The 55,981-nt window shown below is 66.6% G+C and carries 57 protein-coding genes and 1 pseudogene (2 of these 58 cut by a window edge); 30 read left to right on the forward strand and 28 right to left on the reverse strand.

Annotated features, from left to right (window positions below; all coding sequences use genetic code 11):
* Positions 1-326, forward strand: the 3' portion of a protein-coding gene (locus J3A66_RS09695; RefSeq protein WP_031394198.1) for a MucR family transcriptional regulator. It extends 166 nt beyond the left edge of the window; only the last 326 of its 492 coding nucleotides appear in the window; its start codon lies off the left edge, out of view; it ends in the stop codon at positions 324-326.
* A gap of 137 nt (positions 327-463) precedes the next feature.
* On the opposite strand, the gene J3A66_RS09700 is transcribed toward J3A66_RS09695, so the two are convergent.
* The 13 genes from J3A66_RS09700 to J3A66_RS09760 form a co-directional block, all read right to left on the reverse strand.
* Positions 464-1,366 carry a flagellar motor protein MotB gene (locus tag J3A66_RS09700; protein WP_031441540.1) on the reverse strand — a complete coding sequence of 301 codons (903 nt, stop codon included), beginning with the start codon at positions 1,364-1,366 and terminating at the stop codon, positions 464-466.
* Position 1,367: 1 nt separating this feature from the next.
* Entirely contained in the window at positions 1,368-2,231 is an 864-nt protein-coding gene (gene motA / locus J3A66_RS09705; RefSeq protein ID WP_031394196.1) for a flagellar motor stator protein MotA, read from the reverse strand.
* A gap of 111 nt (positions 2,232-2,342) precedes the next feature.
* Positions 2,343-3,236, reverse strand: a complete 894-nt coding sequence (locus tag J3A66_RS09710) for a flagellin (protein ID WP_192141023.1) — start codon at positions 3,234-3,236, stop codon at positions 2,343-2,345.
* A 5-nt stretch (positions 3,237-3,241) separates the two neighbouring features.
* Positions 3,242-4,591 (reverse strand): flagellar hook-associated protein FlgK, encoded by a 1,350-nt coding sequence (flgK, locus tag J3A66_RS09715; RefSeq protein WP_209568514.1) that lies wholly within the window; start codon positions 4,589-4,591, stop codon positions 3,242-3,244.
* Positions 4,588-4,917 carry a rod-binding protein gene (locus tag J3A66_RS09720; protein WP_209568516.1) on the reverse strand — a complete coding sequence of 110 codons (330 nt, stop codon included), beginning with the start codon at positions 4,915-4,917 and terminating at the stop codon, positions 4,588-4,590. Before J3A66_RS09720 ends, flgK begins: the two co-directional genes overlap by 4 nt.
* The gene (locus J3A66_RS09725; protein WP_192099153.1) at positions 4,914-6,005 is read right to left on the reverse strand and encodes a flagellar basal body P-ring protein FlgI; all 1,092 of its coding nucleotides are present in this window, start codon (positions 6,003-6,005) and stop codon (positions 4,914-4,916) included. Before J3A66_RS09725 ends, J3A66_RS09720 begins: the two co-directional genes overlap by 4 nt.
* A 10-nt stretch (positions 6,006-6,015) precedes the next feature.
* Positions 6,016-6,711, reverse strand: coding sequence for a flagellar basal body L-ring protein FlgH (locus tag J3A66_RS09730; protein WP_159512016.1), 696 nt, complete (start codon positions 6,709-6,711; stop codon positions 6,016-6,018).
* A 14-nt stretch (positions 6,712-6,725) separates the two neighbouring features.
* Positions 6,726-7,514, reverse strand: a complete 789-nt coding sequence (gene flgG, locus J3A66_RS09735; protein ID WP_031394684.1) for a flagellar basal-body rod protein FlgG — start codon at positions 7,512-7,514, stop codon at positions 6,726-6,728.
* A gap of 14 nt (positions 7,515-7,528) precedes the next feature.
* The gene (locus J3A66_RS09740; protein ID WP_031394683.1) at positions 7,529-8,281 is read right to left on the reverse strand and encodes a flagellar basal body rod protein FlgF; all 753 of its coding nucleotides are present in this window, start codon (positions 8,279-8,281) and stop codon (positions 7,529-7,531) included.
* A 26-nt stretch (positions 8,282-8,307) separates the two neighbouring features.
* On the reverse strand, positions 8,308-9,579 hold the full coding sequence (locus J3A66_RS09745; RefSeq protein WP_056672988.1) for a flagellar hook protein FlgE: 1,272 nt from the start codon (positions 9,577-9,579) through the stop codon (positions 8,308-8,310).
* Positions 9,580-9,615: 36 nt separating this feature from the next.
* The gene (locus J3A66_RS09750) at positions 9,616-10,296 is read right to left on the reverse strand and encodes a flagellar hook capping FlgD N-terminal domain-containing protein (RefSeq protein WP_031394681.1); all 681 of its coding nucleotides are present in this window, start codon (positions 10,294-10,296) and stop codon (positions 9,616-9,618) included.
* A gap of 2 nt (positions 10,297-10,298) precedes the next feature.
* Positions 10,299-10,709 (reverse strand): flagellar basal body rod protein FlgC, encoded by a 411-nt coding sequence (gene flgC / locus J3A66_RS09755; protein ID WP_031394680.1) that lies wholly within the window; start codon positions 10,707-10,709, stop codon positions 10,299-10,301.
* Positions 10,710-10,712: 3 nt separating this feature from the next.
* Positions 10,713-11,057 carry a flagellar basal body protein gene (locus J3A66_RS09760; protein ID WP_031440256.1) on the reverse strand — a complete coding sequence of 115 codons (345 nt, stop codon included), beginning with the start codon at positions 11,055-11,057 and terminating at the stop codon, positions 10,713-10,715.
* A 272-nt stretch (positions 11,058-11,329) separates the two neighbouring features.
* Between J3A66_RS09760 and J3A66_RS09765 the strand changes: the two genes are divergently transcribed.
* The 8 genes from J3A66_RS09765 to J3A66_RS09800 all read left to right on the forward strand — a co-directional run bounded on the left by J3A66_RS09765 (position 11,330) and on the right by J3A66_RS09800 (position 17,554).
* Entirely contained in the window at positions 11,330-11,980 is a 651-nt protein-coding gene (locus tag J3A66_RS09765; RefSeq protein ID WP_209568518.1) for a MotA/TolQ/ExbB proton channel family protein, read from the forward strand.
* Positions 11,977-12,573, forward strand: a complete 597-nt coding sequence (locus J3A66_RS09770; RefSeq protein ID WP_209568520.1) for a flagellar motor protein MotB — start codon at positions 11,977-11,979, stop codon at positions 12,571-12,573. Before J3A66_RS09765 ends, J3A66_RS09770 begins: the two co-directional genes overlap by 4 nt.
* Positions 12,570-13,091 carry a flagella basal body P-ring formation protein FlgA gene (locus J3A66_RS09775; RefSeq protein ID WP_320481756.1) on the forward strand — a complete coding sequence of 174 codons (522 nt, stop codon included), beginning with the start codon at positions 12,570-12,572 and terminating at the stop codon, positions 13,089-13,091. Before J3A66_RS09770 ends, J3A66_RS09775 begins: the two co-directional genes overlap by 4 nt.
* 66 nt (positions 13,092-13,157) lie before the next feature.
* Positions 13,158-13,472 (forward strand): flagellar biosynthesis anti-sigma factor FlgM, encoded by a 315-nt coding sequence (gene flgM / locus J3A66_RS09780; protein WP_209568521.1) that lies wholly within the window; start codon positions 13,158-13,160, stop codon positions 13,470-13,472.
* On the forward strand, positions 13,459-13,776 hold the full coding sequence (locus tag J3A66_RS09785; RefSeq protein WP_031394268.1) for a hypothetical protein: 318 nt from the start codon (positions 13,459-13,461) through the stop codon (positions 13,774-13,776). The genes flgM and J3A66_RS09785 overlap by 14 nt, the downstream gene beginning before the upstream one ends.
* A gap of 70 nt (positions 13,777-13,846) precedes the next feature.
* A complete protein-coding gene (locus J3A66_RS09790; protein WP_166746670.1) occupies positions 13,847-14,713 on the forward strand; it encodes a lytic transglycosylase domain-containing protein in 867 nt (288 codons plus the stop codon).
* 4 nt (positions 14,714-14,717) lie between these two features.
* Positions 14,718-16,778, forward strand: a complete 2,061-nt coding sequence (gene flhA / locus J3A66_RS09795) for a flagellar biosynthesis protein FlhA (RefSeq protein WP_056672994.1) — start codon at positions 14,718-14,720, stop codon at positions 16,776-16,778.
* Positions 16,775-17,554, forward strand: a complete 780-nt coding sequence (locus tag J3A66_RS09800) for a FliA/WhiG family RNA polymerase sigma factor (RefSeq protein WP_209568523.1) — start codon at positions 16,775-16,777, stop codon at positions 17,552-17,554. The genes flhA and J3A66_RS09800 overlap by 4 nt, the downstream gene beginning before the upstream one ends.
* A gap of 304 nt (positions 17,555-17,858) precedes the next feature.
* Here the strand turns inward: J3A66_RS09800 and J3A66_RS09805 are convergent, their stop codons facing one another.
* Positions 17,859-18,710 (reverse strand): flagellin, encoded by an 852-nt coding sequence (locus J3A66_RS09805; RefSeq protein WP_209568525.1) that lies wholly within the window; start codon positions 18,708-18,710, stop codon positions 17,859-17,861.
* Between the two features lie 243 nt (positions 18,711-18,953).
* Between J3A66_RS09805 and J3A66_RS09810 the strand changes: the two genes are divergently transcribed.
* From J3A66_RS09810 to J3A66_RS09895, 18 genes are all read left to right on the forward strand, one after another.
* On the forward strand, positions 18,954-20,270 hold the full coding sequence (locus tag J3A66_RS09810) for a sigma 54-interacting transcriptional regulator (RefSeq protein WP_209568527.1): 1,317 nt from the start codon (positions 18,954-18,956) through the stop codon (positions 20,268-20,270).
* Positions 20,267-20,629, forward strand: coding sequence for a flagellar hook-basal body complex protein FliE (gene fliE, locus J3A66_RS09815; protein WP_056409658.1), 363 nt, complete (start codon positions 20,267-20,269; stop codon positions 20,627-20,629). Before J3A66_RS09810 ends, fliE begins: the two co-directional genes overlap by 4 nt.
* 4 nt (positions 20,630-20,633) lie before the next feature.
* Positions 20,634-22,325, forward strand: coding sequence for a flagellar basal-body MS-ring/collar protein FliF (fliF, locus tag J3A66_RS09820; RefSeq protein ID WP_107931237.1), 1,692 nt, complete (start codon positions 20,634-20,636; stop codon positions 22,323-22,325).
* Positions 22,325-23,329, forward strand: a complete 1,005-nt coding sequence (gene fliG / locus J3A66_RS09825) for a flagellar motor switch protein FliG (RefSeq protein ID WP_031394705.1) — start codon at positions 22,325-22,327, stop codon at positions 23,327-23,329. The genes fliF and fliG overlap by 1 nt, the downstream gene beginning before the upstream one ends.
* Entirely contained in the window at positions 23,322-24,116 is a 795-nt protein-coding gene (locus tag J3A66_RS09830) for a FliH/SctL family protein (protein WP_209568529.1), read from the forward strand. The genes fliG and J3A66_RS09830 overlap by 8 nt, the downstream gene beginning before the upstream one ends.
* Positions 24,117-25,442, forward strand: a complete 1,326-nt coding sequence (locus tag J3A66_RS09835) for a FliI/YscN family ATPase (protein WP_209568531.1) — start codon at positions 24,117-24,119, stop codon at positions 25,440-25,442. It abuts the gene before it with no gap.
* Positions 25,435-25,860 (forward strand): hypothetical protein, encoded by a 426-nt coding sequence (locus J3A66_RS09840; RefSeq protein WP_244180474.1) that lies wholly within the window; start codon positions 25,435-25,437, stop codon positions 25,858-25,860. Before J3A66_RS09835 ends, J3A66_RS09840 begins: the two co-directional genes overlap by 8 nt.
* A 34-nt stretch (positions 25,861-25,894) precedes the next feature.
* Positions 25,895-27,658, forward strand: coding sequence for a flagellar hook-length control protein FliK (locus J3A66_RS19430; RefSeq protein ID WP_209568533.1), 1,764 nt, complete (start codon positions 25,895-25,897; stop codon positions 27,656-27,658).
* A gap of 17 nt (positions 27,659-27,675) precedes the next feature.
* Positions 27,676-28,302, forward strand: a complete 627-nt coding sequence (locus tag J3A66_RS09850; protein ID WP_031394026.1) for a flagellar basal body-associated FliL family protein — start codon at positions 27,676-27,678, stop codon at positions 28,300-28,302.
* Positions 28,303-28,332: 30 nt separating this feature from the next.
* Positions 28,333-29,256 (forward strand): flagellar motor switch protein FliM, encoded by a 924-nt coding sequence (locus J3A66_RS09855; protein WP_107045466.1) that lies wholly within the window; start codon positions 28,333-28,335, stop codon positions 29,254-29,256.
* Entirely contained in the window at positions 29,253-29,555 is a 303-nt protein-coding gene (gene fliN, locus J3A66_RS09860) for a flagellar motor switch protein FliN (protein ID WP_031394024.1), read from the forward strand. Before J3A66_RS09855 ends, fliN begins: the two co-directional genes overlap by 4 nt.
* Positions 29,556-29,559: 4 nt before the next feature.
* The gene (locus tag J3A66_RS09865; protein ID WP_031394023.1) at positions 29,560-29,814 is read left to right on the forward strand and encodes a flagellar biosynthetic protein FliO; all 255 of its coding nucleotides are present in this window, start codon (positions 29,560-29,562) and stop codon (positions 29,812-29,814) included.
* Positions 29,811-30,686, forward strand: coding sequence for a flagellar type III secretion system pore protein FliP (gene fliP, locus J3A66_RS09870; protein ID WP_209568535.1), 876 nt, complete (start codon positions 29,811-29,813; stop codon positions 30,684-30,686). The genes J3A66_RS09865 and fliP overlap by 4 nt, the downstream gene beginning before the upstream one ends.
* Positions 30,687-30,789: 103 nt before the next feature.
* A complete protein-coding gene (gene fliQ, locus J3A66_RS09875) occupies positions 30,790-31,059 on the forward strand; it encodes a flagellar biosynthesis protein FliQ (RefSeq protein WP_031395965.1) in 270 nt (89 codons plus the stop codon).
* 4 nt (positions 31,060-31,063) lie between these two features.
* The gene (gene fliR, locus J3A66_RS09880) at positions 31,064-31,837 is read left to right on the forward strand and encodes a flagellar biosynthetic protein FliR (protein WP_209568537.1); all 774 of its coding nucleotides are present in this window, start codon (positions 31,064-31,066) and stop codon (positions 31,835-31,837) included.
* Positions 31,837-32,976 (forward strand): flagellar type III secretion system protein FlhB, encoded by a 1,140-nt coding sequence (locus tag J3A66_RS09885; RefSeq protein ID WP_037528692.1) that lies wholly within the window; start codon positions 31,837-31,839, stop codon positions 32,974-32,976. The genes fliR and J3A66_RS09885 overlap by 1 nt, the downstream gene beginning before the upstream one ends.
* Before the next feature lie 51 nt (positions 32,977-33,027).
* On the forward strand, positions 33,028-34,542 hold the full coding sequence (fliD, locus tag J3A66_RS09890) for a flagellar filament capping protein FliD (protein WP_209568539.1): 1,515 nt from the start codon (positions 33,028-33,030) through the stop codon (positions 34,540-34,542).
* Entirely contained in the window at positions 34,542-34,934 is a 393-nt protein-coding gene (locus J3A66_RS09895) for a flagellar protein FliS (RefSeq protein ID WP_043158241.1), read from the forward strand. The genes fliD and J3A66_RS09895 overlap by 1 nt, the downstream gene beginning before the upstream one ends.
* Positions 34,935-34,938: 4 nt before the next feature.
* Here the strand turns inward: J3A66_RS09895 and J3A66_RS09900 are convergent, their stop codons facing one another.
* The 5 genes from J3A66_RS09900 to argH are packed head-to-tail and all read right to left on the reverse strand — an operon-like array spanning position 34,939 to position 39,546.
* Positions 34,939-35,892, reverse strand: coding sequence for a zinc transporter ZntB (locus J3A66_RS09900; protein ID WP_159512193.1), 954 nt, complete (start codon positions 35,890-35,892; stop codon positions 34,939-34,941).
* Positions 35,889-36,659: an NAD(P)-dependent oxidoreductase gene (locus J3A66_RS09905; protein WP_209568542.1), complete on the reverse strand. Its 771-nt coding sequence runs from the start codon at positions 36,657-36,659 to the stop codon at positions 35,889-35,891. Before J3A66_RS09905 ends, J3A66_RS09900 begins: the two co-directional genes overlap by 4 nt.
* Complete coding sequence (gene lysA, locus J3A66_RS09910; RefSeq protein ID WP_209568544.1) at positions 36,656-37,918, reverse strand: diaminopimelate decarboxylase; 1,263 nt, start codon at positions 37,916-37,918, stop codon at positions 36,656-36,658. The genes J3A66_RS09905 and lysA overlap by 4 nt, the downstream gene beginning before the upstream one ends.
* A 12-nt stretch (positions 37,919-37,930) precedes the next feature.
* The gene (locus J3A66_RS09915; RefSeq protein ID WP_031394336.1) at positions 37,931-38,182 is read right to left on the reverse strand and encodes a hypothetical protein; all 252 of its coding nucleotides are present in this window, start codon (positions 38,180-38,182) and stop codon (positions 37,931-37,933) included.
* Positions 38,179-39,546, reverse strand: a complete 1,368-nt coding sequence (gene argH / locus J3A66_RS09920) for an argininosuccinate lyase (RefSeq protein WP_209570463.1) — start codon at positions 39,544-39,546, stop codon at positions 38,179-38,181. The genes J3A66_RS09915 and argH overlap by 4 nt, the downstream gene beginning before the upstream one ends.
* 139 nt (positions 39,547-39,685) lie before the next feature.
* Here argH and J3A66_RS09925 point away from each other — a divergent pair, with 139 nt between their 5' ends.
* Positions 39,686-40,198 (forward strand): TlpA disulfide reductase family protein, encoded by a 513-nt coding sequence (locus tag J3A66_RS09925; RefSeq protein ID WP_348634026.1) that lies wholly within the window; start codon positions 39,686-39,688, stop codon positions 40,196-40,198.
* A 192-nt stretch (positions 40,199-40,390) separates the two neighbouring features.
* Here the strand turns inward: J3A66_RS09925 and J3A66_RS09930 are convergent, their stop codons facing one another.
* The 5 genes from J3A66_RS09930 to J3A66_RS09950 all read right to left on the reverse strand — a co-directional run bounded on the left by J3A66_RS09930 (position 40,391) and on the right by J3A66_RS09950 (position 44,248).
* Positions 40,391-40,762 carry a hypothetical protein gene (locus tag J3A66_RS09930; RefSeq protein ID WP_183935892.1) on the reverse strand — a complete coding sequence of 124 codons (372 nt, stop codon included), beginning with the start codon at positions 40,760-40,762 and terminating at the stop codon, positions 40,391-40,393.
* A gap of 120 nt (positions 40,763-40,882) precedes the next feature.
* On the reverse strand, positions 40,883-41,659 hold the full coding sequence (hisN, locus tag J3A66_RS09935; RefSeq protein WP_209568549.1) for a histidinol-phosphatase: 777 nt from the start codon (positions 41,657-41,659) through the stop codon (positions 40,883-40,885).
* Positions 41,656-42,798 (reverse strand): MFS transporter, encoded by a 1,143-nt coding sequence (locus tag J3A66_RS09940; protein ID WP_209568551.1) that lies wholly within the window; start codon positions 42,796-42,798, stop codon positions 41,656-41,658. Before J3A66_RS09940 ends, hisN begins: the two co-directional genes overlap by 4 nt.
* 16 nt (positions 42,799-42,814) lie before the next feature.
* The gene (locus J3A66_RS09945; protein ID WP_209568553.1) at positions 42,815-43,606 is read right to left on the reverse strand and encodes a DeoR/GlpR family DNA-binding transcription regulator; all 792 of its coding nucleotides are present in this window, start codon (positions 43,604-43,606) and stop codon (positions 42,815-42,817) included.
* Positions 43,607-43,813: 207 nt separating this feature from the next.
* Complete coding sequence (locus tag J3A66_RS09950; RefSeq protein ID WP_209568555.1) at positions 43,814-44,248, reverse strand: VOC family protein; 435 nt, start codon at positions 44,246-44,248, stop codon at positions 43,814-43,816.
* A 249-nt stretch (positions 44,249-44,497) separates the two neighbouring features.
* Between J3A66_RS09950 and J3A66_RS09955 the strand changes: the two genes are divergently transcribed.
* Positions 44,498-44,965: a GFA family protein gene (locus J3A66_RS09955; protein WP_281064230.1), complete on the forward strand. Its 468-nt coding sequence runs from the start codon at positions 44,498-44,500 to the stop codon at positions 44,963-44,965.
* A gap of 574 nt (positions 44,966-45,539) precedes the next feature.
* On the opposite strand, the pseudogene J3A66_RS09960 reads toward J3A66_RS09955, so the two are convergent.
* The 3 genes and pseudogenes from J3A66_RS09960 to J3A66_RS09970 all read right to left on the reverse strand — a co-directional run bounded on the left by J3A66_RS09960 (position 45,540) and on the right by J3A66_RS09970 (position 47,929).
* Positions 45,540-46,100, reverse strand: a pseudogene (locus J3A66_RS09960) (recombinase family protein).
* 159 nt (positions 46,101-46,259) lie between these two features.
* Positions 46,260-46,487: a YcxB family protein gene (locus J3A66_RS09965; protein WP_209568559.1), complete on the reverse strand. Its 228-nt coding sequence runs from the start codon at positions 46,485-46,487 to the stop codon at positions 46,260-46,262.
* Positions 46,488-47,089: 602 nt separating this feature from the next.
* Positions 47,090-47,929: a class I SAM-dependent methyltransferase gene (locus tag J3A66_RS09970; RefSeq protein ID WP_209568561.1), complete on the reverse strand. Its 840-nt coding sequence runs from the start codon at positions 47,927-47,929 to the stop codon at positions 47,090-47,092.
* Between the two features lie 1,140 nt (positions 47,930-49,069).
* Between J3A66_RS09970 and J3A66_RS09975 the strand changes: the two genes are divergently transcribed.
* A complete protein-coding gene (locus J3A66_RS09975) occupies positions 49,070-49,369 on the forward strand; it encodes a hypothetical protein (protein WP_235516302.1) in 300 nt (99 codons plus the stop codon).
* 304 nt (positions 49,370-49,673) lie between these two features.
* On the opposite strand, the gene J3A66_RS09980 is transcribed toward J3A66_RS09975, so the two are convergent.
* Positions 49,674-55,981: the 3' portion of an autotransporter outer membrane beta-barrel domain-containing protein gene (locus J3A66_RS09980; protein WP_348634027.1), read on the reverse strand. It continues 721 nt past the right edge of the window; only the last 6,308 of its 7,029 coding nucleotides appear in the window; the start codon falls outside the window, past its right edge — the gene reads right to left on this strand; the stop codon is at positions 49,674-49,676.

A 55,981-nucleotide genomic window follows, 5' to 3' on the forward strand; every position in this document is an offset into this window, starting at 1 on the left:
CCGTGGTCGAGCCCGTCGCCGAATACACCCCGGCAGTTTCGGTCCGGAAATCGCTGGCATCGAAAGATCACATCATCTCAATGATCGACGGCAAGCCATACAAGACACTGCGCCGCCACCTGGCGACACACGGCATGACGCCGATCGAATATCGCGAACGCTACGGGCTGAAGCCGGACTATCCGATGGTCGCCGAGACCTATTCGGAAAGCCGCCGTGCCATGGCCAAGAAGATCGGTCTCGGTCGCAAGCCCGGCGCCCGCAAGACCGAAGCCCCGGCTGCTGCGCCGCAGCGCAAGCGCAAGGTCGAGGCTGTCGCCGAATAAGCAACGCGGGTCGATCGATACGAGCGCCTGCAGGGGCCGGTGGTTCGCCACCGGCCCCTTTTCGCATTAGGCAGGTCGCACGCGCCACTGCCGCCCCTCACCGCCCCGGTTGACACCGGCCGGGGCGTCGCGCCGGACTAGCTGCCGAAACGACCCCGACGGTAGAGCAGGGTGATCGCGACGCGCCGGTTGCGCGGATCGCTCGGGTTCTTGACGATCAGCGGCTCGCGGTCCGCGACACCCTCGATCCGTTCGAAGCGCGCCTCGGGCGTGCCGCCGGCGAGCAGCCGCCGTCGTGTCGCCTCGGCGCGGCCCGACGAGAGCATCCAGTTGTTCATCGCGCGCGGATCGCCATAGGGCACGCTGTCGGTATGCCCGCGGATCATGATCGGGTTCGCCGACCCTGCGATCGATCCCGCGATCATCCCGATCAGATCGCCTGCCCTGGCGTCGAGCGCCGTCGTGCCCAGCGCGAACATCGAATAATCGGCATCGTCGATCAGGTCGATGCGCATCCCGTCCTGGGTCGGCACGAAGCGGATATGGCTCGCGAGACGCGACAGGTTCTTCGACTGTTCGATCTGGCGGAGCACCTTGCGGCGCATCGCGTCGAAATTGCGGCGATCCTCCGCATTCAGCGCGTCGAGCCCCTTCTTGTTGCCCTTTGGCCCGGTGCCGGTGTCCGCGCCGCCCGCCCCTGCGTTCGGAATGGCGATCTGCGGCAGGCTGGTCTGTCCGGCTTGCGGACCGATCTTGTTCTTCGACAGGATCGATTCGCCACCGAGCAGCGCACCGCCGCCGATCCCCAGCGTGTGCGTGTCGATCAGCGTCGGCGCGAAATAGTCGGCAATGCCCTTGCGCTGTTTCTCGGTCGTCGCGCCGAGGATCCACAGCAGCAGGAAGAACGCCATCATCGCGGTCACGAAATCGGCATAGGCGACCTTCCAGGCACCGCCATGATGGCCGCCATGGCCCTCGATATAGACCTTCTTGACGATGATCTTGGGCGGCTGGTTCGCCCCGTGCGGCGCGCGTGCCATCCTACTTCCCGCGCAGCCCGTCAAAGACTTCCGCGAAGCCCGGCTGGTTGCGATGCGCGATCCCCGAGCGCGCCGCCTCGATCACCAGCGGCTGCGGGTGGCCGTGGAGCGAGGCGATGATGATCTGCTTCACCACGCCGTAGATCGAGGCGTCCGCGTCGAGCACCTGCTTCAGCCGGTTCGCCAGCGGTGCGACCATGCCATAGGCCAGCAGCACGCCCATGAACGTGCCGACCAGCGCCGACCCGATCATCGAGCCGAGCACCGACGGCGGCTTGTCGATCGATCCCATCGTCTTCACCACGCCGAGCACCGCCGCGACGATACCGAGCGCGGGCAGCGCGTCGGCGAGGCTGGTCAGCGTGCCGTGCGCACTTTCCTCCTCATGATGATGCGTCTTGATCGACTGGTCCATCACCTCCTCGACCGCGTGCACGTCGAGTGTACCGCTCGACACCACGACGAGGCGCAGCGTGTCGGCGATCAGGTTGATCAGCGCGTGATCCTTCAGCAGCTTGGGGTATTCGGCGAACACCGCGGAGGAATTGGGATCCTCGACATGCGGCTCGAGCGCGATCGGCCCGTCGACGCGCAGCATCTTCATCAGCTTGCTGACGAGAAAGATGACGTCGAGATAATCCTGCTTCTTGTATTTCGGGCCTTTGAACACCTTCATCAGCCCGCCGCCGAGCCCTTTCAGCTCCTTGCCCGAATTGCCGATGATCAGCGCGCCGGCGGCGGCACCGCCGATGATGAGCATCTCGTGCGGGATCGCCTCAAGCACGGGGCCGAGCGCCCCGCCGGTGAACGCGAAGCCGCCGAACACCATGACGAGCAAAACGACGATGCCGATAATCGGAAACATGGTGCTGGAAATTCCCCCAAAGCCCGGAACGCCGGCCCTGTCGCCGGAGGATTAACCGGATTTCGTAGCTATCCGGTTACCGGACCCGCCCGATCCGCTCTATAAATGCGCTCAGCGAAGATAATCGAACAGCGACAGCGCGCTGAGCTTCGAAAAGCTCGCCTGAGTCGCCGACAGGATCGTCATCGTCTTCTGCAATTCGGTGATCGCCGTCGTGATGTCGGTGCCCTCGATCGACTGGCGGGTGTCCTCGCGGTCGACCGCGACGTCCTTCAGCCGGGCGGTTTCGAGATCGACCCGCGACGCGCGCGCACCGAGCGACGCCTGGATCGACGACACCTGTTCCGACGCCGCCGACAGATCGTCGAGCGCGGTATCGAGCGAGGCGGGATCATAGCTTTCGGCCTGGAGCGCGGTCGCGATCGCGCTCAATACCGCCAGCGTGTCCTTGCCGTCGGCGCGCAGCACGCGCGACGCCGATTCGTTCGCCTGCACGCTCGCGCCGTCGCCGACCGGGATCGGCGAGACACTGGTCGTCGCCAGCGCATAGCTGCCATCGGCCTGCTTCACCGCCGCGGGCCCGCCGTCCGCGCCGCCGAAGATCGGCTGGCCGCGCAGGTCCTTCACGTTCGCAAGACTCGCGATCGTATCGACGATCCCCGCAATTTCGACACCGATCGCCTTGCGCGCATCGCCGCTCAGCGTGCCGTTGCGCGCCTGCACCGTGAGTTCGGACACGCGCTGCAACTGCGCGGTGATCGCGCTGAGCGTGGTGTCCGACTGTTTCAGCACCGATGCGGCGGTCGTCAGGTTCGCGGCATAGGCCTTGTCGTCGACGGCATCGCGCGCGAGCCCCGCCAGCCGCTGATAGGCGGCGCTGTCGGACGAGGGCGCGGTGAATTTGATGCCGGACGAGATCTGCGTCTGCAACGCGTCCGCCTGCTTCGACAGCGTATTCATCGCCTTGGCCGAGCGGTCGTAGAACAGGCTGGTCGCGATCTGCATAAGGCCTACCGGATCTCGAGGATGGTCTGGAGGATGTCGCGCGCGGTCTGGATGACGCGGCTCGACGCCTGATAGGCCTGCTGGAAGCGGAGCAGGTCGACCGCCTCGCTGTCGAGGTCGACACCACTGCCCGAGTCGCGTGCGGTCACCGCGCCGTCGCGGATCGCGCCCTGCGCATCGCCGACCAGCTTGCGCTGCTCCAGCGACGCCGCATTGCTGGTGATCATGTTGGTCAGCCGCTGTTCGCTGCCCGTCGTCGGGTCGCGCGTCGCGAGTAGCGCGGCCAGGTTCGACGCATCGCGCGCGCCGCCGGTCGCGCCCGCCGCGGCAATACCGCGCGGATCGGTCAGCGCGACGGTGATGCTGGTCGGAGTGTCGCCGGTCTTGAACAACGGCGTGCCCGCCTTGCCGTCGAGATCGCGCCCCTGCGCCTGGATGGCATTGACCTGCGTGGTGAAATCGGTCGCGATGCCGTTCAGCGTGTCGCGCGCCGCAACGATCTTCTGCGCGCCCTCGGCATAGCCGGCCAGCGCGCCGCCCGACGGCGTCACCGCCGATGTCGTGCCCGTCCGCTGCACGACGAACCCGACCGCGCCCTCGTCATTCTTCAGATAGCTGACATTGCCCGCATCGGGTCCCGCCACGAATACCGGGCCGCTCGCGCCGCCCAGCCGCACCGTCGCACGGCCGAGATCGTCGAACTCCGTACTGATATCGGTGATCGTGCTCATCTGCTCGAGCAACTGGTCGCGCTGGTCGCCGAGCTGCGCGGCGTTGGTCGACCCCTTCTGGCTACGCGCGATGCCGTCATTGACCTTGGCGAGCGCGGTGCCGAACGAATTGAGCGTCTGCGTCGCTTGGCGCGTCGCGGTGTCGAGATCGGCCGCCGCGGTGTCGAGCGCCTTGCCCGTCGCGGTGAACGCCGCGGCCGCGCTGGTCGCGGATTCGAGCATCACCGACCGGGCCGGCACCGAGGTCGGGTCCGCCGACAAGGTCTGCGCGGCGGAAAAGAAGCTGGTTAGTCGGTCGCCGAGCTTGTTATCGGTCAGCGACGTCTCGATCCGCCCGAGCCAGGCCGCCGCGGTCTCCGTCCTGGCAAGATCCGACCCGGCGTTGCGGACCGCGAGCGAACGGAACGTGTCGGCCGAGCGCGAGATGCCGGTGACGGTGACGCCGTTGCTGCCCGTCGCGACGCTCGCATTGATGCCACTGCCGATCGAGGTCACCTGGCCGAGATTCGTCGTCCGCCGGGTATAACCCGCGGTGCCGGTGTTCGCGATGTTCTCGGACACGGTGTTCAGCGCGGTCTGGTACGCCCGCACGCCTGACGCGCCGATCGACAGGAGGTCGCTCATGGCGACGGCTCTGCCGCGCCCGGGTTAAGATCGGATTGCGATTTGGCGAGGAAATCGGTCATCGCCTTGCCGATGCCGAGCGGCGTGTGCTCGGCCATGGTCTGCGCGACGCGGGCGTCCTGCATTTCGGTAAAGGTGTCGAGGGCCTTCGATTCGAACAGCGAATCGCTTAATTTCGCCTGGCGCATGCTCTTCAGCATCATGCCGGTGAAGACCGCCTCGAACTTCTTGCCCGCCTTGTCGAGATTGTCGTTCGACTTCAGCCGGCTCGTATCGGTCGAGATGCCGCCCGCATCGATCGGGCCGGGGGCTGTGATCGAGCTCACAGGACGATCAACTCGGCCTTGAGCGCGCCGGCTTCCTTCAGCGCCTCGAGGATCGCGACCAGATCGGCGGGCGACGCGCCGATCGCGTTCACCGCCTTGACGATGTCGGCAAGCCTGGGGCCGGGGTTCAGCAGGAACATCGGGCGACGCTCCTCCTCGACCGCGACCGCGCTGTTCGGCGTGACGACGGTCTGGCCCTGGCTGAACGGCGCGGGCTGGCTCACCTGTGGCTTCTCGTCGATCCGCACCGTCAGCTTCCCATGCGTCACCGCGGCAGGCCCCACGCGCACCGCGGAGTTTATAACGACCGTACCGGTGCGCGCATTTACGATTACTTTTGCCGAGGGCTCGGCGGAGACGACGTCGAGATTCTCGATCGTCGACATCAGGGTCGCACGAACGTCCGCACCGACCGGCGCGCGGACCGCGACCGAAACCGCGTCGATCGCCTGTGCACTGCCGAAGCCCAGCTTCGAATTGATCGCGCCCGCGACGTTCTGCGCGGTGGTGAAATCGGCGCGCGCAAGGTTGAAGGTCAGCATCGGCGCGCTGTCGAACCCGGTCGCGACCGCCCGTTCGACCGTCGCGCCCTCGGGAATGCGCCCGGTCGAGGGGATGTTTACGACGATCTTGGAGCCATCCGCACCTTCCGCGCCAAGCCCGCCGACCGCGAGATTGCCCTGCGCCATCGCATAGATCTGGTTATCCGCGCCGAGCAGCGGCGTCATGATCAGGCTGCCGCCGCGCAGGCTCTTGGCCTTGCCCATCGACGCGACGGTGATGTCGAGCCGCTGGCCGGGCTTGGCGAAGGGCGGCAGTTCGGCGGTGATCATCACCACCGCGGCGTTCTTCATCCCCGGATTGGCGTTGGGCGGCAGCTGCAGCCCGAAGCGCGACGCGACCGCTTTCAGCGACTGGACGGTATATTCCAGATTGTCGTCGCCCGTGCCGGGCAGCCCGACGACGATGCCGTAGCCGGTCAGCTGGTTCGACCGGATCCCCTGGAACCCGCCCAGATCCTTGATCCGGTCGGCAGACGCCGGTGCAGCGATCAGGAGCGAGGCGAGAAGGGCGAGCAGGAAGCGCATGGTCACGGCCTCAAAAAGGGCTGACGACGGAGAAGAAGCGGCTGAGCCACCCCTGGCGGCCGGCGCGGGCGACGTCGCCCTTGCCGGTGTACGAGATCTGCGCATCGGCGACCCGCGTCGACAGCACGCGGTTGTCGCGGTCGACATCGGCGGTGCGCACCAGCCCCTTGATCTTGAGGAACTCGTCGCCGCGGTTGAGCGTCACGCGCTTCTGCCCCTGCACGAGCATCGTGCCGTTGGGATAGACTTCGGCGACCGTCACGCTGACTTCGCCCGACAGCGAGTTCGCCTGGTCGGCGGCACCCGCGCCGTTGAAGTTGCGCCCGCCGCTGATCGTCGCATCGGCGCGGTTGAACAGGTTCAGTGCGCCCGTCGTCGGCGGGGTGATGCTCGCCGAGCCGCTGCTGTCGAGCTTCGAGCCCGAGGATTTCGACGCGGCGGTGCGCTCGACCAGCACGATCGTCAGTGGGTCACCGACTTTCCGCGCCCGCCAGCCCTCGTACAGCGCGGCATAGCCGTCCTGCGCCTGGAAGATCGATCCGGTCGCGGGCGACGCCACCGGCACGGGCAGCGGCCGTGCGACGGTGAAGTCCTCGGGCGGCGCTTTCTTGCCGAACAGCCTGGCCTGCGCCGACAGCGGCGCGAGCGTGCCGGCGACAATCGCGAGGAGCGCGATCGGCGCGCGCGTGGGGATCGGAAATGCCATGATGCGCCCTGCGATCAGATGTTCTGGTTGACGTATTTCAGCATGTCGTCGGTCGCCGAGATCATCTTCGAATTGACCTCATACGCACGCTGCGTCTCGATCATGTCGACCAGCTCCTCGACGACGTTGACGTTCGACGCCTCGAGCATCCCCTGCCGCACGCGACCGCGGCCGTCCTGCCCGGCAACGCCCAGATTGGCGGCGCCCGACGCGGCGGTCTCGACGAGGTAATTGTCGCCGGTTGCCTGGAGCCCGGCACCATTGGCGAAGCTTGCGACCTGGATCTGGCCGATCTGCTGCGCTTCCGACTGGCCGGGGATCGTCGCCGAAACGGTACCGTCCTGGCCGATCGTGATGTTGGTCGTCCCCTCGGGCACGGTGATGCCGGGCATCACCTGATAACCCTCGCTGGTCACCATCAGCCCCTCGGGGCTGCGCGAGAAATTGCCCGCGCGGGTGTAGCCGAGCGTGCCGCCGGGCATCTGCACCTGAAAATAGCCGTCGCCGTCGAGCGCGAGGTCGAGGCTGTTGCCCGTCGTCTGCATCGATCCCTGCGTATCGATCCGCGCAGTGCCCTGGATCCGGACGCCGGTGCCGAGGTTGAGCCCGGTCGCGTATTTCGTCTCCGACGTCGACTGCGCGCCCGGCGCGGTCACGACCTGGTACGCCAGCGTCTCGAACGCGGCGCGGTCCTTCTTGAACCCCGTCGTGTTCACGTTGGCGAGATTGTTCGAAATGACCCGCATGCGCGTATCCTGGGCGTCGAGCCCGGTACGCGCGATATGCATGGCGGAACTGCTCATGGCCTAATCCTTCCTTAGCTCGGCAGGCGCATCAGCGATGCACCGCTTTCATCCATGTCCTTGGCGGACTTCAGCATGTTGGCCTGGACCTCGTAGCTGCGCTGATTCTCGATCATGTCGACCAGCGCCTGCGTCATGTTGACGTTCGATCCCTCGATCGCCCCGCCCTGCACCTTCGCATCGAGATCCTCGGGCAGCACGCCGCCACCACGCACACGCAACAGATTGTCGAGCCCCTTGACCGTGTCCGACCCCTTGGTGTCGGCCAGCTTCAGCTTGTCGATCACCTGCGGCGCATTCGCATCACCACCCTGCGGCACGATCGAGATCGTCCCGTCGCCCGCGATCGAAAGCGTGTCATAGGGTGGGATCGTGATCGGCCCGCCCGATCCCATCACCGGAAAACCATCACCGGTCTGGAGCACGCCCGACGGCGCGATCTCCAGGTCGCCGCGCCGCGTATAGGCTTCGGAGCCGTCCGACGCCTGGACCGCGAGCCATGCGGTCGCGCCGGTGACCGCGACGTCGAGCGGCCGGCCCGTGGTCTGGATCGCCCCCGGCGCGCGGTCGGCGTCGGTCACTTCCTCCGACGTCGGCGCGCGCGCCTCGAACTGCTGGCCACCACCCTTCAGGTCGATCCGGTCGAACACCACGCGATCGGCGCGGAATCCGGTGGTCGACGCGTTCGCCATGTTGTTGGCGATCGCCGACTGCGCCGCCATGTGCGCGCGCAGTCCCGTCGCCGCGGTGTAGACCAGCTTGTCCATTCAGGGTTCTCCGTCCGCGCCCTGGATCAGCTGCGGATGTTGAAGATGGTCTGCGAGATCTGGCTTGCGGTATCCAAGGCCTTCGAGTTCGCCTGGAAGTTGCGCTGTGCCGCGATCAGCGAGACGAGCTCTTCGGTGATGTCGACGTTCGACCGCTCGATCGTCCCCGACATCAGCTTGCCGAAGCCGTTGACGTCGGCGATGCCGAGCTTCGCCTCGCCCGAGATGCCGGTCGCCGACCAGTAGCTGCTGCCGAGCTGGCGCAGACCCTCGGGGTTCGAGAAGTTGGCGAGCATCACCTGGCCGAGCGCCTGCGTGTCGCCGTTCGAGAAGCTCGCCTTGACGATGCCGGACTCGTCGATCGTCACGCCCTGGATCTGGCCGACCGCCTTGCCGTCCTGCGCGCGCGCGGCGACGTTGAACGCCGATGCCAACTGCGTGGTGTCGAGCCCGAAGGTGAAGCCGAACTGCTGCGTCGTGCTGCTGCCTGCAGTGGTGAACGGGTCGAACGCGACCGCAGTGGTCGGCGCGGTCAGCTTGCCGGTGGTGTCGAAGTCCAGCTTGACGCTTGCCGCACCGTTGGTGGTCATCGGCTTGTCGCCGACATAGCTGAACACTTCCCAGCTGCTCGTATTGCCGTTGGCGGCATCGGGCGTCGTCGTGCGCTTGAAATAATTGGTCAGCGTCTGCGCGTTGCCGCTCGCATCATAGATCGTCGTCTGCGCCGACTGGTTGTAGCTGGTCGGGTCGAACCGGTCGAACGTCGTCGTCGACGGGATCGCGGCATTGGCACTGAGGTTCAGCGACATCGACACGTTCGCGGTCGGAACGGCCTTGCCGCTGGTGGCGGGAAGCTGGAGGCTGACCGCGGAATCGAGCCCCGATGCGACGACCTTGCCCGAACCGTCGACCGGATAGACCTGCAAATGGCTGCCGTTCGAATCGACCACATAGCGATCGGCATCGACCAGGAAGCCGCCATTGCGCGTGTAGTTGACGTTGAGCGACGTCGTGCTCGGCTTCACCACGAAGAAGCCGTCGCCCGACACGGCGAGATCGAGCGCGTTGGCCGACTGGATGAGGTTGCCCTGGCTGAACTGCTGCCGATTGCCCTGCACCACGGTGCCCGACCCGATCTGCTGCGCCGGGTTCAGCGACACGCTCGACGCGATCACGTCGGCGAATTCGGTACGGCTCTTCTTGAAACCGTTGGTCGAGACGTTCGCGAGGTTGTGCGAGATCGTCGACATTTCGGTCTGCGAGGCCTGGAGGCCGGAAAGCGAGGTATAGAAGGACATCGGGTTACTCCTGGAATTCTGGCAAGCAGCGGGCGATCAGCCGATCTGGCGAACCGCGGTGACGGGGACCTCACCGAGGCCCGGTAGCGTGAGGATGGCGGCACCGGTCGTCGTCGAAACCGACTGGACCGGCGCCCAGACAAGGTTCTGTGATGCAACGGTCGTGCCATTATTCTGGGCGTTGACGATGACCTTGAACGGCCCCGTCCCGGCATCCTCGCCGGTCGCCGTCTTGCCGTCCCAGTCGTAGTTCACGGTGCCCTTGTCGGCGCTGCCGAGCGACATGGTCTTCAGCACGCCGCCATTGGCATCGGTGATCGTGACGTTGACGTTGCTCGCCGCGGCGCCGAGCTCGATCCCGCCGGCCAGTCCGCCGCTGGTCCGACCATAGGCCGTGTCGCCCGCGGTCAGCACGGTCTTGCCGACATAGGCCATCGCATCGCTGGCGCTGGTCACGTTCAGCTTGTCGGCGATCGACTTCATCGTCGTGCTCATCTCGGAAATACCGGCGAGGCTCGAGAACTGCGCCATCTGTGCGACCATCTGGGTGTTGTCGACCGGGTTGAACGGATCCTGGTTCTGCATCTGCGCGGTCATCAGCTTCAGGAAGTCGGACTGATTGAGCGTCGTCGAATTGGATGCCGTGGTCGTCGTCGCGGCGGTCGTCGCGCGCGTGATGCCGAGGTTCGAAAGCGTCGAGTCGAAGGAACTTGCCATGATCAGCGGCCTAGCTTGAGGGTATCGATGATCAGCGACTTCGCAGTCTGCATCACCTCGACGTTGTTCTGGTAGCTGCGCGCGGTCTCCATCATGTCGACCAGCTCGCGCGTTTCATCGACCGCCGCCTCGAAGATGTTGCCATCCTTGTCGGCCATCGGATTGTTCGGGTCATAGCGCTTGGCGGGGGCCTCGCCGGCGGTGACGACCTTCTCGACATCGACCGTCGACATGCCGCTGGCGGCGTCGAAGCTGGTGCGGAACACCGGCTTCATCGTCTTGTACGCAGCCTCCGCGGAGCCGGCGACACCGCCCGCATTGGCGAGGTTCGACGCGGTGGTGTTCATCCGCAACAGCTGCGCGGACATCGCGCGGCCCGCGACCTGGAAAATCGTCATCGGCGCATTGGCCATCGCTTAGTCCCCCTTCAGCGCGCGGGTGACCTGGCTGATCCGCCCGTTCAGGAACGACAGCGTGGTCTGGTACTGCACCGCATTCTCGGCGAACGCGGTCTGTTCCTGGTTCAGCTCGACGGTGTTGCCGTCCATCGAGGTCTGCGTCGGCACGCGATACTTGGTCGCCGCGTCGATCCCGCCCGCGCCATCCGTCTCGAGCGACGCGAGCGCCGACTTGAAGTCGATGTCGCGCGCCTTGAAGCCGGGGGTCGAGGCATTGGCGATGTTCGATGCGAGCACCCCCATGCGCTGCGATCGCACCTCGAGGGCCGCACCATGAACGCCGAACAGCGAATCCCCTGACACTGGACCGAACTCCCGCGCTGAATTGCGCAAGCCTTCCAAAGCAATGCCCGTGCCAATTCGCGCTCGCCGACCGGATGATGCCGCTTTGCCGCCCGGCGGCAAGCGCGCGGCAACCCGGCCGGCAACGCCTTGCCGCTCCGGCAGAGGTGGCGGCAATCGTTCCGGCAGGCGTGGTGCCGACCCGTCGCGCAGCCGGCAAACCACAGGCCCGCGCGAGTCCCGCTCACCGGGAGATCGCGAACTGGCCCGGCCCTTGCAAAGACTTGCGGGACATGATCACGCTCGCCCATCTGCTCGACCCTGCTGCCCTCGCCATCGTCGGCGGCGGCACGATCCTCGGCGTCGCCTTGCGGACACCGCTGCGCGATCTGGTCCGCGCGATCGCGGCGCTGAAGACGCTCGGCCGCGCCCGGCTCGACGGCGATGCGCTGCTCCAGCAGATCGTCGCGCTCGGTCGTATCGCTCAACGCCACGGCGCGATGGCGCTCGACCGCACGGTCATCGCCGATCCCGACATCGCCGCCGGTATCGCGGCGATCGTCGACGGCGCGACCGCCAGCGACGTGGCGTTGCTGATCCGGCATCGCCGCCACGCGCGGATCGAACGCCACGTCGCCGCCGCCGAGGTCTGGGCAGGCGCCGCCGAACTCGCGCCCGCGATGGGCATGGTCGGCACGCTGATCGGGCTCGCGCAAATGTTCGCGACGATGAGCGATCCGACCGCGATTGGCGGCGCGATGGCGATCGCGCTGCTCGCGACGCTCTATGGCGCGCTGCTCGCCAACCTCGTCTTCATGCCGGTCGCCAACCGCCTGCGCGCGCAAGGCCGCAACGAGGCGTTCGAACGTGCCCGGATCGAGGCACCGCTGGTCGCGCTCGCCGCGCGCGAGGCCCCGCGCGCACCGTTGATGAGCGTCGCATGACGGTCGGTGATTATCCCGAACCGCAGCCCGGGCGTCCGCTCTGGCTGATCACGCTCGCCGACCTCGCCTTGCTGCTCGTCGGCTTCTTCGTACTCCTGCAGGCGACGCAGACCGCCAGCGACCGTCCGCTCGCGCCCCGAGCACTGGCAGCCGGGTTGCGCGAGGGTTTCGGCGCCTCCGTCACGCCAACCGTCGACACAGCGCGGCCGAAACTGCCTGTACCCGGCGGTCCACTTGCTGCTGCCCAACCCACGGCCCTGCCCGTTGCCGCTGCCGGGATGCTCGACTTCGCGGTCGGTTCGGCTGTGCTGCCGACGTCACCCGATACGCTGGCGACATGGGCGCGCGACGCGGTGCAGGACCCGCGCGTCCAGCTGACCGTCACCGGATCGGTCGACGGCTCGCCCGGCGATGTCGACCCCGTCACGCACAGCGCGGCGATCCTCGCCTCGGACCGTGCCCGCGCCGTCGCGGCCGCGATCGCCCATGTCGCCCCCGGCCGCGTGACGCTCGCGACCTCGCCGACCACCGGCCGCCGCGCCGCCATCGTCACCCAAGCCTTTGTCGGCGAACCGCCAAGGACCCCCTCATGATGCTCGCCCTGTTGATGATCGCTGCCGGTGCGCCGTCCGCCGGCTTCCAGGATATCGCCGCGCTCGATCGCGCGGTCTCGGCATTCACCGGCCGGCCGATCGGTGCCGAGGGTGGTGCGCGGACGACGGTCGATTCGCGGTTGCGGCTCGCGACGTGCCCGACCGTCGCGATGTCGTGGCGGACCGAGGCGCATGACGCGGTGGTCGTCGCCTGTGCCGGCCCCGCCTGGCGCATCTTCGTCCCCGTCATCCGCCCGGCCTCGGCCCCCGGCGCGACGCCCGCCACCACCCGTGCGGCCTATGCCCCGGTCGTGAAGGCCGCCCCCGTCATCCGCCGCGGCGATCCGATCGTGATCGAGGCGGGCACCGACGGCTTTTCGATCAGTCGCGAGGGCGTCGCGCTGGCCGATGCCGCCCCCGGCGCACGCTTCATGGTCAAGGTCGACGACACCCGCACGCCGGTCCAGGCGATCGCGGTCGCCAGCGGCCGCGCGACCCTGCCCGGCTGGACGAATTAATTTTGTTAAAGCTTTTCGCACGTCGGCCGTTTCTCCCTCTGTCAGCAAGAACCAGAGGGTGCAGACATGGTGGAATCGATCGGCTCGAAGCCGTTGACGGGAGGCGAGCGCAGCATCGCGCGCATCGCCGCGACAACGCCTGTTCAGCCATCCGCCCAGCCTCTGGCGCAGGCGCCCGACCGTGCGGTCGAGGCCGAACCTTCGGCAACCTCGTCGATCGCGCTCGCGCGGACGATGGCCGCCGCCGCCCCGATCAACGAAGCGCGCGTGGCCGCGGTCAAGAAGGCGGTCGCCAACGGCACCTTCCCGATCCTGCCCGCGACGATCGCCGACCGGCTCCTCGCCTTCAAACTGGAATGGGCACCGCATGACCCGGCGTGACGCCCTGGTGCGCGTGATCGACGCGCTGCATGCCGAGATCGCGGCGCTGAAATCCAACGATGTCGCCGGGCTGGAACGCGCGACCACGCAAAAGCTCGACGGCATCAACGCCGTGGCGACGCTCGGCACCGGCCCTGCCGGTCCCGAACTGCGCGAGCTGGCGGACGAGGCGAACCGCCTCAACGAAACCTGCCGCATCTATACCAACCTGATGGCGGCAAATGTCCGCCGCCGCCTGCAAACCTTGACCGGCGAGGGCGGCATTGCCGGCTATCGCCCGCGCATGGGTGCGGCCTACGCCTGATCCGCGCAGCCGGACAAGATCTGGCACGCCCCTTGCTGTAGTGTCCTGAAACAGGGACATTACTCGCGGGATGACCGTCAATCCTATCACTACCGGCCGGATCCAGTCCGCGATCGCGCTTGCGAGCAGCAAGACGGGCGTGGATTTCGACTATCTGCTCGGCCAGGCGAAGCTCGAAAGCGGGCTTAACGCCAACGCCAAGGCGGGAACGTCGAGCGCGTCGGGTCTGTACCAGTTCATCGAACAGAGCTGGCTCGCGGTCGTCAAGAAGCACGGCGCGGAGCACGGCCTGGGCTGGGCGGCCGACAGCATCGGCCAGTCGTCGGGCGGGCATCTGGGCGTCGCGGATGCCGGCACGCGTCAGGCGATCCTCGCGCTGCGCAACGATCCCGCCGCCGCCTCGATGATGGCGGCCGAACATGCATCGGACAACAAGGACGCGCTCGAGGGCAAGCTCGGCCGCACCGCGACCGGCACCGATCTGTACATGGCGCATTTCCTGGGGCTCGGCGGCGCGTCGAAGTTCCTGACGACGATGCAGGCCAATCCCGACGCGAGCGGCGCCGCGCTGTTTCCTTCCGCCGCGCGCGCCAATCGCGGCGTCTTCTACGAGTCCAACGGTACGCCGCGCTCGCTGTCGGCAATCTACGAGCGATTCTCGACGAAGCTCGGCGCCGCCGCCGCGGGCGCGACCGGTTCGGCCACGACCGGCTCGGTCCAGTTCGCCGCACAGGCGCTCGACATGGACGGCAGCACGGTCGTCACCGGCAACAATGAAAGCGCCGAGGACGCGCTCGCCTGGGCAACGTCGACGATGGGCCGGTTCGGCACCCGGAACGCCGGCTTCAATGCGGGCCAGACCTCGGCGAGCCTGCTCCGCCCGACGCCCGACACCGCGCGGCTCGCCTATCTGATGCTCGCGAAGATGGGGGGCTGAACCCATGAACCGCCTGCTCTCCAACGCCCGTGCATCGGTCCTGCCGCTCGCGATCCTGATGCTTGTGCTCGTCATGGTCGTGCCGATCCCGGCATTCATGCTCGATATCTTCTTCGTCGCGAACATCGCGATCAGCCTTGCCGTGCTGATGGTCGCCCTGAACGCGCAGAAGCCGCTCGACTTCTCCGCCTTCCCGACCGTGCTGCTGTTTGCCACGCTGTTCCGCCTCGGCCTGAACGTCGCCTCGACGCGTATCGTGCTCGTCCACGGCCATGAGGGCGAGAGCGCGGCGGGTCACGTCATCGAGGCGTTCGGCACCTTCCTGATCGGCGGCGATTACGTCGTCGGCATCTTCGTCTTCGCGATCCTGATGATCATCAACATGATCGTCGTCACCAAGGGCGCCGGCCGCGTCTCCGAAGTCAGCGCGCGCTTCACGCTCGACGCGCTGCCCGGCAAGCAGATGGCGATCGACGCCGACCTGAACGCCGGCCTGATCACCCCCGACGAGGCGAAGGCGCGCCGTATCGAGGTGTCGACCGAGGCCGATTTCTACGGCTCGATGGATGGCTCGTCGAAGTTCGTGAAGGGCGACGCGGTCGCGGCGATGCTGATCCTCGCCGCCAACATCATCGGCGGCCTGATCCTCGGCCCGGTCAGCCACGGCATGTCGATCGCGGATGCCGCGCACAATTACATCCTGCTCGCGATCGGCGACGCGCTCGTCGCACAGCTGCCCTCGCTGATGCTGTCGATCGCCGCGGCGTCGATCGTCACGCGCGTCACCTCGGACAAGGATCTCGCCGGCCAGATCGGCGGCCAGTTCGGATCCCCGCGCACTTGGACGCCGGTCGCGGTCATCCTCGCGCTGCTCGGCGTCCTGCCCGGCATGCCGCACATGGTTATCCTGCCCGCCGCCGCGATCGCCGGGTTCGCAGCCTGGAAGCTGCGCCAGATCGAGCGTCGCCCCGCCCCCGTCGTCATCGCCCCCGTCGAGGCGATCGACCAGTCGAAGATCGGCTGGGACGAGGTCACCGACGGCATGCAGGTGAATCTCGACATCGGCTACGGCCTCGTGCCGCTGGTCGACGACCGCCGCGGATCGCCGCTGATGGGCCGCATCACCGGCGTCCGTCGCCAGCTGTCGAAGGAGCTGGGCTTTGTCGTGCCGCAGGTCCGCGTCCGCGACGACATCAACCTTGCTCCCTATGTCTACCGCATCATCGTCAACGGCGTCGTCGTCGGCGAGGACACCGTGTCGCCCGACGACATGCTCGCGCTCGACACCGGTCAGGCGTTCGGCTCGCTGATCGGCAAGACCACCAAGGATCCGACCTTCGGGCTCGACGCGACCTGGATCTCGACCGCGGACGCGGATGCGGCGACCGGCGCGGGCTATCTCGTCGTCGATCCCGGCACCGTGGTCGCGACGCATCTCAATCACCTGCTCGGCCAGACTGCGTCCGATCTGCTCGGCCCCGACGAGGTCCAGGCGCTGCTCGACGGGCTGAAGGAGCGCGCGGCGCAACTCGTCACCGCGCTCGCGCCGATCCCGATCACGACGCTGACCCAGGTTCTCAAGGGCCTGCTCGCCGAGAACATTCCCCTCAAGGAGTTCCGCAGCATCGCCGCCGCGATCGCGGTCGCAGCCCAGCGCAGCCAGGATGCCGAGGAGATCATCGAACTGATCCGCCCGCGTCTCGGCGCGCTGATCATCCAGAAGCTGTGCGGGATGCGCGAGCCGCTCCGCGTGATGACGCTCGAGGGGCATCTCGAGGGGCTGCTCGGCCAGGCGATGCGCGCCGACCAGTCGCGCCGCCACGTCATCGAACCCGATCTCGGCCGCCGCATCGTCGAGGCGTTGCAGAATGCCGCGCAGCCGCTGATCGCCGAGGCCAAGCCGTTCGCACTCGTCGTCCAGCCCGCGATCCGCCTCGCGATCCGCAAGCTGGTCCGCACCTGCCTGCCCGACACCCCGGTGATGTCGTTCTTCGAAGTGCCCGAGGACAAGGCGGTCGAGGTCGTTGCGGTCATCGGCGCACCGCAGCAGGCACTGGCCGCATGAGCGCCGAACCGATGACCGCGGCGTTCGACAAGGCCCGCCCCGCGCGCGCCGGCGAAATTCCGACGGGGCCCCTCACCTATCGTCCCCAGCAACGCCCCGGCGGTGACCCCGACCAGCTCGTCAAACAGCATCTCGCCATGGTCCGCCGGATCGCGTGGCACGTGCATGGCAGCATGAGCAGCATCGTCGAGGTCGAGGATCTGGTGCAGGTCGGCCTCGTCGCGCTGGTCGAGGCGGCGGCCGGGTTCGAGGAGCGCGGCACGCCGTTCAAGGCCTATGTCGCGACCCGCCTGCGCGGCGCGATGATCGACGAACTGCGGCGCCAGGCGACGACGACGCGCGGTGCGATGCGCCGCCGCCGGCAATATGCCGACGCCATTTCCACGCTCACCGCCCAGACGGGCAAGGCCCCCGGAGACGCCATGATCGCCCAGCATATCGGCGTCAGCATCGACAAGCTGCGCAGCGACTATGTGACCGCGGATGCGATCCGGTTCGATTCGATCGACGAGGTCTATGCCGACGACATGCCATGGTTCGCCGACGACTCCCCCGACGCGTTCGAACAGCTCGCCGACAGCGACCTGCGCGGTGCACTGATCGCGGCGATCACCGCGCTGCCGGAACGCGAGGCGCAGGTGATCCAGCTCTATTATGTCGAGGAAATGAACCTCGAGGAGATCGGCGCGGTCTTCGACATCGGCGCCGCCCGCGTCTGCCAGATCAAGGCGTCCGCGCACGCGAAACTGAAACGCGCGCTCGCCCGCAAGGTCTGACCACGATCCTGTTCCTCCCCCGCCAGGGGGAGGTGGTAGGCGCAGCCTGACGGAGGGGGCGGAAAGGGAAAACCTCGGTTGCGCGTCCTCCCCCTCCGTCGCCTTTGGCGCCACCTCCCCCTGGCGGGGGAGGATGATCCTGATCCGAAGGCCCGACGCCTGGAGCGAGCCAACCCGCGGCCAGCGCACACGCAAAGAACCCCGGCGGCCAGCGAGCCACCGGGGTTCTTTGCGTCCCGTCGCCGGGGACGATCCGACTGGCGCCGGCACCCGATCGGGGGCCGGTGCCGGCGCCGGGATCGGATTACTGAAGCAGCTTCAGCACGCCCTGCTGGCTCTGGTTCGCCTGGCTCAGCATCGCGGTCGACGCCTGGCTGAGGATCTGCGCCTTGGCGAGCGCCTGAGTCTCGGCCGAGAAGTCAGCGTCCTCGATGCGGCTCTTGGCGTCCGACAGATTGGTCGAGTTCGAGGTCATCGTGTTGACCGCCGACTGCAAGCGGCTCTGTGATGCACCGAGCGTCGCACGCGCGATCGAAACCGACTTGAGTGCTTCGTCAACGTTTGTCAGAGTCGCCGAGGCGGCGGTAATCGAGTCAGCTGCGGTGGCGCCTTTGACGTTAAACCCTGTATCTGTAAAATCGGTCGCATCGACCTGAGGCTTCGTGATCACGACCGTGTCGCTTGCGTTCGCACCAACCTGGATCGTAAAGTTGTCCGCTGCTGCGCTTGGCGTTGCGGTGTTATTGAAAAGCTTGGTGCCGTTGAATTCGGTAGCAGTTAGCACCGAATTGATCTGGGTGGTCAGCTCGCTAACTTCTGCCTGGATGTTCGTGCGGTCGTCCTGCGAATAGGTGCCGCTCTTGGCCTGCACTGCCAGCTCGCGAACGCGCTGAAGCATGTTGCTGACTTCGCCGAGTGCGCCTTCGGCCGTCTGCGCCAGAGCAATACCGTCATTAGCGTTGCGGATGCCCTGGTTCATGCCCTTGATCTGCGCAGTCATCGACGATGCGATCGCAAGACCTGCTGCGTCGTCCTTGGCCGAGTTGATGCGCTTGCCGGTCGAGAGGCGTTCCATCGCGGTCGACAGAGCAGCGTTGGCATTGGTCGACGCCGTCGCGGCGCGCAGCGACGAGATGTTGGTCCCGATAACAGTCATGATCAAACTCCTTCATGCCGGCTACCCCGCCGCCCCCGTGGCGAAGGACCGAGCCGTCAGGATGGGTAACGGCCGGCCTGCGCCGGGCTTTAGGGAAAAAAATCCGCCCCTCGCGCACCGGCGTGGCGCGCTCCCGTACACGCGCGTGCGAACGCGCCCGGAAATAGTTTGCCGCGACGCGGCACGATTTAACCGCGCCTTTACTCTCGAGGCCGCATTCCCGAATCGTCACAGGGGGACTTCATGCGCTCGATCTTTCCATCCGCTGCCGTCACGGCGCGCAAATATGCGCTCGTCTCGTCCCTGCGTGCGCAGGGCTTCGGGATCGGATCGCTCGACACCGCACAGCCGGGCGCGAACGACCTGTTCCTCGTCGCCGAGGGCGAGCCCGTCGCCTACCCCGCGCGCACCGTCGTGATCGGTTCGGAAGGCCGCAGCGTCACCCCGTCGCGCAACGGCGCGCCCGCGCGGATCGGCTTTGCCGCCGAGGATACCGCGGTCGGCAACGGCTTTGCCCGCGCGCTGATCGGCGGGCCCGACATGCCGACCGCCGCCGACCCCGAATCGCTCGCGCTGCTCGCACTCTCCGAGCGCGTCGCCGCCGCCGACATCACCGTGCTGATCAACGGTCCGACCGGCACCGGCAAGGAAGTGCTGGCCCGCGCGATCCACAATGGTTCGCCGCGCAAGACCGGCCCGTTCATCGCAATCAACTGCGCAGCACTCCCCGAATCGATGCTTGAGGCGATGCTGTTCGGCCACCAGAAGGGCGCGTTCACCGGCGCGTCATCGGGCGGTGAGGGCTTTTTCCGCGCCGCCAACGGCGGCACGATCCTGCTCGACGAGATTGCCGAGATGCCGCTGACGCTTCAAGCCAAGCTGCTCCGCGTGCTCCAGGAGCGCGAGGTCGTCCCGCTCGGCGCGACCGTGCCGCAGCCGATCGACGTCCGCGTCATCGCCTGCGCCAATCGCGACCTGCAGGGCGAGGTCGCCGCCGGCCGGTTCCGCGCCGATCTCTATTACCGGCTCGCGGTGTTCCCGCTGACCACCAAGTCGCTCGCCGAGCGGCCGCAGGATATCCCTGCGCTCGCCGCGACGATGATCCTGCGTCATGCCGGCAACCGCAACGTCATTCCCTGGCCGTCGCGCGCGGCGATCGAGGCGCTGATGCTGCACGACTGGCCGGGCAATGTCCGCGAGCTCGAGAACGTGATCCAGCGCGCGCTGCTGTTCTGCGGCGGCGACACGATCGAGGCGAGCCATATCCTGTTCGATCGCCCGGTGACGATGACCTTCGCCGCGCGCCCCGCGCCGGTCGTCGCGCCCATCGCCGAACCGCTCGTGCCCGTTGCCGAGACGCCCGCCGAAACGCCGACCGACACGCTGGGTACCATCGTCCAGATGAGCGAGTTCGCCGCGATCCGCGAGACGCTGAAAGCATGCGGCGGCAGCCGGATCGAGACCGCGCGCCGGCTCGGCATTTCGGAACGCACGCTGCGCTACCGCCTCGCCAAGGCGCGCGAACAGGGTGAGGACTTCGCCCGGGTGATGTCGGCATGAGCGGCGTCAGCGGAATCGGCGGCGGCGCAATGAGCGTCGACCGCGTCATGGCGCTGCGCTCGCAGATTCTCGAGCGCAACCAGGCGCTCGCGCGTGCCAGCCAGACCGGCCCGATGGTCGCGCCGACCGAGACGAAACCCGTCAGCTTCGGCGACACGATGGAAACCGCGCTGAAGAGCGTGAACGAGGGCCAGACCCAGGCCGCCAAGCTCAGCGAAAGCTATGAGCGCGGCGAGACCGTCGACATCGCCAAAGTGATGCTCGCGCGCCAGCAGGCGTCGGTCGGGTTCGAGGCGACGCTGCAGGTCCGCAACAAACTCCTGTCCGCCTACAAGGACATCATGAGCATGCCGGTGTAATGATATGAGCACTGCCCTCATCCCCGCTTCGTCGGCCAATGGCCTCCCCGAGAAATTCGCTAACCCGCTCAAACAGATAAAGTCCGCCTTCGCGCAGCCCGCGGTACGCCGCTCGCTGCCGATGGTGCTGATGATCGGCCTGATCGCCGCCGCCGCGCTCGCGTGGATGACGCTGTCCTCGCCGACGCAAAAGACGCTGTTCACCAACCTGCCCGATGCCGACAAGGCCGCGGTCACCTCCGCGCTGACGACGGCGAACATCAAGAGCCGGATCGACGATTCGACGGGTTCGCTGACGGTCGCCGAGGAGGATTACTCGCGCGCGCGGATGCTGCTCGCCGGCCAGGGCCTGCCCAAGGCGGCACCCGGTGGTTACGCGATCCTCGACCAGCTGCCGATGGGCGTCAGCCGCGCGGTGGAAGGCGAACGCCTGCGCCAGGCACGCGAATCCGAGCTCGCCCGGTCGATCGAGGAGATCGACGCGGTCGCCGAGGCGCGCGTGCATCTCGCGACGCCCGAAGCCTCGGTGTTCGTCCGCGACAATGCCGCGCCCTCGGCCTCGGTGATCCTGAAGCTGCAGGGTGGCCGGTCGCTGAGCGACGCACAGGTCGCCTCGATCATCAACCTCGTCGCATCGTCGGTACCCGGCATGAAACCCGATTCGGTGACGATCGTCGACCAGATGGGCGCGCTGCTGACCAAGCCCGGCGGCGTCGACGGCGTCGGTGCGGCGGGCGACAAGCGGATCGAGATCCAGCGTCGCGTCGAGGACAAATACCGCACCCAGCTGATCCAGCTGCTGACCCCGCTGGTGGGGGCCGGCAACTTCACCGCCGAGGTCCAGGCCGACGTCAATCTCGACGAGACCCAGGCGACGCGCGAAAGCTATGACAAGCAGGGCGTGCTGCGCGCCGAGACGGGCAACTGGACCGGCAACCAGAAGGACGGCGCCGCGACACCGGGCGGCATCCCCGGCGCGCTCAGCAACACGCCGCCCGCGGCCAGCACGCTCCAGGCACCGCAGCCCGCGACCGGCAATCCCGGCATGCCGCAGCCCGTCGCCGGTGGCCCCGCCCCCGACGCGATGAAGCAGTCCGACCAGTATCAGCGCGCCTATGACCTGGGCCGCGAAGTGTCGGTGACCCGCGCCACCCCGGGCAGCGTCAAGCGTCTGTCGGTCGCGGTGCTGCTCCGCGATCCCGACAAGACGCGCCGCACCGCGATGGAGATCAACCAGATCACCGACCTGGTGAAGAGCGCGGTCGGCTTCGATCAGACGCGCAACGACAATGTGACGGTGATCAGCCGCAAGTTCGCCGGCGCCGATGCCGCCGCCGATACCGGCCCCGCCTGGTACGACAATGCGTGGCTGCCGGTACTCGCGCGCAACGGCACCGCGATCGTCATCGCGCTGCTCGTCCTGCTCCTCGGCGTTCGCCCGATCGCCAAGGCGCTGATGAAGAAGCGCGAGGACGCGACGCCGCGGCCCGCCTTCGGCCAGACGATCGAAGGCGCCGAGGGCGAGGATGCCGAGGCCCTGACCGGTCCGGTCGTCATCCCCCCGGTCAGCCTCGACCAGCTCGAAAGCTCACGCGGCTATGACGAGCGGGTCGGCGCGGTCCGCGGCTTCACCCGCGACAATCCGACCCGCGCCGCGCTCGCCGTGCGCGACATGATCAAGGCGGACGCACGCTGATGGAGGGCTTGCGCACCTATACCGGCGTGGAACGTGCCGCCGTGCTGATGATGCTGGTGGGCGAGGACGAAGCCGCCGCGATCCTTCAGAAGCTCGACCCGGAAGAGGTCCGTCAGCTTGGCGCGGCGATGTTCAAGGTCGCCGATGTCTCCGAGCAGGAGGTCGAGACGGTGCTCGACGATTTCGTCGACCGCGCACGCGAGCGCACGACGATCGGCTTCGACCCCCGTCCCAAGATCGAGGCGGTGATGAACCGCGCGCTCGGCCGTGAAAAGGCTGAGAGCGTGCTCGCGCGGATCACCCCGGCCGAGGCGGCATGCGAACTCGAACTGCTCGACTGGCTCGATGCGAGCGAGATCGCCGCGATGATCGAGAAGGAGCATCCGCAGATCGCCGCGGTGCTGATCGCCAATCTCGACGCGTCGGTCGGCGGCCAGGTGCTCGAACTGATGCCCGATGCGGTCCAGCCCGATATCCTCCACCGCATTGCGCGGCTCGGGCCGATCACGCCCGAGGCGGTCGACACGCTGCGCACGTTGCTTGCCAATCGCACCGGGACCGGATCGAGCGGCCAGGGCGTGACGCTGGGCGGCACCCGCGAGGCGGCCAAGATCCTGTCCGGCGCGCGCAAGGCAACCGAACAGCGCGTCATGCCCAAATTGTTCAAGATCGACCGCGACGTCGCCAAGGCGATCGAGGAGGCGATGTTCGTGTTCGACAACCTGCTCGAGCTCGACGACAAGAATCTGGGCACGCTGATCCGCAACGTCGATGGCGAGATCCTCACCAAGGCGCTCAAGGGCGTCGACGAGGCGGTGCGCAACCGCTTCCTCGGCTGCATGTCGGCGCGCGCCGCCGACGGCATTCGCGACGAGATGGAGTCGCGCGGACCGATGCGGCTCGCCGAGGTGCTCGAGGCGCAGAAGGCGATGATCGCGACCGCACGCGGGCTTGCCAAGGATGGCACGATCATGATGGGCGGAGGCGAGGACGATTATGTCTAAGTTTGTCGGGGCATCCGGTTTCGTCGCGGGTTTCGCCGCGCGCCACGACACCGCGGCGCAGCTGCTCGCGCACGCCTTCGCGCCGCCGATGGGCTTTGCCGCTGCCGATATCCGCGATCGTGTCGCCGCCGCACCGCGCCGGCCGACCGGGTTCGCGCCGCAGGGCGCCGCACCCACACCGACGCCCACCCCGAGCGCGCCGGCCACTGGGCCAAAGCATTTCAGTCCTGCCGACAAGGACAGCAATCCGACCGAGGGCTGGGATCCGCTCGATCCCGCCAGCGAGACCGAGAGTTTTCTTGATCCGCTCGCCGCCGCGCATGCCGCGGGCTATGCCGAGGGCCTCGCCGCCGCAGCCGCGGTGGCACAGGGGAATGCCGCGCGCGACCAGGCGCTGCTCGCCTCGCTCGCCGCCGCGCTCGCCACCGACCGGCTCGACCGCGACCGGGTCGCGACGCAGCTTCGTCAGACCGTCCTGCTGCTGGTCGGCAAGCTGGTCGGCGAGATCGGCATCTCGCCAGACCTGCTCGCCGGACGGATCGAATCCGCGACCGAACTGCTCGCCGATTCCGCCGAGGCCGCGTTGCTGCGCCTGCATCCCGACGACGTCGCGCTGATCGAAGGCACGCTGCCCAAGTCGATCTTTGCCGCCGGCGACCCCAATGTCGCCCGCGGCAGCTTCGTGCTCGAAAGCGCGTCGACGATCGTCGAGGACGGCCCCGCCATGTGGCTCGACCAGCTCGCCAGCGCGATCGACCGCGTCGCGGTGCCCGCGAAAGCCGCCTGAGTGCTGAACCGCTTCACCGCCGACTATCTCGAAACGCTCGGCAACGCCGATTTCGTCGCGGCCCCCAGGGTGTCGGGCCGGCTCGCCTCGTTCGACGGCCTGCTGATGGAGGCGGTCGGGCTGACCTTGCCCGTCGGCACCGTGTGCAAGGTCGGTGAGGGCAGCGCGAGCGTCGAGGCGGAGGTGATCGGCTTCCGCAACGGGCGTACGCTGATGATGAATCTCGGTGGTCCCGCCGCGCTCCTGCCGCGCGCGCCGGTCAAGCCGATCGGCCCTCCGGGCGAGGCCGAGGTCGGCGCCGCACTGCTCGGTCGCGTCGTCGACGGGGCGGGCAAGCCGATCGACGGCCTCGGTCCGATCCGCGGGGCCGGCCGCTGGCCGCTTGCGGGCAAGCTCCAGTCGCCGCTCGACCGTGGCCGCGTGCTTCAGCCGATGGACGTGGGGGTGCGCGCGATCAACGGCCTGCTGACGATCGGCCAGGGTCAGCGCGTCGGCATCATGGCGGGGTCGGGCGTCGGCAAGTCGGTGCTGCTCGGCATGATCGTCCGCGCCGCACAGGCCGACGTGATCGTCATCGGGCTGATCGGCGAACGCAGCCGCGAGGTCGCCGATTTCCTCGAGACCAAGGTCGCCGGTGCCGCCCGCGCGCGCTCGGTCGTCGTCGCGGTGCCCGCCAACCACTCGCCCGTCCTCCGCATCCGCGGCGCGCTGCGCGCCACCGCGATCGCCGAAGGGTTTCGCGACGAGGGCAAGAAGGTCCTGCTGATCATGGATTCGCTGACCCGCGTCGCGCATGCCGGCCGCGAGATCGGCCTCGCGCTCGGCGAACCCGCCTCCGCACGGGGCTATCCGCCGTCCGCCATCGCGATGCTGCCGAACCTGATCGAGCGCGCGGGCGTCGACGTCCATACCGGCGGGTCGATCACCGCGATCTATACCGTGCTGGCGGACGGCGATGACGGCAACGACCCGGTCGTCGATTCGGCGCGCTCGATCCTCGACGGGCATATCGTGCTGAGCCGCCAGCTCGCCGAGCGCGGCGTCTATCCCGCGATCGACATCGGCCCCTCGGTCAGCCGCGTCATGACCGACATCGCCGACGCGCCGCATGTCCGGGCCGCGCGCGTGCTGCGCCGCAATCTGGCGACCTATGAGGAGAATCGCGACCTCGTGCTGATGGGCGCCTATCGTGCGGGTGCCGACCCGGCGATCGACAATGCGATCGCCTGCCACGGCGCGATCATGGAGTATATCCGCCAGGATTCGGACGAGAAGGTGTCGCTGGGCGATGCCGTTGCCGAGCTGGTCGGTGTCTTCGGTGGCTGACGCCCGCGCCAAGACGCTGGCACGGATCCACCGCGTCCGGACCTTGCAGCTCGGCCTGACCCGCGCCGACGAAGCCCGCGCGCACGACAAGGCCGCGAGCGAACAGGCACTGTCCACCCGGATTTCCGGCCTGGCCGCCGCCGTCGCTCCCGTGGAACAGACCGCGGTCGCGGTCTCGCTGGGGGCGTCGGCGCATTACCGCGAACGCCTGCAACAGTCCGCCGACGCCGCGGTCGAGCGCGTCCGGTCGGCGGAATATCAGGTCGCGCGCGCCACCGACGCGACCCGCGCCGCACAGCGCGACCAGAGCGCGGTCGAAAAGCTCATCGCGCGCGCACAGGCCGATGCGGTCATCCGGGAGCTGCGCGCGCTCGAGGAGACACCGGCCTTCAGGAAAATCCGGCACGATCCTTGCTGAGTACGGGCTGACACCGCCCTATTCGAGAGATTGCATGATCCTGCCCGCGCTTGCCTCCCCTCCTGGCCTCGCCCTTACGGCCGCGCCACGCGTAGCGGGCGGTGAGTCCGCGGGTGATTTCGGCGGCACGCTGGCTGCGCTGCTCGACACCGGGCCGGTGGCCGACGTCGCACCGGCCGATATCACCGCCCGGCAACCGGCCGTCATCGGCGGCAAGCCCTTGCCGGATGCCGCCGCCCAGGCCGAAACACTGCCGTTCTGGTCGCCGGGCGTCGCCTTCGTCCAGGTGCCGGTCGCGGCAACAACGGACATTAAAGCCGACGTACCGGCGGCCGCAGCGGCGGCCGCGCTGACGCCCGTCGCATTGGGCACGTCCGCGCTCACGCCGGTGAAATCGCCGCTTGTGTCGCCGTTGGTCGGAGGGGGCGGCGACGTGCCGATCGAAGGCCCGAACCCGGCACCGGTCGAAAACCGGCTTCCGCCGCCGCCGGAGCGCGTCATCCGGATCGGCCTGCGCGGCGCCGAACGTCCGACCACGGCGAAACGTCCGCGCGATTCCGACGCCACCGACGACACACCGACAGAACAGGCGACGATCCCCGGGGCAGATCCGACCGCCGTGCCGGTCGTGACCGATGCCCCCCAAGCCCTGCCGTCCGCCGCACCGCAGGCAACGCTGCCCGAAGCTGGTATCGGCACGGCAACGTTGGCGGGAGACGCGTTCGCCAGGTCGAACAAGCCCGGCGCGCGACAGGCTCCCCCTCTCTCGACGATGCCAGAGCCGCTACCCGCCGCTGCGTTTGCGCGCGACGCCGGAAGGAAGCCTCCTGCCCTTCAGTCCGGGATCGCCACGCCAGCGACGGCGGATACGCCCGCCGTCGATGAGACGCCAAGCAGCAATGCCCCGCCGCCGCCTTCCGGCGCACGCCCGGCATTTGCCGCGGCTTCCGATTTCCAGGTCGCCGCCGCGATCCTGTCGGGCACCCGCCCGGTCGCGCTTCCCGACACCCCCAGCCTGCCAGCAGGGGAAACCTTCCCGCTGCCCGCCGCTTTCAATGGCACGGTCATGCCTTTGCCAGCGCCGGGCACGCCGGCTCATGCTGCGGCACTGTCGCCCGCAGTTGTCGCAGACTCCGCCAGCACTGACGCACCGCCACCGCGATGGTCGTCACGCGACGGCGCACCACCCGTGACTCTCGTCGTGCAGCAGCCGCCCGCCGCCGCCACACAGCCGCAACCCGGCACCGTTGCCTCCGCCGCGCAGGTCTTCGGCGCCGCGATCCAGGCGGCGGCGCAGCGCCGTGACGAGCCCCGCCTACGGGACGACACGACGCTGCTCGCCCCGCTCACCGCCGCCGGCACCGTTCACGCGCTCGCCCCGACCACGGACGCACAAGCGCCGCTCGACATGCGCCAGGACCGCTGGCCAGCTGCGATGATCGAGCGAATCGACATCCTGCGCGACGCGGCAAACGCGACCGACACGCGGATCCGCCTGATCCCCGATGCGCTCGGCACGATCGACGTTTCGGTCCGCAAGGACGGCGACACGCTGCACGTGCATTTCGCCGCCGAACAGGCCGCCACGCGCACGCTGTTGCAGGACGCGCAGCCGCGGCTGGCCGAACTCGCCGATGCGCGCGGGATAAAGCTGACGCAGAGCAACGTCGATACCGGCGCCGGCCAGCAGCAGCAGCAGCGAGCTGCGACGCCGCACCAGCCTTCGGCGCCTGCGCGCGCCCGCGCCGGAACCGCGACCGCCGCCGATACCGATTCCACCGACACCCGACTCGCCTGACCCGAAGGACTGCCTAGATGAGCGACAAGACCGAAGCCCCCGTGCCCAAAAAGAAGGGGAAGATGGGCAAGATGATCATCGGCGGCGTCGCGCTGCTCGTCCTAGTGGGCGGCGGCGTCGGGGCTGGCGTCTATGCCTCGAGCGCGGGGCTGATCGGCGGCGGCCATGCCGCGGCCGATGACGGCAAGCCCAAGCTCATTCCGAAAAGCGAGCAGAAGTCCGCCGGGGCCGAAGGGGACGGTGAAGGCGGCGGGCATGGCGGCGGCGAGGATGCCGCACCCGAGAATCACGGCATGGCGCCGCCTGCGGGCGAGGGCGGCGACCGCTATGCGTCGACCTATTATGCGCTGGAGAAGGAATTTACCGCCAACCTCCAGGACAGCGCGCATTTCATCCAGGTCGGCGTCGCCGTCTCGACGCCCTATGACAACAGCGTCATCGACCATCTCAAGACCAACGAGATCGCGGTCCGCTCCGCGATCCTGATGGCGCTCGGCGAGGCGACCGAAGACGAGGTCTTCACCGCGCAGGGCAAGCGCAAATTGCAGGGCGAACTGGCCAAGGCGATCAACGCGACGCTCAAGCAGAAGGAAGGTTTCGGGGGGATCGGTAACGTTTACTTTACCAGTTTCGTCGTTCAGTGAGGCATGGTTAACGCCCCCCCAGAAACGACGATGCGCGAGCGGCGCGAGCGCGATCGTCCCCAGGCGGCCCATTCGGGCATGCTGGGGTCGGCCAAGCTCAATCCCTTCGGTGACCTCCACACGCTGCAGCATCTGTCCGCCCGGTTCGCACGGACGTTGCGCGGCGTGTTCGAGCCGATGCTGCGCCAGGAAGTGCGCAGCTGGGCCGAGCCACTCGTCGTCCAGCGTTTTGCCGACTACCGGGCGGAGCGCGGCGACGGGCTGATCGCCTGGCTGCCGATGGTGATGACGCCGGGCGCCGCGCAGGCGCTGTGCGTGATGGACGGGCGGTTCATCCTCGAGCTGCTCGACCTGTTCTTCGGCGGGACGGGCGCGGTGCCACCGGTGCTGCCGGCCGAATTCTCGCCCGCGGGCGAGGCGATGATCGCGCGGATCGGCCAGCTGATCGCGACCCCGCTCAAGACCGCGTGGGAGCCGATGGCGCGGTTCGAGTTCCAGCCGACCCGTGTCGAGGTGAACCCGGCGATGATCGCCGAGCTCGACGGCGAGGATGCGATGATCGTCACCCGCTTCGGGCTGGCGACGGGGGCGGGCAAGCCGGTCTTTCTCGACCTCGTCTACCCGGTCACGGCGCTCAAGCCGCACGCCCCGTCGCTCACCACCAAGGTGCTCGGCAAGACCGCCGAGCCCGATCCGGCCTGGCGCAACGAGCTGACGCGCGCGGCGATGAACATCCGCTTCCCGATACGCTCGGTGCTCGCCGAACCCGTCGTGTCGCTGCAGATGCTGATGGACCTGAAACCCGGCGACGTGATCCCGATCACGATCTCGGGCGACGTCCCCGTGATGGTCGGCAACGACCGGCTCGGCTGCGGCACGGTCGGCACGTCCAACGGCTTCGCCGCCATCCAGCTCACCTCCATTACCCGTATCGACGAAGGATTCGCAGCATGACCGACATGGCCGGTACTTTTCCGGTCGACGCCGCCGTGGCCGCCAATTTCAGGCTGCTGCAGGACGTCGACGTCAAGCTGACCGTCGAGATCGGCTCGACCAGCCTGACGCTGCGCGAACTGCTCGCGCTGAGCGAGAGCAGCGTGATCGAGCTCGACCGCCAGGCCAACGAGCTGCTCGACGTGTTCGTCAACGGCACGCTGATCGGTCGTGGCGAGGTCGTCACCGTCGGGGAGCGGTTCGGGGTGCGGATGACCGAGCTGGTCAGCCCCGACAAGTCGCTCGCGGCGCGCGGCTGATCCGATGCTCTGGTCCTATATCCTGAAGCTCGTCATCCTCCTGCCGCTCGTCTGCGGGCTGATGGTCGGCTGTCTGCTGCTGTGGCGCAAGTTCGAGAGCCGCATGCCCGGCAAGCCCACGTCGCGGCTGATCGGCGTCAAGGAAACGATGATGATCTCGCCGGGCCTGCGCCTCGCGGTGATCGATTTCGAGGGCCGCCGGCTGCTCGTCTCGGTCGGTCGCGGCGGCGTGCACCTGATCGACAAGGTCGACGCATGAGCCTGATCGTTACGCGCAAGGGGTCGGGCCCGGCGCTGATTACCGCTGTAGAGGCCAGGCCGCAGTCGCGTGGCGCTGCGTGGCTGTGGGTCGGCCTCGCGCTGCTGGTCGCCCTGTTCCTCGCCATGCCGGCCTTCGCCCAGGCCGTCCCCGCCCCTGCCAGCCCCGCGGTCGGCGACGCGGTCGACCGCGCGCTCGGCCAGCTCGGCGGCCAGGCGGCGGGCAATACCGGGCAGAGCGGCTCGCTGTCGCTGTCGCTGCAGGTCCTCATCATCATGGGGCTGCTCACGGTTCTGCCGGGCATCCTGCTGATGATGACCAGCTTCACGCGGATCATCATCGTGCTGGCAATCCTGCGCCAAGCGCTCGGTTTGCAGCAGACGCCGCCCAACCAGGTGCTGCTCGGCCTGTCGCTGTTCCTCAGCTTCTTCATCATGGCGCCGACGATCACCCAGATCAACACGACCGCGATCCAGCCCTATGCCGCGGGCCAGCTCGCCGGCACGCAGATGATCACCACCGCGGGCGTCCCGCTCCACGCGTTCATGGTCAAGCAGACGCGAATCAAGGACGTCACGATGTTCGCCGAAATGGCGAAGTCGGGCCCCTATGCGTCACCGCGCGACATCCCCTTCTCGGTGCTCCTCCCGGCGTTCGTCACCAGCGAACTCAAGACCGCGTTCCAGATCGGCTTCCTGATCTTCCTGCCGTTCATCGTCATCGACCTCGTCGTCGCGACCGTGCTGATGTCGCTCGGCATGGCGATGCTGTCGCCGACGATCATCTCGATGCCGTTCAAGCTGCTGCTGTTCGTGCTCGTCGACGGCTGGGCGCTGACGATGGGTAGCCTCGCCAACTCGTTCGCGACCTGACCCGGTGGATGCACCCACACTCCCGTTCGTGCTGAGCGCAGTCGAAGCACATGAGTCCCAGGCCCTTCGACTTCGCTCAGGGCGAACGGAAGCATTATAAGCCATGGACGCGCAATATTTCCTGACCATCGCCAACCAGACGATGTGGGTGCTGGCGCTCGCCAGCGCGCCGATCCTGATCCCGGCGCTGCTTGCCGGGCTGATCCTCGGCATGATCCAGGCGGCGACGTCGATCAACGAACAGACGCTGTCGTTCGTGCCGAAGCTGCTCGTCGTCGCGGTATCGATCATGATTTTCGGCAGCCTGATCCTCGGGCTGCTGAGCGATTTCACCGTCAGCATCTTCGAACGCATCCCCGATCTGGTGAAATAGGCGGATGCTCGGCTTCGGCCTCTCGATCGAGCCGCAGCTCTGGGCGCTCATCTTCGTCATGGTGCGGATCGGCGCGACGTTCATCGCCGCGCCGGTGTTCGGCAACGTGTCGGTGCCCGTCACGGTCCGCGTCACGCTGTCGGGCGCGATCGGCTTCCTCGTGCTCGCCGCGCACCCGGTCCAGCCACCCGCGCAGATCTTCGCGACGGCGACCGTACTCGCGGTCGCCGCCGAGGCGCTGGTCGGGCTCGCGCTCGGCTTCGTGCTGCAGATCGCGTTCGCCGCGCCGGTGATCGCCGCCGAGATCATCGGCGGGTCGATGGGGCTCGGTTTCGCCTCGTCGGTCGATCCGCAGAACGGCCGGTCGAGCCCCGCGCTCGGCCAGTTCTTCTCGATCATGCTGACCTTGCTGTTCCTGTCGATGGACGGCCACCTCGTGCTCGTCGAGATGCTCGTCAAAAGCTATGACGTGATGCCGCCCGGCGCTGCATGGCTCGGCGTCGACCGGCTGCGGGGGATCGCGTTCTTCGGCGGCTATGCGTTTCTCGCCGGGCTGCTGCTCGCGCTACCGGTCGGCTTCCTGCTGCAGTGCCTCAACATCGTCGTCGGCATGATCAGCCGCGCAGCACCCGCGCTCAACCTGTTCTCGGTCGGCCTGCCCGCGAGCCTCGCGGTCGGCGTCGTCGCGCTCGCGGTCGGCTTCCCGGCGATGGGCGACTATATGGTCGTGATTATCCGCGAAGGCCTCGAAGCCACGCAGAGCCTGGTGCTCGGCTGATGGCGGACGAATTCGGCGAAAAGACAGAAGCCCCGACCGACAAGCGCAAGAAGGATGCGGTCGAGAAGGGCGACATCCTCCGCTCGCGCGACTTCGCGACCGCGCTCAGCATGCTCGCGGGCGTCGCCTGGCTGATCTATGCCGGCCCCTCGCTGATCGCCGCGTGCAAGGCGGTGATGGCGTCGAGCTTCCAGTTCGGGCGCGCGGACGTCGAGGATTTCTCGCCCTGGCGCCCGCTCCAGGAAGCGGGGTGGAAGCTTGCGCCCTCGCTCGTCACCCTGTTCGTGGTCAGCCTGGTCGCCGCGGTGCTCAGCCAGGCGGGGCTCGGCTCGCTCGGCTTCAACGGCAAGCTGCTCGCGCCCAAGTTCACCCGCATCAACCCCGCCTCGGGTCTCAAGCGGATCTTCGGCCCGACCGGCTGGATCGAGCTCGGCAAGTCGCTGCTGAAGGTCGCGCTGCTCGGCACGATCGGCGGCTGGATGCTGTGGCAGGCATCGCATACGACGATGGGGCTCGCCTCGTCCGCCGATCTCAACCAGGCGCTGACGACGCTCGGCGGGACCTTCTCGTCGATCCTGATCGCGATGGCGTTCGGGCTCGTCGCGATCGCCGGGATCGACGTGCCGATCCAGATCATCCGCCGCCTCGGCAAGATGCGCATGTCGAAACAGGAGGTGAAGGACGAGCACAAGGACAATGAGGGCAATGCCGAGGCCAAGGGTCAGCAGCGTGCCAAGATGCGCGCGATGGCCAGCGGAAATATGCGCAAGGCGGTCGGCGAGGCGCACGTCATCCTGACCAACCCGACGCATTTCGCGGTCGCGCTGCGCTATGATCGCGGCAAGGACCAGGTGCCCGTCGTCGTCGCCAAGGGCCGTGGCGCGACCGCGCTGGCGATCCGCGAACTCGCCGCGGAGACCCGCGTACCCGTGCTCGAATATCCGCTGCTCGCGCGCGCCGTCTATTATACCAGCAAGGAAAATCAGGAGGTTCGCGATGACCTGTACATGGCGATCGCGACCGTCCTCGCCTTCGTGTTCGGGCTGAACGCTGCGGCGGGCGGCACGCCGATGCCGCAGCCCGCGATCACCGTGCCGGTCGATGCGCGGTTCGACGAAAACGGCGTGAAACTTCCCTAAAGATCCGGCGGCCGCGGTCGTTATTCCATTCGAGCGCGCAAGGATTCCGGCATGGCAATTTCGACGACGAGCAGCACCGCGACGCCGACCCCGGCGGCCACGCCGACGCCGACCGCGGCGAGCGTGACGAAGAACGCGGCGCAGTCGCTACTGACCTCGCTCAACGCAGGCTCGGGGATCGACACCGCAAGCCTGGTGCCCTCGCTGGTCGAGGCGCAGTTTGCGGCCAAGACCGCGCAGCTGACCGCCAAGTCGAAGACGATCACCACGCAGATCTCGGGGCTGGCAACGCTCAAGAGCGCGATCTCGGGCTTCTCGACCGCCTATGCCGCGCTGGTGAAGGGCGGCACGCTGACCAGCCAGCCGACCAGCTCCAATACCGCCGCGCTCGGCGTCAGCGCGCTGGCGGGCGCGAAGGTCTCGGGGCTGTCGTCGACCATCTCGGTCAACCAGCTCGCCGCCGCGCAGACCATCCGCACCACCGCCGCGGTCGCCGATCGCACCGCGGTGATCGGCTCGGGCAGCTTCACGCTCAACTTCGGCACCGCCACCTATGACGCGGCGGGGACGACGATGACCGGCTTCACCGCAGGCGGTGGCACCGCGGTGACGATCGACGTTACCGACGCCAGCCTCGACGGGATCGCCGCGGCGATCAACGCGAAGGGCGCAGGCATCACCGCCTCGGTCGTGACCGATTCGAACGGCAGCGCCTATCTGTCGATGAAGGGCGCGACCGGCGCGTCGCAGGCGTTCACGCTGAACGCGACGACGGATACGAGCGGCAAGCTGGCCGCCTATAATGTCGGGCCCGGCGCCACCAACACCAGCGTCACGGCGGCTGCACAGAATGCCAAGCTGACGGTCGACGGGATCGCGGTCGAGCGCGCGAGCAACACGATCAACAACCTGGTGACGGGCGTCAAACTGCAGCTCAACGCCGTGTCCACCGGCCCGGTCACGCTGGGCAGCACGACGCCGACCAGCGCGCTGTCGCAGGCGGTATCCGACGTCGTCGAGACCTATAACCAGGTCATGGCAACGCTGACCGAGCAGACCGACCCGGTGACCGGCGTGCTGCGCGCGGACCCGGCGGCAAAGACACTGTTGTCGTCGCTCAAGGCGCTGACGCTGGCGCCGCTGTCGGGCGACACCGGTGGCGGCAGCCCGACGACGCTCGCGCAGATCGGCGTCGCGACCAATCGTGACGGCACGTTGCGCGTCGATGCCGCCGCGCTGTCGAACGCGATGTTGACCAATTCGACCGCGATCGAGACGATGCTGAACGGCTCGGCGGACGGCAAGACGGGGCTTGGCGCGGTGCTGAACGCGATCACGACCAGCGCGACCAACACGACGTTCGGGCTCGGCGCCTCGCAGACGCGCTACACCGCCGCGCAATCCGCGATCGCCGATGCCGAGGCCAAGATCGCGGATCAGTCCGCGGCGATGACCACCCGCCTGACGCAGCAATTCTCGAGCATGAATTCGCGCGTGTCGTCGTACAAGTCGATCCAGAGCTTCCTCACCAACCAGATCGCCGCCTGGAACAAGAGCGACTCGTGATGTACGCAACCACCCTCACGCGCGACCCGTTCGCCACCTATCGCCAGATCGACGCGGTCGGCCGCACCACGACCGACGGCCCGGGCCTCGTCCAGCTGCTCTACAAGGAACTGGTCGCGGCGCTGCGTGCCGCCGCCTGGGCCTCCGACAACCGTCAATATGCGACCAAGAGCGACCGCGTGACGCGCGCGACCGCGATCCTGTTCGCGCTCGAAGCGGGGCTCGATTTCGACCGCGGCGGCGCGGTGTCGGAAACGCTCGCGCGGCTCTATGCAGGCGCGCGCCGGACGATCGTCGACGCCTCGGTCGGCCAGGACGGCTCGATCTTCCGCACCACCGCGGACACGCTCGACGAGATCGCGCAGGCCTGGCGCACCGCCAGCGCGGCCTGAGCCGCTACCGTTCGAACCAGTGCCGCTGGACGAAGTAGATCACGATACCCAGCGCGATCACCAGGCAGCCGCCCGCGATCGCATCGAACGCCCAGGGCTCCTCGGCAAAGGGCAGCCCCTTCACGTTCATCCCGTACAGCCCGGTCAGGAACGTCAGCGGCAGGAATACCATCGCCGCGACCGAGATGATCAGCGAGCGATTGTCGATCTGCTCCGCGCGCAGGTCGGTCAGCGCCTCGTGCGTCAGCGCGGAGCGTTCGCGGATCGATTCGAGCTCCTCGGCCATCCGCGCCGCGCGGTCCGCCGCCGCCGCCAGGTGCAGCCGGTCGTCGTCGCGCAGCCAGTCGCCCGGCAGCGCGGCCAGTTTCTCGAGCGCGGCACGCTGCGGATTGAGAAACCGGCGATAGCTGATCGCCGCCACGCGGACCTCACTGACGGTGCGGCGCAGGGCGAAGACATGCTTGGCGTCGAGCCGCTCCTCGCAATCGTCGAGCTCGTCGCCGAGCGCTGCCACCTCGGGGTCGAGATCGGTGGTGATCGCGGTCGCGAACGCGGTGATCAGATCGCCGGGATCGCGCACCCGCCCCGCCTCGACTTCCTTCTCGACCAGCGGAATCGCGATCAGCGGCTTGCGTGTCAGCGAATAGACGCGTCCCTTGACCACCCAGATGCGCAGCGACGCGAGCAGGTCGGACGAATCCATCTCCTCGTTCGTCCGCCCGCGCAGGTTGAGGAACGCCCCCTCGCCGACCGCCTCGCAACGCGGCCGCGTCTCGGTCGCGGTCAGTGCGTCGATCACATAGGATTCGAGCCCGGCCTCGTCGCGAAGCCAGGCCTGCGCCTCGTCCTCGGTGGTCGACAGATGCACCCAGACCAGATCGCCGCTCGCGGCCGGCGCCGCCTCGACCGCGAGCCGCGACGCGACTCCGTCAGCGACCTTGAACCCGAACCCGCTCACGCGCGCATCGCCACATCGACGACCAGCCCCGAACCCTGCGCATCGGGCGGCGCATCGCACGGGATCCGCGCCGCATCCGCGCGCGCGCGATCGAGGATCGCCGGCGGCACGTCGCTGCGGTGATAGACCCGGTCGGCGCTGGCGAGCGCCCGCGCCTGCTGCAATGTCAGATCGTCGGGGTCGGGCGATGCGAGCGTCATCCGCACGATCGCCCCATCCTGTACCGATCCCCCTGCGAGCCAGCCGGCCACGTCGCGCGACGATCCGAGCGGATCGAGCACGCCCCCCGGCGCGAGCGCATCGGCCAGCGCACGCCGTCTCGCGCCGCCATCGGGGAAGCGCGTACGCATCGCGCCCCGCGCGCGCTGCAGGGCGTTTGCCAGCCCGCCCAGGTCCGCCGGCACCAGCGCCTCGAGCCGCTGCCGCAGTGCCGCCGCCAGCCCGGCCGACGCGCCGCCGGTCCCTATCGCGATCAGCACCGGCTCGCGGTCGACGATCGCGGGCAACGTGAAGTCGCAATGCTCGGACCGGTCGACCGCGTTGACGAGCACACCGCGCGCCTTGAGCCGCGCGACCGCCTCGAGCGCCTCCGCCTCGTCGTCGATCGCGACGATCGCCAGCGCGGCCACGGCGGCCTCATCGGTGACGACGTGCGCGCCGGCGCGGTCGAGCAGCCGGCGTTTCGCATCCGCCGCCTCGCCCTCGCCCAGCAGGATGACCGGGCGGCCCGCCAGCCGCACGAACAGCGGCAGGCTGTGCAGGCTCACCGCTTGAGCCATTCGGGAACGCGCTCGGCGGCCAGGATCGTCTCGGGCTCGATCCGGTCGGCGACCACCGCGAACCGGTCGCCATCGACCAGCACCTCGGGCACCAGCGCACGGCTGTTATAGGTCGACGCCATCGTCGCGCCGTACGCACCCGCGGTGCGGAACACCCCCAGATCGCCCGACTTCACGACGTCGATGTCACGCCCCATCGCGAAGGTGTCGCCGGTCTCGCACACCGGCCCGGCGATGTTCGCGGTCATCCGCTCGCCGCCCGGCTCCACCGCGACAAAGTCGTGATAGGCATCGTACATCGCGACACGCGCGAGGTCGTTCATCGCCGCATCGACGATCACATAGGGGTTGGTGACCCCCGGCTTCACCCAGATGACCTTGGTCAGCAGCACGCCGGCATTGCCCGCGATCACGCGCCCGGGCTCGAACATCAGTTCGACGTCCCAGCCCGCGGTCGCGCGCGCGACCATCGCGCCATAGTCGGCCGGGCTCGGCAGCACGTCGTCGGGCTTGTACGGCACGCCGAGACCACCGCCCAGATCGACCCGGCTGATGACGTGCCCCGCCGCGCGTAGTTCGGCGACGAGTTCGCCGATCCGCGCATAGGCCGCCTCGAGCGGGGCGAGATCCGCGAGCTGGCTGCCGATATGGATCGCCACCCCGCGCAGATCGAGCCCCTCATGCTCCGACAACCGGTCGAACATCGCCGGCGCCTGGTCGATCGGCACGCCGAACTTGTTCTCCTTACGCCCGGTCGAAATCTTGGCGTGCGTGCCCGCATCGACATCGGGGTTCACGCGCAGCACCGCCGGTGCACGAATGCCGCGATCGCGGGCGAGTGCGGCGAGCACCTCGCCCTCCTCCTCGAGCTCGAGGTTGAACTGGCCGATCCCCGCATCGAGCGCGCGGGCGAGTTCGTCGCGGGTCTTGCCGACGCCCGAAAACACGATGTCCGACGCAGGGATGCCCGCGGCCAGCGCGCGCGCCATCTCGCCCGCCGACACCACGTCCGCGCCGTAGCCCTCGTCAGCCAGGACGCGCAGCACCGCGACGTTCGGATTGGCCTTGATCGCATAGGCCAGATGCACGCGCCCCGCGCCTTTCAGCGCGTCGCGGAACACCTGCGCGTGACGGCGGAACGTCGCGGTCGAATAGACATAGACGGGGGTCCCGACCGCCTCGGCGATCGCGGGAAGCGCGACGTCCTCGACATGGAGGACGCCGTCGCGATAGTGGAAATGGTCCATGCTGGCCTGTGATCAGTTGGAAGGCGGCAGGTTGAATTCGTCGCTCCGCCGCTCGCGCGAGCTGGTGAGCAATTCATCACTGCGTTCGGGGCGCTGCTGCGGCGTCGGTGTCAGCAGCGCGGTCGGCGTCGGTGTCGTCTTCGCACCGTACGGCGCGACCGGCAGCGATTTGCCGGGCGCGGGTTCGAGTCCGTCGGCCGCCCCGCAGGCGGTCAGCGACAGGCCCGACAGGGTCAGCCCGGCGAGAAGAATCAGGCGTGTCATTCGCTCGTCTCCCGTGCGGCGCGGATCGCGGCGCGTACATTGTCGGGCGCGGTGCCGCCGAAGCTGGTCCGGCTGGCGACCGACGCATCGACCGACAAGACGCCGTACACCCGGTCGTCGATCCGCGCATCGATCGCCTGCAGATCCTCGATCGACAAAGCGTCGAGCGCGATGCCCAGATCCTCCGCGCGTTTCACCGCACGCCCGGTCACATGGTGCGCCTCGCGGAACGGCAGCCCCGCCTCGCGCACCAGCCAATCGGCGAGATCCGTGGCGGTCGCAAAGCCCGCCTCGGCCACCGCGCGCATCCGCTCGGTCCGGAACGTCGCGCTCTCGACCATCCCGGTCATCGCCGCGATCGACAGCGCGAGTAGGTCATGCGCCTCGAACACCGGCGGTTTGTCGTCCTGCATGTCCTTCGAATAGGCAAGCGGCAGGCCCTTCATCGTCACCATCAGCGCGGTCATGCACCCCATGATCCGCCCCGAATGCCCACGCACGAGCTCGGCGGCATCGGGATTGCGCTTCTGCGGCATGATCGAGCTGCCCGTCGACCACTGGTCGCTGAGCGCGACGAAGCCGAACGGCTGCGACGCCCAAAGCACGAATTCCTCCGCCAGCCGCGACAGATGCAACGCGCACTGCGTGGCCGCGACGAGGTAATCGAGCGCGAAGTCGCGGTCGCTGACCCCGTCCAGGGAGTTGGTCATCGGCCCGTCGAAGCCGAGCGCATGCGCGGTCATCTCGCGGTCGATCGGAAAGCCCGTTCCCGCCAGCGCCGCCGAGCCGAGTGGCGAGCGGTTCATCCGCACGCGCGCATCGGCAAAGCGGCTGACGTCGCGCGCGATCATCGCGTGATACGCCATCAGGTGATGGCCGAGCGTCACCGGCTGCGCGGATTGCAGATGCGTGAACCCCGGCATCACGCTCGCCGCATGCTCCTCGGCCCGCGCGAGCAGCGCCGCCTGGAACCCGCCGAGCGCCGCGAGCACCTGGTCGATCGCATCGCGGACCCAGAGCCGGAAGTCGGTCGCGACCTGGTCGTTGCGCGAGCGCGCGGTGTGCAGCCGCCCCGCGACCGGACCGATCGCCTCGGCCAGCCGCGCCTCGGTCTGCATATGGATATCCTCGAGGACGAGGTCCTCGGCGACGCCATTGGCAGCATAGTGCGCCGCGACGCGGTCGAGACCCGCGGCGATCGTCGCTGCGTCCTCGGCCGACACGATACCGCGTGCGCCGAGCATCGCGACATGCGCCTTGGAGCCGGCGATGTCCTGCTTCCACAGTCGCTTGTCGAAGGGGATCGAGGCGTTTATCTCCCGCATGACCGCGGCCGGACCCTCGGCGAAGCGTCCACCCCACATCGCATTGGAGCCGTCCATGTCCTCCCCTTCTCTGCTCTCAAGGGCGTCGATCGTCTGTCTCCTGGGTAGCGCAATGCTGATTGCGGGCTGCGATAGGAAATCGCCGGCTCCGGAGCAAGCAAACGCGGCAGGCGCCGCGATGGGCAATGGCGCCGCATCGGACGAAGTCGCGGCCTCGCCCGACGAAGCGACCGGCACCCCCGTCGCCCCGGTCGACAAGATCGACCGCAGCCACAAGGGCGAGACGGGGCCGACGTCCAGCTTCACCGCCCCCGATGGAAAGTCCGTCACGCTCGCCAGCTTCAAGGGCAAGCCGCTGCTGCTCAACCTGTGGGCGACCTGGTGCGCGCCCTGCGTAGCCGAGATGCCGACACTCGACGCGGTCGCGGGCGCAATGAAGGACAAGGTCCAGGTCGTCGCGGTCAGCCAGGACCTTCAGGGCGCCGAGAAGGTCACGCCGTTCTTCGCGCAAAAGGCGTTCACGACGCTGAAACCCTATCTCGACGCCAAGGCCTCGCTCAGCATCGCCTATCAGGCGAACCTGCCGACCACGATCCTCTATGATTCGGACGGGCGTGAAGTCTGGCGCATGCTGGGTGGCTATGAATGGAACACCCCCGCCGCCGCAAAGCTGATCACCGAAGCCCGCTGAACGCCCCGCACGACGACGCGCCGCTCCGCCGCGAAAGCCGGAACGGTGCGTCGGCGGCATTCAGGCTAAGCGTACCCTTCTGTATCACGCGTGTCGCTTGTTCTGCATCTCGTCCGTGCGCCTCATCTCCCCATCGGGATCCTAAGGAACATCCGACGCCAGACACGAAAACGTCTGCTGCCTGCTTGCTGACTAGCCTGCGAGTATCGCGCGGATGCGATCGGCCATATCGGGATCGACCGGGTTGTAGACGATCATGCCCAGGTCCGGACGACCATCGACCGCAAAGCCCGAATATCCCAGCTCCATCGCGCCCAGAACGGGGTGGTGCAGCCGCTTGGTGCCCTCGCCGTGGAAGCGAACGTCATTGTCCGCCCATAACGCCGCGAATTCGGGACTGGTCGCGCACAGCTCGGTGACGAGCTGGCCAACCTCGGACAGCGATTCCCTACCGCGCGATTGCCGAGAAGATCGGCAAAACCTTCGGCCTGCCGTGACGTCGGTAAGCGCAGACGAAGCCGGCGCGCATTTCGGCTGGCTCGCTGCCTTCGTGTCGAAGGACATGTCGGCGTCGAGCGCGCTGACCCGCGAGCGGCTGGGCTGGAACCCCGACGGGCCGACGCTGCACGCCGACATCCGCGCGATGACGGGCAGGACGTGACACCACGGGCGGCGAGGAAGCGGTCATCCCAGGATCCGCAACGCTTCGGCATGGAGTGCCGGAGTCGCGGCGCCCAGCACCGCGCCGCCTTCCTCCGCCCGCCCTCCGTCGAGCCGCGTGACGACACCGCCCGCGCGCTCGATGATCGGGATCAGCGGGACGATGTCATAGGGCTGGAGCGAGGGCTCGATCGCCAGGTCGATCCGGCCTGCCGCGATCATCGCCATCGCATAGCATTCGCCGCCATAGCGGATCATCCGCACAGCCGCCTTCAACCGTGCGAAACCGGGCGCGAGGTCGTCGCCGAAATGCTCGGGCGAGGTGGTGTGCAGGATCGCGCGATCGAGGCTGCCGACGTCACGCGTCGCCAGCGGTCGGCGCACACCGTCCCGCTCGGTCCACGCGCCGTCGCGATCCGCCCAGAAGCGTTCGCGGGTGAAGGGCTGGCTCATCATCCCCAGCTCGGCACGTCCGTCGACCGTCAGCCCGATCAACGTCCCCCAGACGGGCAGGCCGCAGATGAACGGCCGCGTGCCGTCGACCGGATCGAGCACCCATCGAACACGCCCGCTGCCCGTCAGCCCGAATTCCTCGCCGAGGATGGCATGGTCGGGGAAATGCGCACCGATCTCGGCGCGGATCGCGATCTCCGCCTCCCGGTCCGCCTTGGTCACGGGGTCGAAGCTGTACCCCTCCTTCACCTTGATATCGACCGCGATGTCGGTGCGGTAGCGGGGCATCGTCTCGGCATCGGCAAGGTCGGCAAGGCGATGCAGGAAGGCAGTGTCGGGAAGGATCATGATCTACGTCCATTGGCGGTGGCGGCCTTCGCGCACAGCGGCACGAAACACAGAAGGGCCGTGAGCAGCCAGAAGGCGGCGGGCAGGCCGATGCCCTGCGCAACAAAGCCGATCACGGCGGGACCGGCGAGGATGCCCGCGTAACCGATCGTCGTGACCGCGGCGATCGCGAGGCCCGCGGGCATGACGGTCTGCGTGCCGGCCTGGCGGAACAGGATCGGCACGACGTTCGACGCGCCAAGACCGATCAGCAGGAACCCGAGCAGCGCGACCGATGCGACCGGCGCGAGCAGCATGACGCCGTAGCCGAGAAGCAAGAGCAGCCCGCCCCACAGCATCGTCCGCCGATCCCCGAGCCTCGCGACGATCGCGTCGCCGGTCAGCCGGCCGGCGGTCATCGCCACCGCAAAGACGCTGTAGCCGAGCCCTGCCTGCGTGACCGGCAACAGGCCCTTGCCGCTCAACAGCAACGCCCCCCAGTCGAGCATCGCGCCTTCGGTCAGGAAGGTGATCGCCGCGAGCGCCGCGAGCAGCACCACGATCCCGCGCGGGATCACGACCAGCGGGGCCTCTTCGGTCCTGGGGGTCGGGATGAGCCGGGGCGCGGCCAGTGCCAGCGTCGCGATCATCAGGACCGATGCTGCGACGACCCCGGCGCCCGGACTGATCTTCAACGACAGGACGGCGGTCAGCAGCGCCGATCCGACGAAGCCGCCGACGCTGAACAACCCGTGAAACCCGGACATCAGCGGCGTGCCGGCCTGCTTTTCCACTTCGACCGCGTGCACGTTCATGCCGACTTCGATCACGCCGAGGAACGCGCCGAACAGCAGCAGCGCGACCGCCATGGTCGGCACCGTGGGCGCAAAGGCGAGGAAGGGCAGCAGGATCGCCTGCCCGATGCCGCCGACAAGGATCGCCGGTCGCGCGCCGAGCTTCGAGGTCAGCGGCCCCGCAAGCTGCATCGCGCCCACCGAGCCGAGCCCGAGACACAGCAGCAGCAGCCCGAGCGATCCGTCGCCAATCGCCAGCCTCTGCTTGGCAAGTGGAACGAGCGGCGCCCAGCAGGCGAGCCCGAAGCCCGACACGAGAAAGGCCAGACGCGTCGCGAGGCGCGCCCTGGAATGTTGCACCGTCACTGCGGATATCCTTGGTTCAGCGCTGGCCGCGCGGGTCTTGCGGGTCGGCACGCGCGATGGTGGCGCCGGCCTTCGTCAGATCGCGCACAAGGTCGGCATCGGCGTCGTGCTCGACGACGATCTGCGTAAGGGCATCGACGCCGAGGACCCGGTGCGGGGCATGCTGGCCGAGCTTGTCGTTCGTCGCGAGGACGATCGTGCTGTGACTGCGCGCGGTCAGCGCACGTTTGAAACTGGCGTCGGCCGGGTCATAGGCACTGACGCCCCCCTCGGCGGATACCGCGCACGCGCCGAGGACACACAGGTCGATGTTGAGCCGCGCGATCGCCTCGAGCGCCGTACCATCGACGGCGCCGCCGACCATCCGGTCGATCATGCCCCCCACCACCAGCAGATCGATGTCGTCGCGATGCTGGAGTGCCGCGGCGATCGTCACCGAACTCGTCGCGATGGTCAGATTGAGATAGGACGGCAGCGTCTCAACAAGGGCGAGGTTGGAACTGCCGTTGTCGATGAAAACAAGGCTGCTCGGTTCGATGACCCGGACGGCGGCGTCAGCCAGCGCCCGCTTCCCGTGCACATCCTCGCCGACACGCTCGGCCATCGGCCTCGCCCCTTCGACGACGGGCAAGGCGCCGCCGTAGACGCGGCGACACAGGCCCTCCGCGGCAAGACCCCGCAGATCCCGCCGGATCGCATCCTCGGAAACGCCGAACTCCTTGGCAAGCGCACCAGCATGAACCGGTTCGCCCAGGAATAGACGGGCAAGGATCGTATCGCGACGGCTGGACGGGATGTCATTGGGCATCCGCTGTTCCTAGCCCTCACACCGTGCATAAACAAGATGGCTATTGATCAATCATGCATGATCGGGCATCGTGTTCACATCGGTGAGACTGATTACTCCCCATGTTCCATCTTCGCGGATGGAAGATCGGGAAGCGTACAAGCGTGCCGGCTCTCGGGCGAAGCCGCTGTCCTGTCAGGGGCTTCCGATCGGGACGGGGTAAGCGCCTCAGGTCGACCCCCTCGACTCACGGTACACAGCCTCAATATTGTTGCCGTCGGGATCATACATAAAGGCTGCATAATAGCCCTCAGGATAGCCATCCGTACGCAAACCGGGTGCGCCGTTATCCACCCCTCCCGCAGCCAGCCCATGGCGGTAAAAGTCTTCGACAGCTTCGCGCGATGTAGCGCGGAACGCCGTGTGTTGCCTCGCGCCGGTTGGATGGAAAACGTCGAGCCAGAATGCGGGATATTCGGTACCGAAAGCAACGCCTGCCAGGTCGGCGTCGCCCTCGTCCGCCGGCCCCATAGTCGCGTTGATCCGCATGACGACTTTAGCCCCGAGGGGGCGAAGTGCTGCTTCGTAGAATCGCGCAGATCGAACGATGTCAGTGACACCGATGCCGGTATGATCAAGGAGCCCATTCGATGCGTCTGCCATCGGATCTCTCCACCAGATTGCTGCTTGTTGTCTTATAAGATCATGCCCGGCAAAATCGTCGCTTCGCAAGCTCGACTGGGTTCGTCGCGCTTCCCAAAGTGCCTAATCTTCGGCAAGGACGCCGCGTTCGGTGTGGCTAGCTACGCCTCCTCCCCCTCAAATGCTGCCGTTCCGCTTGCCGCTCCGCCCCGAATATTCCGCGTCGTCCCCATTGCGAATGGTCGGCCGATATGAAATTCTCGATTGATGATGACCAGCACTGGAGGATGTCAGTGTGGCGCGGTGCGGTTCCGGATTGACGCTGATCTGGAAGACGCCTCCATCTGCCATTGTCGAATGTGTCAGAAGGCAACGGGCGGACTGTTCGGGCCTTATGTCGGAGCGCCCCTGTCTGCTGTGACCTGGACCCGCGGTCAGCCCGGTCATTTTCAAAGTTCGAATAAGGCTCGTCGTGGGTTTTGCCGGAATTGTGGCACGCCGCTCACCTTCGAATATGGTGAGGGAAGCATCAGTTTCACGCTTGGTGCCATGGACGAACCGCGCCTGGTCCATCTGACCGAACAACTTGCTTCGTCCGAGCGCATCGCCGACGTTCAGGCATTGGCGAATCTCCCCGAACACCCGCTAGATGAGCCACGAGCGGCGGCGCATCTGGCAGGAATTAGATCCCTTCAGCATCCTGACCATGATACCGTTGCGTGGCCACCGAAGACATAGACCGCGGTCCGCTTTCTTGCGGCTCCGATCCGTCGCTTGACGCAGCAGAGCATGCGCCTGCAATCTGCTGACACTTCCCGAGACGTAAGGACACGACGATGGTTCTCATGTTGGCGCTCCTGCTCGCAGCACCGCAAGGATGCATCGATACACGCCGCGAATGCCGCGCCTGCACGACGACCGATGGCAAGCAGCGTTGCTCGAACCCGGGCATCGCGTGCCAGCCTCTGACCCGCCTGTGTCGCCCGAACACCGACATGGCCGCCGCGGAACGCCCAAAGACTGCAAAGCCACGAGCGGGGCAGCAGCCAGAAAAGCGATAGGACAGCACTCGGCTGCTCCCGGAGGACGGCATGCCACGGTCTGCCCCTGTCATGGAGGTCCGGCCTCGGCGTCGAAGGGTGAAGCGTGTCCTTTGACACGACAATCTGCCCCCTCAGGTCAGAACGTATCGCGATCTGCCAAAACAGGTGACAGGCCTTTTGACCGATCAACCGGGTTTTTAACACCGGTTTGTCCGGTGTGATTCAGTTAGGCTCCCCCTTACGACACGTCGATTGCGGGAAGGTCGGCTTCAGGCTCTCGATGCCGCAGCGGTCAGTGCCCGGTAGAACGTGGCATGGTGGCACTTGAGCAGCTTGGCAGCTTCGCGCACCGAGGTGCCCTCGTTCACGAAACGCTCGCCTAGTGCGATCTGGTCAAGTGGGGGCTTGGCGGGCGCTCGAAGCGGACTTCCCTCGCCTTGGCGACCACCCGCCCACTGCTAGTCGGTTGGTGGATGAGTTCGCGCTCAAACTCGGCGGCGCCGGCGAACACGGTTAGTACCATGCGACCTGCTGGCGAAGTCGTAACTGCCCAAGGCTCGGCTAGCGAGCGTAGGCCCGCCCCACATCCTTCAACTTTTCAAAGACATCGAGCAGATGGCGAGTGGAGCGTGCCAGCCTGTCCAGCCGCGTCACCACCACCATGTTATCGTCGCGCTGCTGCTCAATCATCTTGATCAGCTCGGGCCGGTCCCGCCTCGCACCAGATACCTTTTCCTCGAATGTCCGCTTGCACCCCGCCTGTTTCACGCGTCGCGTTGCAGCCGGAATTTTTGGTCATCGGTGGACACACGGACATAGCCGATCAGCATGTCGCGTAATTGCATCGAAAACCGCCGGCCATGCAGCACACTTTTGCGACATTAGCTCCTAAGAGAAAACGAGCGCTTGGCGCTCTGTTGCAAAACGTAGCACTTCCGCGACAAGGTCACGTCCGCCTTCGCCCAATAGCGGACATCGGCGCAGCTGGTTCAACCGCGATAGGCCATAATGCTCGCCACTTCGTCAGCGGACAGGATTCGTTTGGGAATGAAGTTGAACAAAGCGTCGCTTTGAAGAAGCACGATAGCCTTCTGGTTTTCAGCTATCCGAATGAAATCGCCCCAGAGAAACCTTGAGGATCCTCTTCCAGACTCGAACGATATGCCCTCATCGCCCCATTGAATCGCCACCTCATCATGCAAAGCCTTCTGTTGCATGAATACGCGCCGGACACGTCAAGGAAGAAGAATCTAGTGCAACGCTAAGATAAGGCTTAGGATTAAGGTCCAGAACAGAACCCCGCCAAGGAAGGTAAGCACTTTAGCATCTGCTGGCTCATCCCATACGAGCGTAACAGCGATTATGCCGAACACAAAACTGCCAAGCACGTAGCTTTTCAGCATGCGGCGCGTTCGTAAGGATGACCGAGAGTAGGCGCGGTTCGCAGCGACTAGATCACTGTCGATCGGTTGAAAGGTTACTGACGGCATTCCCGTTTATCGCCACTTAATGCGCGTGTTGCAATGTCCGCTTTTCATCAAGTCGAGCCGTTCCGCTAACGCCCATTTGCAAACACTTCCGTGCCGACGTGGGTTACCCAATAGCTCCCATTCGCTCAGCCTGTTATGTTTTGTGGCCTGAAAGACTAGCACCCCGTCGCTACTCGCTATGATCGATGCCCGACTGTCTCCTTCTCCGCTATCGTTGCACCGTCATCCTCTGGCTCTGATCAATGAGTCCTGAGCGGAAGGCCGAAGCATGAGCGTATATGTCGGCGACGTCCGCCACTGATTCATCGTCCACCTAGCGTGTCTAACAATTATGGCTTTTCAAGAACCGCGAAGAACTCAAGAGAACTAAAACGGGTATCATAGACCGCAGTGGGCCGAAGTGGACTACGTCCGGATAAATACAAGCCGTTACAGATGGCCTGGAAATTAGATGGTGTAAAATGGAAGGCGTGAACGTCACGGTATTTACCTGCTCTGTAGCTTTCGATCGCCGGCTCGCAATCCGCTTTGTTCATGCCTTGGTGCGTTACGCGGTTTCCATGAAAACCAAGCCAATGCTTCATCGGAATACTGTGTGCAAGGTTATAATAGGAATCCCGAATCGCACGTTCCACATTTGCTGACGGACCATTATCCGCGGCTCCCAAGACATCTTCAATGGTCGATGCCTTTAAGAAGTGATCAAAACAATATCTTTTATCGGGTATAACGAGATAATAGCGGCCACCTGGTTTTAGGAGGCGGCAAACATCCACTAAATGCTTAATCAGATCATGCTGATGTTCGATAACATGCGCGCTAAATACGGCGTCGAACGGGCCGGGAATGATTGAAAGGTCACCACTATCGGAAACAAAGTCGATAACGGGGCACCCCGCAGGATCGTGCCCTTCCTCAACCGCTCGTTTACGAAGTCCGGCTTGATCAAGAACGTCAAAGTAAGCCGTTCCTTCGCCAACCATCTGCGGGTTTTCGAACGGTCCAATTTCAAGCACCGATTTCAGTTTGGGAATAGTTTCGAGAAACGCCGACCGAGCGATTGGTGGTAATAACGTGTCTCGCCGACGCTTAGCGGAGCCCACCATCGAGACAATCGTCGCAACGGGACTGACGATAGTTCTTTTGAGAAACGTTTTAGCATTCTGCATGTATCGTATCCCGTTTTGAAAATTTTCAGGCCACGCGGATTCTATATATCACGTCATATACGTTTTATCGGAACAACAAATTGGTCAGTATTTCGCCAGATTTAATGAAATCTTAAAGTTATTTAAACCTTAAGACTCTACCTTATCTTTTGGTATTGAACCAGACATAGCTTTGATCGAAAATAGCCACGTCATCTCGATTTTTAATCGACCCGCCCCCCGCGCTACGCCTCAAATATTTGTTGGCGAGGTTTTAATGAATAAATTTGTGTTAATTACCCAATAGCCGCTTTATTTCATATCGTCAACACGCACACAATTGTCTTGGCTTGACCATCCTGCAAGTCGTTCGTGAGGTCAGCGGTCGATCCTCCGAAACTCTAATTCCATTAGCTTGCGTCGTCGTCGCCGAATATGCGAACGCGACCATGAATCATTTTCATTTCGGAACGCGATGAACGAATACGCCCTCCGGCTTTGACGATAATCTCTTTTGCCACGGTTCAGCTGCGCCGCCACAGATTCCCAAGACGAATAGATGCCAAGACCGCTGCCCGTGAAAGTCTCCCGAAGATGCCTTCATAAAACAGGATTGTCTGCATCGGAGCGTCAATCCTCCCGAACTGGCTCTTACGCCGTGGCTGGCCTGTACCGGGCACGACTCAATCAAAGCCACGAGGAGCGACCGAAAGCGCTGAACCCATCAAAGCACGAAGCGTTTGTTTTGCGGTTGCTGGCGGAGTCGCCGAGGCATTTAAAATCCGTTGCGACCACGTAATGAAATTTCGAGCGGCTAGGGATCCGGTCCGCCGGAGTGGCGATACGCTAGGGCAGACCAGTTTGCCGTGTCCAGCGGGGAGGTGCTAACCGCTCCGCAAGACGACGAAACACTGGCCCTCCATGCCCGGCAACGAGCAGATATGACAGGAGACGGGGGTTGGGTCGTACGGCGATTATTTTTGTGACTATTGCCGGGTTTCAACCCGTTGCGTCGGATACGTAGGCCGGTGCGGCTAATGCAGCGGTACGATCCGATCTCAGTTCGAAGCTGAGAGCGGGCAATCTATGCAACCATGCCTTGTGCCAAACGGCTCGTTCACGCATTCGCCCCGTATGAACTTGCCACAGCTATACCACTCGATGATCCTATGGATTGGAGACGGAACCGGGCTTCCGGATGCGATACTTCACATTCACGCTGGTCTGACGATCCTCATGGTCGTCAGGCTCATTAGCCGACGATCGCTGGGTACCTTCATTCCGTTCGCATTTGTCATCGTGGCAGAGTTGGCCAATGAGATGATGGATTACCTGAATTACGGTATGCGCTGGGCAGATACGGTTTCTGACCTGGGCAACACGTTCTTCTGGCCATTCGTCATCAGCCTTGCCGTTCGCCTGCGGCCAATGAGCCGCAGCGATTATCGGCAACCTCTCTGATGCGTCAGATCTGCCCTGACGCGTCCTTTGCCGTGCAGCACCTCGGCCGGTAGGTCTGAGGGTTGCTGACGTGCTCCCCATTTTCATGCCGCTAATAACTTTAGCTTCGATGTCCATATGCCCTTGGCGGAGGCGGTTAGTAAACTCAGCGGTTGCAAGCCCGCCGAGGCTACTGTGCAGACGCACGTTGCTCTAGCCCGTCCGCCATGCCTAAGGCCCACTAAACAGTTGAGGCTGGATCCCGGCAGGCAGCGGCAGGCAAATGGCTACATGTCGACACATCGACATGTAGCCATCCTCAGTATCAGAACCGCAGCCGCACGCCCGTCGCGATGCTCTCGCGGTGGTCGTCCTGGCCGGTCTGCGCTTCGACCGTCGAGAACAGCTCGACGCCGCTCGGCAGGCGGTATGCGACGCCGGCCGATGCCGTACCGGTCACCCGTGCGCGCGGGGCGCCCAGCGCGGTCAGCGTCAGCGGTGCACCGGCATAGCCTGCGACCGCATCGGCCCGCTTCCCTTCGATCCGGGTGCGGGCGCCGAACCCGACATAGGGACGCAACGCGGCGTCGGACGCCTCGCTGCGCGCGAACGTTACGCCGGCATCGGCAAAGCCCGTGACATGGCGGTCGCGCGCCACGGTCAGGGCGAACGGCCCGCCGGCCTCGCCCACCCGGTCTCGGGTGGTGCGCAGATAGGTCACGCCGACCTTCGGGGTCAGCGTCCAGTCGTCCGCCATGGCCAGCGCATAGCCGACCGACAGGTCGGTCGCCCAGCTGTGCAGGCCATAGCGCCCGGTTGCGCTGCTCGCCCCCGGCAGCGCGCGCGTGGTGCGGGCATCGCCGCCATCATACAGGATCGACGCGCCGATCCGGATATTGCCTGCTGCATAGCGGCCGTGGACGCCTGCGACGACACCATCGGTGCTGGTCGCAGCGCCAAGGGCAGTGATCCGCTGGCGGCTGTCGAGATAGCCCGCAAATGCGCCGACCGACCAGTCACGGTTGCCGATGCCGACCCCGCCGAGGAAGCCGTAACCGCTGCTGCGGGCCTTCGCGGTACCCGCGTCGCGATCGGCACCGAGCGTGTGCCACTGCGCGATCCCTTGCGCGAAGGTGAAGAGGCCGACGTCCTCCCGGTCGGTGGTCGCAAAGCCCGGTCCGCGTGCGACGTCGGTCAGGCTCAGCGTCTGGTCGACGCCCATCTGCGTCGCCGAGGCATAGGCTTCGGGCGTCAATTGCGCGAACGCCTGGCTGTTCGATGCGCCGCTCGTCGTCAGCAGTGCGGGCAGGGCCGCGAACAGCGTACTGGTCGCCGGCTGCACCTGGATCGCGGCATTGGCATAGTCGATGCTGCGCGCGACCTGCGGGTTGAACGCGGGATCGCCGAGGAACTGCCCCAGCAGCTGGATCCGGTCGGCACGCTGCACAACGAAGCCGAACAGCGAGGCCGACTTGTCGATCGTCGTATAGCTACCGTTGATCCCGCCGCTTGCGACGATCAGGTCGTAGGACGTGCCCGGCCGGATCGCACCTTCCGCGACGATGCGGAGCGTCGACCCCGACGCGATCGAAAGCCCACCATTGATCACGAGCTTGTCGGCCACGGTCGGCGTGATCTCGAACAGCGACACCGATCCGCTCGCAAGCGAGACGTTGCCCGTCACCGTCATCGTACCCGGCGAAGCCCCTGGGCTGAGCGTGCCGGCGACCGCGATATTGCCGATCACCGACCCGGCCGACCCGAAGGTCGCGCCCGAGCGTACCGCGATCTGCGCCGCGCGGATTGTCGATCCGGCCAGGCCGACAAGTCGACCACCCGACATGTCGACACTATTCAGCGATGCATCGCCGGCGATCGTCGCATAGCCTGCGGTCATGCCGAACGCCTCGACATTCGCGATCGAGCCGAATGCGACCGGTGCCGCGGCGCTGCCGCCCGATACCAGGATCGCGTCCGTACCAGCCCCGCCGTCGATCGACCCTGCGAACCTGCCCGCAACCGTGAAGCGGTTATCGGCTGCCCCGAACACGACTGGAGCCGTGAGCGACGCCCCCGAGCCGATCGTCAGGTTGGTCGCAGCACTGACGCGCTCATAGGTCTGAGCGCCCGTCAGCGTCAGCGTGCCACTGCCTTCGCCGTTCAGGATCTCGAAGTCGCGCAGCATGTCGGCGCCGAGCGTGCGGTCGCCCGCCAGTTCGAGCGTCGCCGTGTCGGTCCCGGCTCCACCCGAGACGGTGCCGAGTAGCGTACCGCCTGCCGTCAGGCGGAAGCCGTCATTGCCTGCACCGAGATCGATCGTTCCGGCCAGCGTGCCGCCCGGTGCGACGACGACGCTCTGCGCGTCGTCGCCGAACGTCAGCGCAGTGCCGGCGGTCCCGAGCGTTCCCGTCACGGTCAGCGCGCCACCTGCAAGCGCGATGCGCTCGAAGCCCGTTGCCGTGCCCGTCAGGGTGACCGGCGCGTTTGCAGTGAAGCGCAACAGGTCGGAGCCTGCCCCGCCCATGTAAAGCCCGCCTGCACGCGTCGCGCCGAGCGCCAGTTCGTCGTTGCCGGCGCCAAGCGAGACCATGGCGACATCGCCGTCGACCGCCAGCGTCTCGGCCGCGTCTGAGCCCGTCACGGTGCCGACGACGAAGCCACCCAGCGCGAGGTTGAGGCCGGTGCCGGCGAGTGCGATCGACTGGAAGCCCTGATCGAGTGTCAGCGCCAGCGTACCACTGCCCTCGACGCTCAAGCGCTCGAAGTTGCTGCGTTGGCCGATGCCGCTGCGGTTGCCGGCGAGCGTGACACCATACAGGTCCTCGCCCGCGCCGCCATCAACGCCGCCCGCGACGCTGCTGCCGGTGCCTTCGACGAAGCGGTCATTGCCGGCGCCGAGCAGGACGGCGCCCTGGATCGTGCCGGTGTTGACGACGCGGTCGTCGCCCGCGCCCAGGTCGACGCTGCCGGCGATCGTGCCCGCATTGGTCACGCTTTCCGCCGCCTCTCCGCCGGTGATCGTCACTGTGCCTGCGCTGGTGAGGACCTGTCCGGCCGCGACCGTCACATCGCCGCCCGACACGCCGATCGTGTCGAAGCGGAAAGTCCCCGAATAGGCGACATTGCCGCTGCCGACCTGTGTGAAGCGCTCGAAATTGACGAACTGGTCGCCATTGACCGCGCCACCCACGGTCGCATCGACGATCAGGCCGTCATTGCCCTCGCCCGCATCGACGGTGCCGACCAGCACCGCATCCGCGCGCTGCAGGAAGCTGTCGTCGCCCGCGCCGAGCAGGACATTGCCCTCGATCCGGCCGCGGTTCTCGATGCTGTCGTTGCCGTCGCCGAGATCGACCGACCCGAAGATCGCACCGGTGTTGACGATCCGGTCGTCGGCGCCGCCCCAGATCTGGATCGCACCGGCCAGGCTGGTGCCGTCAAGCGGGTAGCCGTTCGCCAGCACGCTGCCGGTGCCGCCCCGGATCGTGCCGCTGTTGGTCAGGTCGAGCGCGGTGCCCGATACGAGCAGCGCGACTGCGGACGTGCCGGTCGCCTGGATCGTCCCGCTGTTGGTGATCGTCCCGGTCACATTGGTCCCGGTTTCCAACAGCAGGCCGGCCGCCGGAATGGTATAGGTGTAGCGCGTGCCGTCCCAATCCTGATAGGTCTGGGTCAGGCCGTTGCCGGTCGCCTCGATCGTTCCGGTATTGGCGATCGCGTAGGTCGAGCCTACCGTCGAGGCGAACCTGTCCTGCATGTACAGCCGCGCGGCAACGCCGCCTTCTCCGCTCGCGGTGACGGTACCGTCATTGGTCAGCGTGACCGCGCTCGGGCCGCCGAAATAGTAATCGCTGCCGGTCGAGATCACTAGCGCGGTGCCAGCGGCGGACGTGATCGTGCCGCTATTGGCGACTGCGATTGTGACGGGGGCGGTCTGGTCGAGAACCGTGGTGGCCGATATCGCGAGTCCGCCCGTGATCGTGCCGCTGTTGGTTGCGGTGAGGCCGTCGAGGCCATAGCCTTCCAGGCTTGCGGTGTAATAGTCGCCCGACGAGGCGATCGCGCCGCTGTTGTCGAAGGACAATGTTCCCGACGAAACGCCTTGGTAAACTGCGTTCGACACAAGCGATTCTGCGCCGACCGTGCCGCTATTGGTGAAGGCGTAAACCGCGCCGCTCACGCCACCCGAGATCGTGCCCCGGTTGACGAACGCGGCCAGCCCGTTGGTCTGTGCCAGCCCGGCCGTGCTGATCGGAAGATAGGTCCACGCGGCGCCATCGATGGTCGCCTCGTTGACGATCGTGCCGTCGCCCCGGAGGTACAGGTCATTTGTGACAGGGTTCGCCGCGGTCAACGTCACGCGGGTGTCGATGCCGAGCGCCTCGACGTAATCGGCTTCGAAATTGATCCCCGTCCGCTGGTCGAGCGCGATGCTGTCGCTGGCGTTGCGCGACCAGCCGAAGATGTCGAAGCCGGCGCCGCCATCGATCGTCCCGCTCACCCCGGTCGCAGCGCCGGTCTGAAGAAACATGTCGGTGCTCGACCCGAAGGTCACGTTGCCGGTGACCATGCCGCCATCCGCGACGTAGACGGCGCTCGAATAGGCGTAGGGCGACGTCGCCGCGACATCGCCGATGATCGTGCCGCGGTTGACGATCGTCCCGCCGCTCGAGAGGTCGATCGCGGTCAGCCCGCTGATCGTCCCGGTCGTCTCGTTGGTCAGTACGCCGCGATAGCCCAACGTGACGGCGGTCGCCTTGCGGCTCTCGATCGTGCCGCTGTTGGTGATCTGCACGGGGCTATAATAATAGCTGCCCTGCACGGCAGTACCGTCGACCCGGATCGTGCCGCTGTTGGCCAGTGTCGTGAAGGCCGTCACGCCGATTGCGCCCGCACCGGTGCCGGAAATATCCGTGCCAGAAATATCCGTGATCGTGCCCGAATTGACGATGTCGCGCGCACCGCTGATCGCCGTGCCGCCTCCGCTCAGGGTGATCGTGCCGCTGTTGGTAACACTGTTCCCGCCGCTGATCGCGACTGCCGGATAATAGCGGCCGGCCGCATTGGCGACGGTGATCGTGCCGCTGTTTGTGACCTCAGCGGTGCCTGCGGCGATCGCCGCCAGCGTCGAATAGAAGTTGGTCTGCGTGGTCGTGGTCAGCGCCAGCGTGCCCGCGTTGGTGATCGTCAGCGCCTGTGCCGGTCCGGCGGTGCCCATGGTCAGCTGGTCGACCGTCAGGATCCCGGTATCGATCAGCGTGCGATCGGTCGCCGAGATCGTCCCGTTCAGCGTCACCGATCCGTTGCCGGTCAGCCCGATCGTGGTGGCAAACGGCGTCGCGGCGATCAGCGTCAGCGCCGCGGCGTCGGTCAGTTCATAGGCGAGACCCTCGAACCCGCCGGTCAGTGCCAGCGCCGCGCTGGCATCGGCATTGACCCGGTAGCGCAGCGTATCATAGCCGGCGCCCGCATCGACCCCGCCGATCGCCCCCGCCAGCGGTCGCGTGCCTGTGCTCGCCAGGTCGACGACGAGCATATCGTCACCGCCACCCAGCCGGATCGCGCCGGTCACGGTGCCGCCCGCGTCGACGAACACATCGTTGCTCGAATCGAAGCTGTAGGGCGAAACGAGGTTCACCGTACCGGCGATCTGGCCGGCGTTGACGATTGCGACGGACGATCCGGTGCCGCTCACCGCCGCGGTCCCGCCCGTGATCGTGCCCGACGCGGCGTTGATCAGCGTCGTGCCATATCCCAGCAAAACGCCCGTGGTACCGCCTGTTATCGTACCCGTGTTGACCAGTCGTCCGCTCGACAGCGACACGCCGGTGGTCGCGCCGATGATCGTCCCGTCGTTGGTTGATCCGCTGAAACCCCCGCCGGAAATCGTCGCGCCGATGCCCGCGGTCGAACGAATCGTCCCGCTATTGGCCAGCGTGCCATAGACGACCGCAGCGCCGGTCCCCGTTGCCGTTATCACGCCGCTGTTGGTCAGCGTCGTATAGGCCTGCACGCCCGAGCCGCCATTGGCGGTGATCGTGCCCGAGTTGGTTACGGTCGCCGGCGTGCCCACGGCAAACAGGCCGGTGCCGCTGAGCGATGCGGTGATCGACCCCTGGTTGGTGAAGTCGAGACCATAGGACGAGAATGCCGCGATCACGGCCTGCCCGTTGGTCACCAGCGCGGCCTGGTTGACGAGCGCGCCCGTGCCGCTGACCGATACACCCGTACCAGACGTGAAGCCCGCGGCCAGCGTCGCGACCGCATTGTTGCTCAGGTCGAAGCCGAACAGCTCGAAATTGGTCGGCAGCACCGCACGGGTGAACACCGCATCTACATCGACGCCGAACGCCAGCGTATCGCTTCCCGCTCCACCATCGATCGTTCCGGTGATTGAGGCGATCCGGCCGGTCGCGGCGTCATAGCGCGCGCGCAGCGTGTCGTTGCCTGCGCCAAGAGTCAGATTACCATTAATGATGCCCAGGCGCGTGTCGATCGTGCTGCCAAATCCGGATCCTGCCGTCGAGATGACCGATCCGTTGATCGTGCCGGCGTTAACCAGTGACAGCGCACCGCTAGTGTTGATCGCGGTTGTACTGCCTCCGATCACCGCATCCGCGGCGTTGTTGACGT

It is taken from the genome of Sphingomonas sp. PvP018, assembly GCF_017876865.1.
Taxonomy (GTDB): domain Bacteria; phylum Pseudomonadota; class Alphaproteobacteria; order Sphingomonadales; family Sphingomonadaceae; genus Sphingomonas; species Sphingomonas aerolata.

Excerpts from the sequence above, each read along its gene's own strand:
- J3A66_RS09730 (WP_159512016.1), bottom strand. The coding sequence starts at position 6,711 with ATGGCATTTCCGATCCCCACGCGCGCGCCGATCGCGCTCCTCGCGATT.
- J3A66_RS09770 (WP_209568520.1), top strand. The coding sequence starts at position 11,977 with ATGACGGTCGGTGATTATCCCGAACCGCAGCCCGGGCGTCCGCTCTGG.
- hisN (WP_209568549.1), bottom strand. The coding sequence starts at position 41,659 with ATGATCCTTCCCGACACTGCCTTCCTGCATCGCCTTGCCGACCTTGCC.
- J3A66_RS19430 (WP_209568533.1), top strand. The coding sequence starts at position 25,895 with ATGATCCTGCCCGCGCTTGCCTCCCCTCCTGGCCTCGCCCTTACGGCC.
- J3A66_RS09800 (WP_209568523.1), top strand. The coding sequence starts at position 16,775 with ATGAGCGCCGAACCGATGACCGCGGCGTTCGACAAGGCCCGCCCCGCG.
- J3A66_RS09955 (WP_281064230.1), top strand. The coding sequence starts at position 44,498 with ATGACCAGCACTGGAGGATGTCAGTGTGGCGCGGTGCGGTTCCGGATT.
- J3A66_RS09810 (WP_209568527.1), top strand. The coding sequence starts at position 18,954 with ATGCGCTCGATCTTTCCATCCGCTGCCGTCACGGCGCGCAAATATGCG.
- J3A66_RS09765 (WP_209568518.1), top strand. The coding sequence starts at position 11,330 with ATGATCACGCTCGCCCATCTGCTCGACCCTGCTGCCCTCGCCATCGTC.
- fliP (WP_209568535.1), top strand. The coding sequence starts at position 29,811 with ATGAGCCTGATCGTTACGCGCAAGGGGTCGGGCCCGGCGCTGATTACC.
- fliG (WP_031394705.1), top strand. The coding sequence starts at position 22,325 with ATGGAGGGCTTGCGCACCTATACCGGCGTGGAACGTGCCGCCGTGCTG.
- J3A66_RS09970 (WP_209568561.1), bottom strand. The coding sequence starts at position 47,929 with ATGCAGAATGCTAAAACGTTTCTCAAAAGAACTATCGTCAGTCCCGTT.
- J3A66_RS09740 (WP_031394683.1), bottom strand. The coding sequence starts at position 8,281 with ATGGACAAGCTGGTCTACACCGCGGCGACGGGACTGCGCGCGCACATG.
- J3A66_RS09785 (WP_031394268.1), top strand. The coding sequence starts at position 13,459 with ATGACCCGGCGTGACGCCCTGGTGCGCGTGATCGACGCGCTGCATGCC.
- J3A66_RS09725 (WP_192099153.1), bottom strand. The coding sequence starts at position 6,005 with ATGCGCTTCCTGCTCGCCCTTCTCGCCTCGCTCCTGATCGCTGCACCG.
- fliN (WP_031394024.1), top strand. The coding sequence starts at position 29,253 with ATGACCGACATGGCCGGTACTTTTCCGGTCGACGCCGCCGTGGCCGCC.
- flgG (WP_031394684.1), bottom strand. The coding sequence starts at position 7,514 with ATGAGCAGTTCCGCCATGCATATCGCGCGTACCGGGCTCGACGCCCAG.
- J3A66_RS09865 (WP_031394023.1), top strand. The coding sequence starts at position 29,560 with ATGCTCTGGTCCTATATCCTGAAGCTCGTCATCCTCCTGCCGCTCGTC.
- J3A66_RS09925 (WP_348634026.1), top strand. The coding sequence starts at position 39,686 with ATGGGCAATGGCGCCGCATCGGACGAAGTCGCGGCCTCGCCCGACGAA.
- J3A66_RS09965 (WP_209568559.1), bottom strand. The coding sequence starts at position 46,487 with ATGCAACAGAAGGCTTTGCATGATGAGGTGGCGATTCAATGGGGCGAT.
- J3A66_RS09915 (WP_031394336.1), bottom strand. The coding sequence starts at position 38,182 with ATGACACGCCTGATTCTTCTCGCCGGGCTGACCCTGTCGGGCCTGTCG.
- J3A66_RS09930 (WP_183935892.1), bottom strand. The coding sequence starts at position 40,762 with ATGTCCTTCGACACGAAGGCAGCGAGCCAGCCGAAATGCGCGCCGGCT.
- J3A66_RS09830 (WP_209568529.1), top strand. The coding sequence starts at position 23,322 with ATGTCTAAGTTTGTCGGGGCATCCGGTTTCGTCGCGGGTTTCGCCGCG.
- flgK (WP_209568514.1), bottom strand. The coding sequence starts at position 4,591 with ATGAGCGACCTCCTGTCGATCGGCGCGTCAGGCGTGCGGGCGTACCAG.
- flgC (WP_031394680.1), bottom strand. The coding sequence starts at position 10,709 with ATGGCCAATGCGCCGATGACGATTTTCCAGGTCGCGGGCCGCGCGATG.
- J3A66_RS09855 (WP_107045466.1), top strand. The coding sequence starts at position 28,333 with ATGCGCGAGCGGCGCGAGCGCGATCGTCCCCAGGCGGCCCATTCGGGC.
- J3A66_RS09850 (WP_031394026.1), top strand. The coding sequence starts at position 27,676 with ATGAGCGACAAGACCGAAGCCCCCGTGCCCAAAAAGAAGGGGAAGATG.
- flhA (WP_056672994.1), top strand. The coding sequence starts at position 14,718 with ATGAACCGCCTGCTCTCCAACGCCCGTGCATCGGTCCTGCCGCTCGCG.
- J3A66_RS09790 (WP_166746670.1), top strand. The coding sequence starts at position 13,847 with ATGACCGTCAATCCTATCACTACCGGCCGGATCCAGTCCGCGATCGCG.
- argH (WP_209570463.1), bottom strand. The coding sequence starts at position 39,546 with ATGTGGGGTGGACGCTTCGCCGAGGGTCCGGCCGCGGTCATGCGGGAG.
- J3A66_RS09885 (WP_037528692.1), top strand. The coding sequence starts at position 31,837 with ATGGCGGACGAATTCGGCGAAAAGACAGAAGCCCCGACCGACAAGCGC.
- flgM (WP_209568521.1), top strand. The coding sequence starts at position 13,158 with ATGGTGGAATCGATCGGCTCGAAGCCGTTGACGGGAGGCGAGCGCAGC.
- J3A66_RS09775 (WP_320481756.1), top strand. The coding sequence starts at position 12,570 with ATGATGCTCGCCCTGTTGATGATCGCTGCCGGTGCGCCGTCCGCCGGC.
- J3A66_RS09750 (WP_031394681.1), bottom strand. The coding sequence starts at position 10,296 with ATGGCAAGTTCCTTCGACTCGACGCTTTCGAACCTCGGCATCACGCGC.
- fliE (WP_056409658.1), top strand. The coding sequence starts at position 20,267 with ATGAGCGGCGTCAGCGGAATCGGCGGCGGCGCAATGAGCGTCGACCGC.
- J3A66_RS09945 (WP_209568553.1), bottom strand. The coding sequence starts at position 43,606 with ATGCCCAATGACATCCCGTCCAGCCGTCGCGATACGATCCTTGCCCGT.
- lysA (WP_209568544.1), bottom strand. The coding sequence starts at position 37,918 with ATGGACCATTTCCACTATCGCGACGGCGTCCTCCATGTCGAGGACGTC.
- J3A66_RS09950 (WP_209568555.1), bottom strand. The coding sequence starts at position 44,248 with ATGGCAGACGCATCGAATGGGCTCCTTGATCATACCGGCATCGGTGTC.
- fliF (WP_107931237.1), top strand. The coding sequence starts at position 20,634 with ATGAGCACTGCCCTCATCCCCGCTTCGTCGGCCAATGGCCTCCCCGAG.
- J3A66_RS09710 (WP_192141023.1), bottom strand. The coding sequence starts at position 3,236 with ATGCAGATCGCGACCAGCCTGTTCTACGACCGCTCGGCCAAGGCGATG.
- J3A66_RS09975 (WP_235516302.1), top strand. The coding sequence starts at position 49,070 with ATGATCCTATGGATTGGAGACGGAACCGGGCTTCCGGATGCGATACTT.
- motA (WP_031394196.1), bottom strand. The coding sequence starts at position 2,231 with ATGTTTCCGATTATCGGCATCGTCGTTTTGCTCGTCATGGTGTTCGGC.
- fliQ (WP_031395965.1), top strand. The coding sequence starts at position 30,790 with ATGGACGCGCAATATTTCCTGACCATCGCCAACCAGACGATGTGGGTG.
- J3A66_RS09895 (WP_043158241.1), top strand. The coding sequence starts at position 34,542 with ATGTACGCAACCACCCTCACGCGCGACCCGTTCGCCACCTATCGCCAG.
- fliR (WP_209568537.1), top strand. The coding sequence starts at position 31,064 with ATGCTCGGCTTCGGCCTCTCGATCGAGCCGCAGCTCTGGGCGCTCATC.
- J3A66_RS09745 (WP_056672988.1), bottom strand. The coding sequence starts at position 9,579 with ATGTCCTTCTATACCTCGCTTTCCGGCCTCCAGGCCTCGCAGACCGAA.
- fliD (WP_209568539.1), top strand. The coding sequence starts at position 33,028 with ATGGCAATTTCGACGACGAGCAGCACCGCGACGCCGACCCCGGCGGCC.
- J3A66_RS09700 (WP_031441540.1), bottom strand. The coding sequence starts at position 1,366 with ATGGCACGCGCGCCGCACGGGGCGAACCAGCCGCCCAAGATCATCGTC.
- J3A66_RS09805 (WP_209568525.1), bottom strand. The coding sequence starts at position 18,710 with ATGACTGTTATCGGGACCAACATCTCGTCGCTGCGCGCCGCGACGGCG.